Raw genomic sequence first — 41304 nt, 5'->3', positions numbered from 1 at the left:
TTCGACAAAAACAGGATGTTGCCTTCGCTGTCCTTCACCAGCTTATGGGCGGCAATCGACTGGCGGAAGGCCAGCACGCACAGGTCGGCATAGTTTTTACCACCCGCTGCCAGGGTTTCTTCCCACAATTGATTGTCGAATCCGGCACAACGGGACATGATTTGTCCATATTCTACGGAAGCTGACTCAAGGGCATCGTCGATGGTTTTCGTGCCGTTTGCTGTCCACCAGCCTTTCAGGTTGTTGCCAAAATACTGGATCGACTCGATATCGTCGTAAGCAATCATCACATAGCCCGATGCGGGTTTGCCCGAAACCTGGCCCAGGTCATCTACACAAACCATCGCCGGCATTTCGCGCACAGGCTTGGTGGTCATGCTGCTGACTCCGCTGACCTTTCCACTGCCTGCAAATTCCGATTTCATATCGAAATAGTTGCCGATGGCCATCGTGTTGGTTGTGCCTTTGTTGGCCGCCAGATAGGCATAACCCCAGTCGATGCGGATGTTATCGCCCTTCTTTTGCAGAATGGGTTGTTCGGTGGTACCGGCCTTAACATAGCTGATGTTGCCCGTTTCGCCTTTGGTGACCTGTACTTCCTGGCTGACTTCGTTAACGGCCCACTCGGGGGTGGCTTCAACGTAAACCTGCACATCGTGCGCCTGGCCGTCGTTTGAAACCACTTCGTAATTGATATAGTTTACCGGACGGGAAAGTAAATCCAGATCATCTGGCAGCAAGGGAGAAACGAACTGAACTTTCAGATCAACCGGGCCGCAGGTAAAATCGTAATGCGTTTGAGTGGCTGAAAGGCCTACCCGCGTTTGGGAAGCGGTTTGAGCAAAAATTTCCGGCTGGTCGCTTTCGGTGTAAATTCCGAAATCAACGTAAGCCAGTCCTCCACGATCCAAACAATGAGCAGCAAAAACGTTTTTGCCATCTTTATTCAAAAGCGAAGCATCCAAGGTTGTTACCACATTTGTTTTCGCACGGTTTCCTGTATTGATGATTTCAATTCCGTTGAGGTACAGCTCAAAATCGTCATCATGCGAATAAATCAGATACAATTTTGCGCCGGCAGCAACTTCTGTAAGCGTAAACTCGCGACGCACCCAAATTTCTTTGGTTTCCCAATTGGTCCCTACTGCCTGCATACCGGGAGTTCCAAAAGCCGCAGGGGCCGACTGCCATTTCGCCGCATTAAATTCAGGCTTTTCCCATCCTTTTGCAGGTATGCTCATGGTGAACTGGCCTTCCCATGCTTCTTCTTTGGCCATTGGCAAAAGTGTTTTTAACGGGATATCTTCTTTCCCCAGAAAGCGGTAAACCTGGCCGTCAACACGCACTGCGCCAATCAGCGAATGGGTTTTACCGGTCCAATGTTTCACGGGGCTGCCGTAAAGCTGATCAGTAGATGACCAGGCACTGGTGTACGGATCGATGGTGATTAACGGATAGGCCGGGGCACGGAGCTCAGTCGTGACAGAGCTGCTGGTAGCAACCGATGAGGGTTGGCAGGAAGCAATTAATAAAGCGAACAGAATGTACAACGTTAAGGATATAATTCTCATTTTCTGGTAATGTTTTAGTTTGTTATTTACTTAAAAATCCCACCCAGGTTCCTGAATGCATCTTTCTGCTATTAATATAATCAACCAGCCGATTTTACTCACTCGGCCCATTCACTTTTCAATTAATCAACTTATTATAAGGCTCATAAAAACAGTTATTATTTCTTATTTTGCTTTCGCTCCAATTCCAGTACTTTTGACCAGGGCTCCACCTGCACACGTTGTGCCCACTCATTCCACATTCTTTTCATCTCGTAAACTTTATCCGGGAATTGTTCAGACAGATCGTTCATTTCGGTCCGGTCGGTTTCCAGGTCATACAATTCCCATTTATCCGGGTTTTGATTGTTCCAGGCCATTACCAGTTTGTATTTTCCCATGCGCACGGCTTTATTCCCCTCATGTTCCCAGAAAACAGGTTCGGTATGAACTGGTTTTTCTGAGCCTTTAAACAAAGGCACCAAGCTTTTCCCTTCAAGCGGACGAATATCATTTCCGTCATATTTTTCAGGATATTGGGTTCCGGCCAAGTCAACGAAAGTGGCCATGATATCCGGCAAGAAGCCATATTGACGAATAAATTTCCCCTGATCGTTCTCCTTAATTCCATTCGGCCAGTGAACGATCATTGGCGAAGAGATTCCACCTTCGTGTATCCAGTGCTTGTATCGTTTAAACGGAGTATTGGATGCATTAGCCCAGGCTTGTCCGTAAGTCAAAAAGTAGCCTTGCCGGGTTTCCAGTTGGCGGACCGGACCACCGCCCAGTTCGCCACCCTCGGCACAGGCTCCGTTGTCGTCAATAAAAACGATAATAGTATTATCCATCAAATTATTTTTTTCGAGATAGTCAATCAACCTGCCAATATTTTGGTCCATCCGGTCAACCTGGGCAGCATAAATTTCCATGCGAAGCGCCATCTCTTTCCTTTTTTCTTCCGGCAATGAATCCCAACTCCTGGAATCCTGCGGGGAAAGTGTCCACGATGAATCAATGATTCCAAGTTCAATCATTCGTATGTATCTTTCTTCGCGAATTGCCTGCCAACCATCTTTGTAACGGCCCCGATATTTGTCGATATCTTCTGTTGGAGCATTCAAAGGCCAGTGTGGCGCATTGTACGCCAAATACAGAAAGAATGGTTTTTCGGGATTTTTGGAATTTGCATCGCGGATAAAGCTGATGGCATGATCTGTAAAAGCGTCGGTTGTATAGTAATCCGGATCATTTACCGAAATAGTATCATTCCCGGAAGTGATCCCCCTGGGATATCGGGGTTCAAAATAATTACTTGCCCCGGCAAGGATACCATAAAATTGGTCAAATCCCCGCTGAAGAGGCCACTGGTTTTTCTCGTGCATGCCTAGATGCCACTTGCCGGTCATCAGAGTTGAATAGCCTGCTTCCTTTAAAACTTCGGCAATGGTCACACAATTCCGGTTTAAAAATCCGCGATAGCCTGGTAATCCAATATCAAACGCCTTTGGATTTTCCGGATCATTGGTCATGTGACCAATTCCCGTTTGATGCGGATAAAGGCCGGTCATCAGTGAAGCCCGGGTCGGACAACAGCGAGCTGTATTGTAAAATTGAGTAAACCGGACACCGTTCGTTGCCAGTTTATCCAAGTTGGGTGTCTGGATTTCACCACCGTAACACCCCAAATCCGAAAAACCCATATCATCCGACATGATCAGAATAATATTTGGCTTCTCTGACGCCGAAACACTCAAGGTCAAGGTTGTTGCCAGCGTTAATAATGAAATTTTATTCATAGTATAGTATTGTTTAGGTTCAGTTGCGTGATATCTTCCGGTTATTCTCCGATCCTGCCCTGCGCATTTCGGTGTTGATGTTCAGGGGCTTCCATTTCTGTTTCCTGTCCTTGATCACCACAATATTCCATCCACTCCCTCAACGCTTGATCCAATCGCTTAATGATCTCCTGGCTTTCGGGTTTGTCTGCGATGTTGTTCATGCAGTATTGATCATTTTCCACATCATACAACTCAACTGGAGGTCGATGCTGGTATCGCTCCGTCAGCCACTTCGCTTTTGGGTCAGTCTTGGCCTTTTCCTGCCAGATTTTAAACAGGCGACCGGCCGATTCGGTGTTTTTAAAAGTAGCTTCGGGGGTCAGGTTGACGATATACCGATACTTTTTATCGGCAACCGAACGGATTCCGTAATATTCACTTCCACTGTAGATGCCTCTTGTTGTCTGCAGGGAAAACGTGTATTGCTTATTCTCCTTTTGCTTTCCTTCCAAAACCGGCACAATACTTTTTCCGTCAAGAGGTCCTGAAGGGGCAACACCGGCAATGTCCAGGAAAGTTGGTACAATATCTACATACTCCACAATCGCATCGGATTCTGTTCCCGGTTTAATTACGCCCGGCCAGCGAACCATGTAAGCTGAATGCACGCCAGCATCGTAGCAGGTCCATTTGGCAAACGGGAGGCTGTTTCCCTGTTCACTCAGGTACACAACAACCGACTTATCCGCTATTTTATATTGATCCAGCTTCTTCAGCAAAGTACCAAATTCATTATCCATGTAGTTAATCTCAGCCAAATATTTGCATAACATCTGTCGGGTTTCTTTGGTATCCACATAATACGGAGGAAGCGTTAATTTTTCAGGATTGAAAAGGTCGGGATTTCCTTTATTCCATGGTGTGTGCGGTTGATTGGTAGTAACAACCAAGCAAAATGGTTGATCATTCGACGTACAATCCTCAATAAAAGAATCAATCGCAGCAAAATTCAGATCATTACTTTTTGTAAGGGGAGCATATAAATCCCAAGGAAAAACCGACTCTGGATTTACATGCGACTTTCCGACCAAAGCCACCTGGTAACCAGCCGGTTTCAATTGCTGAACAATGCTCAGCGTACCTTCTATCGCATTCGTATGATTGGGATATGCCCCGGTTTTCACAGGCCATAGACCGGTCAAAAGATTATGCCGGGTTGGGGAACACATGGGAGCAGCCTGAAAACCGTTTGTAAAGCGAATGCCCTCGCTTGCAAATTTGTCGATGTTGGGAGTTTGAGAATCCGCACTTCCGTAACATCCGATGTCAAAATAGGTGCAATCGTCGGCCAAAAACAAAACCAGATTTGGCTTTTCCTGATTCTGAGCATTTAATGCCAATGCTGAGCATGTGGCCAGTGCTGCAAGTATTGATTTTTGTTTCATTCTGAAATTGGTTTAGGTGAAAATTTAATTCCTGGTTTTTAACGAATTCCCCGTTCATGAGGCGTTGGGCCGGAAATTGGGTAAGGTGTTTCAAAAAGCGCCCGGGTATCTCCCTGTTCCTTCATCCACTCCTCTAGCAGTTGGCGCATTTTCTGAATTTGCTCCTGGTGTTCATTGCTGTCAATCAGATTTTTCTGCTCCGTCGGATCAGTTTCCAGATCATAAAATTCCTCGGCCGGACGAACGTAATATTTCTGAATAATGGCAGCTGCTGCCGGATCGGTCCTGGCTGCTTCATCCCACGAATCCCAATAAGCACCAGCCCTTGGTTTTCTCAAGATGTCGGAATGGTTGGAATGATAGTTCTCCGGATAAAGATTCAGAATGAACTTGAACCGATCATCGCGGACACTTCGGATGGGATAAACGTTCATTTTTCCATCGCCACTGTGGGTGGTGAAAATATGTTCGCGAAACTTATCGGTTTTGCCTTCCAACACTTTTTTAAACGATTGGCCATCCAAATCGCCAGAGACTTTTGTCCCGGCAATTTCAAGCAAAGTTGGTAAGATATCGATCCAACTAACCATTGCATCGGTACGTGTACCCGGTTTAACGCGACCGGGCCAGACAACGATTAATGGCACTTTTATCCCGGCGTCATACAGGTTCCACTTACCAAAGGGCCACTGCCCGCCATGATCGGCAGAATAAATGAAAATAAAATTGTCGCCAAATTTTTCCTGAGCCAGTGCATATACTTTACCCATTTCAGCATCGAAACCGGTTATATCGGAATAATATTGTCCCCAGTGTTCGCGGGTTTCTTTTGTATCGATAAAATAGGGCGGAAGTTCAAGCTCATCCGGATTATAAATATTCTTCGTTGTCCAGGGCACATGCGGACGGCGGTCGCCAACCAGCAGGCAAACCGGCTGGTCGGTGGTGTTGTTTGCGAAATATTCTGAAACGTGATCATACAATTTTACTTTGGGTTCAGAATAGAAATCGAATCCGCATTCGTAATTCATCTTCTCGTGAGCTACCTTACCAAATCCCAATACTTTATATCCGGCTTCCCGGAGTTTGACGGTTAAAACCGGTATGCCCGGTTTCGGATAGGCATGATTTGCTTCAGCGCCATTTCGTGACGGCATTAGCCCGGTCAGCAGCGCCGCCCGGCTCGGGGCACAGGCAGGTGAAGCGACAAAGGCATTGTTAAATGTTAGCCCTTCCCTGGCAAGTTTTTCCGCAGTGGGAGTTTGTAAGACCTTTGCCCCATAAACCGTTCCGTCAGCCTGCCCCTGATCATCGGCCAGATAAATGACAATGTTCGGTTTTTCCTGTGCCAGCGAATTAATATTGTGAGCGCAAAAAACCGTTAATGAAGCAGCATAAACTAATTTATTCATTTTCGATCTGTTAAATCCATTAACCTTAACCTCCAAAACACGAGTAATCAAACTGATTCCCGTTATCTATTGCCTTTTCGATATTGTCTTTTAGCTTCGGGATGTGTTGCCAGTATCGCTTTTAATTCATCGGCAACCTTTTTATTCTCGTCATAAATGTTCTTTGTCTCTAGCGGATCATTCAAATAATCGTACAATTCATACCCCTTTTCTGCATCCGGATTATTGAGGCTGGTCCATTCAACCAGGCGGTAACGATCAGTTCGGATGGCGCGGCCCAGATGTCCGTCTTTGGGAAAGGCATGATAGGCATGGTCGCGGATACTTGCATCTGTATTTTTCAGGACAGGAACCATACTAACGCCATCAATAGGCTGTGGCCCCTGAGGTTTCTCCAATCCGGCCAACTCAGCCAGGGTTGGATAAATATCAACGGTTTCGGCGAGCTGATCGGTTGAGGTATTTGGTTTGGCAACACCCGGTGCCACCATGATCATCGGAATGATATTAGCCTGTTCGTAGTTGGTATGCTTGGTCCAATAGCCATGATCGCCCAGGTGCCAGCCGTGATCGCCCCAAAGAACGATAATCGTATTCTCAAGCATGTTCAAACGTTCCAGTTCATCCATCACCCGGCCAAGCTGAGCATCCATGTAGCTCATCGAGGCATAATAACCATGGATCAACTTTCGGGTTAATGAATCAGCATAAACATACTGGTCTGCGGGGATTGGCTTGAACTGATTAATTTCGCCTCCTCTTTTTGTTGCGTACCGGGGCGCTCCTTCGGGATCTTTCTCATACTCGGGCATTGGCAACTCTTCCGGGTTATACATGTCCCAGTATTTTTTTGGTGCACTGAAAGGTAAGTGCGGACGAGCGAATCCAACGGCCATGAAAAACGGTTGTTCCGGTTTTTTCTTCAACTCACGCAGGCGATCAATGGCATGCCTGGCCACGCGTCCATCGGCATAAGCATCATCCACCACATCGGGCGACTCCCAGGCTGCACCCCGCGGTAACTTCCAATTCGGCGGAAAATCCTCAAAATACATGGGAGTATTCTCAAAGTAAGCTTCCTCGCGGGTAAGCTCCCTGTTGGTACTTTCGGGAACCAAATATTCAATGACTTTTTCCTTGTGGTGAGGGATGCTCCACGATGCTTCATCGTTGGTATTGCCGTGTCCGATATGAAAAACTTTCCCCATCGATTCGGCATGATATCCGGCATTCATGAAATATTGAGGCAGGGTGACCGCATCCGGATAGGCATCGCGGAACTCGGTGCCAAAATTGTAAAGTCCGGTGCTTGTTGACCGGGCCCCCAGCATGATGTTGTAGCGTGATGCCATACACACGGCCTGGTTGCAAAAGGCTTTATTAAAACGTACCCCTCTGCTTGCGAGTTTGTCGATATTGGGGCTCACGGCAACCGGATCGCCATAACAACCTAAATTAGGTTTTAAATCGTCAACCAAAAACAGAACCACATTTTTGCGATTTTCATTTGATTGAGACATGGCCTGCTGGCCGTGCCCAACACTCAAGCTACAAAGCAAAATTGCTGCACCAAATGGCGTTTTGCTTTTAAAAGATAAATTTTTCAACGAATTCATATTTTTATATTTTATGGATTTTATTCAATCCCAATTTTCAATTTGGAAATGGTTGATTTAGTCAAAGGGCTTTAAAGGGGCTCATCACGCAATTCGTTAATACACTCCTTCTTGGTTATTACCGCAAGTGGGCTTATTTTGCTCATCCGAATTTTTCGAAATGTTGTAAAACTTTCTGACTAAACGCCCACCCTTTAAATGAACACTTCCACCACAACCCTGTGCCAAGCACCAGTCCCCCACTCCACAAATAACAGGCAAACAGCACTTTGACTATCTATTTTCTGAATGTGTCTCATATTTGGTTTTATCCACATCGTGCGGATAATGCTTGTACCAAGCTGTCAACTGCTTTTTTAATTTTCCAGTGATCTCCGGCATTTTTTCAGCCAGATTTTTTGATTCTCCAACATCCTGCATTAAGTTATAAAGCTGGACATTCGTTCCATCAACATCCATCAGCAGTTTGTAGTCACCCGACCGAATAGCCAAATCCGGATTATTCTCTCCATTGTAGCCCGGCCGATCGGGTGGACGGATCCAGAACAGCGGTTTGTCTCGAAGAATTTCCTGCTCTCCTTTTAGAACTTTCAGCATACTTTGCCCGTCGTATTCAACATCCGGGTCGGGATTGGCCCCAGCCAATTCCATAAATGTAAGTGGCAAGTCGATGGCTGCAAGCACCGTCTTTTCATTGATGGTTCCCGCTTCATTCTGATCAATTTCAGCTGGCCACCAAACGATGAAAGGCTCGCGAATTCCGCCATCGTACAAAAATGTTTTAAACCCGCGCAGGGGCGCTGCATTGTTGACTGCCATATCAGGCCCGTTGTCACTGGTAAAAACAACGAGGGTGTTTTTATACAAGTCCGGATCATTCCTAAGAAATTCAAACAATCGGCCCATTTGTCGATCCATTTCCTGCATCACCCCAAGGAACCGAGCTTTGGTACTAAGGTCGCCCCGCAAAGCTGCCGGTGGCTCCAGCGGCGTGTGAATATCATCGGGCCAGAGATTGATGTAAAAAGGTTTTCCTGCAGCCTTGGAATGCTTGATGGCCTCCATGGTCCGATCAACAAAAATTTCGGTAAAATTTTCCCGTTTGGCCCAATGGACTTCTCCTTTGCCAAGCGCTGCCGACTGTTTCTCAAGCCCGCGGGTGCTGTCTTGCAAATTAAGGGTTTCGTAAGTTGCCAGGTAACGTTCGCCCAAGCCTTCGAACTGGGTGACCGATTCATCAAACCCATATTCGGTGATCATGGGAACATCGGCCACATCGCGTCCTCCTCCCATATGCCATTTACCAATGTGAGCCGTATAATAACCGGCCGCTTTCAAATTTCGGGCCACCGAAGGCGCCAAGGGGTTCAGACAATGGTTCATGCCCCGCTCCTTATTGTCAGTTCTGCCGCTAATATAAGAGGTTACTCCCCAGCGGGAAGGATAGTGACCGGTTGTAATGGCCACACGTGAGGGAGAGCAAATGGGCGAATTCACATAAAACTGACTAAAGCGAATCCCTTCTTGTGCCAAACGATCAATGTTAGGCGTATGAACTTCTTTGTTCCCATAACACCCCAAATCTCCATAGCCCATGTCATCAATAAAAATCAACAAAATATTGACCTTATCCTGGGCATAAGAATACAGACCGGTTAAAACAAGGACAACAAACAATGCTAGTTTATTCAAAATCTGCATATTAAAATTTTTAGGGAATATCGTTCAAACTAGAGATCTTCAACAAAATTAGAATGTGTCATCGAGTTACGCTTTCCTGACACCATTTTCCCGTTTCCTTTCCCGGTAACCGGTACGCCCTGGTGTTCAAATGGCAACACACGTCCCGTATCAATGTCTCCATCCTATGGTGTCACTAACAGGCAGATAAGCCATCCGGGAACAGCAAAAACTGTATCCGGATGGCTTCTGCTTAATTTAAAGGGAAATTAATACCCCGGGTTTTGTTCGCATAACGGGTTGGCATTGATCTCGGTTTGCGGAATGGGGAACAGCTTATGATGATCATCGGCAATGGTGATTCCTCTGGCTTTTGCAGAACTAATGAATTTGCCGTGACGGAGCAAATCCTGTCTGCGCATTTTTTCACCATATAATTCCCAGCCTCTTTCCTCCAGAATCCGGTCACGCAATGTTTCTTTGGTATAATCTGCAAGTACCAACGGAGTTGTCAAGCCAGCGCGATCACGAACTTCCTGAATCAGGTCCAGCACTTCCTTGGTTGGTCCGTTCAATTCATTCAGCGCTTCGGCACGCGACAGTAGGATATCAGCATAACGGATAACGGCAATGTCGTTCCCGTGGCTGTTACCTACAGCATTCGGATCAGGAATATATTTGAAAGAACGTGTATTATTATTATTCAGCAATGAAACTGTTTTGCCCGCTGTATTGATATATTCAGTGATAATCAACTTTCTGCGTTCATCAGCCGGATCAAACGAATTATAGAATGAGTCCAATACCCGGTCCATCCTAGCCCAATTCCGCATATTTTCTTTAAAAACAATAGATCCATCAACTGTGCTTTTGAACTGAGGAGGGAATGCCCCATTCATAAATTCGTTTCCGGGCCCCTGCGTGCTACAAGGATAAACCCAAACAAATTCCTTTTGCTTGGTTTCGTTATCGACCGTGAATAAAGTTGTGTAATCGGCCCATAATTCATACTCATTCAGGTCCATAAGCTTTTTGGCTGCGTCGGCGCATTTTTGCCATTGCTTAGTGTTCAGGTAGAATTTTGTCAAGTAACCTAAGGCAGCTCCCCTTGTGGCACGGCCGTATTGATAACCTGGCGTATCTCTGGCTGGAAGTACCATTGATACATCCGTGAATTCCTTTTCGAAAAATGTTTGCATTTCGGCGTCGGTAGCACGGGCCAAGGCAAGATCACCTGTAGTGCTTAAGCGTAATGGAACTGGGCCCCACATGGTATAAAGAATATAATAGGCAGAAGCCCTGACAAATCTGGCCTCAGCCGCCAACCTTTCTTTTGTTGCATCATCTATGGGCGACTGGTCTATGTTTTCTAATACAAGATTACAATTACGGACCGAATAGTAACAGTTGTTCCACAAACCGGTCCAGTGAGTAGGATACGATGCATCCCAAGTGTAAGCCAACATAACCGTTGCCTGGAGGTTTACCGCGCCGCCGGTTTCCCAAAAATGGTCGCAGGTCCATTCTTCCTGGAACCAAATATTCCCGCCAAAGTTATCAGTGATCTGGGCATCTCGGTATGCTCCAAAGAGAACACGCTCTATTCCGTTCGCTGAATTAAAAAGTGCGCTGGGATCGAGCTGGGAAAATACGTCCTCTTTCAATTGTTCTTCACAACTGGTGAATATCATGGATACGACCAGTAAAACGGTTGAAAAATAATATCTCAATTTCATAATTATAACAGATTAAAATTAAAAACCTAATTCTACACCGAAAGTATATGTCCGATACACCGGGTATGAATTAAAATCAATCTTCAAACTACTGTTTCCGTTCGAGTTTGTCGTCGGATCTTGTCCGGTATAATTAGTAATGGTATAGAGATTTTGCCCACTGACATATACACTAACCCGATCAAAAATACGTTTGCTTTTCAGAGGCACCTGATAGGATAACTGTGCAGTTTGAAGTCTGATGTAGGAAGCATCCTCCACGGTAAGATCGCTAACTGCTTTGTTCCCCTGCCCGGCCGGATTAACAAAGGATGGCCATTTATTAGACGGATTTGTTTCCGTCCACCTGTTTAGATAAGGTTCGGCCATCCGGTTTCTTCGGTGACTAACCGGATAGTAGGTTTCAACCTTTGAGTTGTTTAACATGTCAACTCCGGTAGCGGCATCGATAAAGACGTTCAATTGGAAATTTTTGTATTCAAACACGTTTGTCATACCCATTGTAAATGAGGGGAATGATTTTCCAAGAATAACACGGTCGTTGGTATTAACAACATCATCACCATTTTGGTCCACAAACTTCACATCGCCAGGTTTAACCGGGTCTTTTGTCCCGGACGCTGTTATCTCTTCCTGGGATTGCCATATTCCATCGGTTTTATACCCGTAAAATGAGTCAAGTGTTTCTCCCTTTCTGATGATGGCAATTTGAGAAGTTGACTGGCCAGCTCCTGTGTGAATGATTTCAGTAATATCTCCCGTGTCAGTCACTCTGTTTTTCAATGTACTGAAATTGAGGTTGGTGTTCCATTTGAATTTCCCGGTCAGGTTCCTTGAATCAATTGTAAATTCAAATCCACTGTTTTTGATATTTCCAATATTTGACATGATGGATGTATAACCTGTAGATGCTGGTATTGGCAGGGCAAACAGCATATCAAACGTATTCTTTTGGAAATAATCTGTAGAAACCATTATCCTGTTTTCCAGGAATCCCATGTCGAACCCAATATTGATTTGCTCAGTCGTCTCCCATTTCAAATCAGGATTGGCGATTCGTGTCGGAGCGAGTGTAACATATTGTTCGCCACCAAGAATAACATTCGCGCCCTGATTAAAGGTGGTAATTGACAGGAAATTACCAATATTCTGATTACCAGTCCGACCGACACTCGCCCGGAATTTCAATGAGTTGAAAATATTCAGGTTTTTGATAAAATCATGTTCATGCATTTTCCACGCGAACGCCCCCGATGGGAAATAACCATATTTGCTATTCTCACCGAAACGCGATGACCCGTCCACCCTTAAAGTAGCTGTAAAGAGGAACTTATCAAACAAATTATAATTGGCACGTCCGATATAAGATAGAAGCTTGTTGTTATTCTTCGAGCTGTCCATGGTGTACAACGATGCATTAGCCAGTGACATGTTATCGGTTTTTGATTCATCAACCGGGAAGCCCTTCCCTGTGCCCGAGAAATTGATATTGATGAATTTCTGGTAGGTAATACCGCCCATGACAGTAAAACTGCTTTTATTCTCAAGGTCGCGATGGTATGTAGTCGTAAATTCCCCCAGGTAGTTGTTTCGGGTACCAGTCAATACGGTCCCGATTCCTGAATTCGCCCTACCATCCTTGGTTAGTCGGGAAACATAGGTATCTCTGCGGCTGTTTCTGCTATCAAAACCAATATTCAACTTCGCGGTCCAGCCTTTCAGAAGAGTATATTCACCAAATATGGTCCCAAGCGTTCTGTAATTATCAGTTTCACTGGTTTTTCCGTAAACAAGGGCAAGCGGATTGTCAAGATTCATCCAGGAAACAACCTGATAATTTCCATCTTCATCAAAAATACTTAGAGAAGGATCATAGCCCCTCGCTGCATATAATGAACTTCCTTCCTCGTTGGTACTAAAACCAACCGGAACAACATTGTCGTGCGTATATGATGTCGAGAAGTTTATGCCAACAGTCATATTATCGCTTTTGTGTTCCAGGTTAAATCGTGAATCGTAACGTTCATATCCGGAGGTTATTAACACCCCATCCTGATTAAAATAATTTAATGACGCGAAATACTTCGTTTTATCATTTCCACCGGTAAACGACAAACTGTGACTATGAATGATTGCATTGCGCAATAGTTCATCCTGCCAGTCAGTTCCACCGTTCTGTATCTCAGTCACCCGTTCAGCTTCGGAAACATTTGACCCCGGTGTATCCAAAATCTCATTCAGTATTCTCATATAGTCATCTGCCTTGAGGACTTCAATCATGTCCTTAGGAGTCTGCAAACCGGTATATCCGCTATAATTGATTCTCAATGCTCCGGAAGAACCTTTTTTTGTGGTTACCAGAATAACACCGTTAGCTCCCCTGGCCCCGTAAATCGCAGTTGCCGACGCATCTTTTAATATTTCGATGGACTCAATGTCAGCAGGATTTATGTTCGCCATCGGACTTCGGGGTACCCGTACTCCAGGAATCGTAGTTCCATTCCCGTCGATAACCTGGCTGTTTTCAATGGGTAAGCCGTCAATAACATAGAGAGGGCCTGCACCAGCGTTAACCGAACCGGCCCCGCGAATTTGCACCGTTGTACCACCACCAGGCTCATTACTGGCCTGTGTGATTTGAACACCGGCTGCTTTTCCCTGCAAAAGACCGGCAACTGTTTGGGTAACTCCTTTATTCAAATCATCTTTTCGAAGAGAAGAAACCGAACCCGTCAGATCACTTTTCTTAACCGTTCCATAACCGATAGCGACCACCTCTTCTATCCCAACGGTACTTTCTTCAAGCACAACATTAAAAGATGACTCACTGCCGATCAGGATTTCGGTACTCTCCATGCCGACAAACGAAAACAATAACACCTGATCTGCATTTACATTCTTCAGAGAAAATTTTCCTTCAATGTCGGTAATTGTCCCTTGAGTTGTACCCTTAACAACAACACTGACACCGGGTATTGGGTCTCCGTTTACACCGGTCACAACACCAGTTATCGTTTTTACTTGCTGCGAATTAAGAGTGTTCTCCCCTTCAGAAAGAACAATTTGCCGTCCAATTACTTCATAGGTTATCGGACTTTCCTCAAACACATTATCCAGAATTTCGAAAATATTCTTATTGACGAAATTAACGGATACGCGGGTGTCCACGTCAATTTTTCCATTGTATAAAAACCGGTATTCACTTTGGTTTTCAATGTCCCTTAGTACATTTTCGACCGTGGCATTATTTACAACCACAGTAAGTTTGGTTGATTGAGAATAGCTCTGTGATGCCAAACTACTTAAAAATGTAACACATAGAAGAAGAATAGTTAGTTTCATTTTTCTAAAAATTTGGTAATACAGTGGCATAAAGCCATCATTACATCGCTTTTTTTTCATAGTTTTGAAATTGGTTTAATGAATAACTTTTTTTAAACTCTTTCAGAAAAGGTGGAAACTGCTACTTTCCATCTTTTCTCTTTAAAGAATTGATCTCAGATTTCGTTTACATACTTTTTCGATTTTATTTTATTTCTTTTCTATTTTTAAAATCCTGGTATTCTGGTCATAAGTATAATGTATCGGATACGTTCTGACAATCAGCTCCATAAATTCTGTAAATGTTTCCATTTCAATCGTTCCGGTAAACCAAAGATTGTTTAACTCCTCATCTTCAATCTCAATATCCACGTTGTACCAACGTTCCAACCGCACCGCCACTTTCGAAAACGGTTCGCGGTAAAAAATCAGTTTACCGTCCTTCCACGAGGTAAAAAGATTGGTATCTACCGGGGTAACCACCAGGCTGGAATTCTCGGTAAAGCTTGCCAGTTCTCCCGGATTCAGCAATACACCCTTCCCGCCAAAGCCGCTCAACCGCACAGAGCCTTCCACCAGAGTTGCCTGAAACTCTTCGTTTGAGAATGATTTTACATTGAAGGAAGTACCCAACACCTCAACCTGACCAAAATGCGTAGCAACCTGAAACGGGACCTTACTTTTGACCACATCAAAATAGGCTTCCCCTTCGAGATGTACCGAACGTTCGCCGTTAAAAACAGAAGGATAAGAGAGTTTCGATCCGGAGTTCAGCCAAACAGCGGAACCATCGGGCAACGTAATTCTGGTTTTAGCTCCGTAAGGGATATAAACTTCCTGTTGCTGTACCTGTTTTGAAAAATCAGGGTTCCCGATAAAGTAGAATGCACTTGCAATAATTATCCCGAAAACAAAGGCCGCTGCAATAGCCAGTATGTTTTTGCGCCCAAAGTATTGTTGATCAATGGCTCGACCAGTCTTTCGACCAGCTTCCATTTTTTTTGTCACCCCACGCCAATTTTTATCAACCAACGGGTTTTCAGAAGCAATGATTTTCTTCTTCAGGTCCTGCTGATCTTTCAAAAACTGTTCTTTTGGATATTCACCACCATTTATCTTGCTCCACAGCTCAATTTCTTCAGCTTCCGTCAGTTTCCCTTCCAAAAACTTGAAAGTCCAGTCGTAATATGTTGGTTTGTTCTTCATTTTGCTATCCATATTCATAAGTAATACAAGAACGCAGAACTTTTACCAACCTGATTATTGATATTTTTTTCTGTTTTCGAATGAAGGATACAAGGCCTTGCTAAAACTTCTGCTTAAAACAGCCTGGAAGGTAAAAAAAGAAGCTGAAAGATGAATGCTCACTGTACCGATGGAATCACCAGAAGTAAGAATAGTGCGGGATCCAGTTTTCTCTTCGCCAATGTAAGTCCCCTGGATAAATGCTTATCCACCATCGAAACGGAAATATCCATGATCTCGGCAATCTCCCGGATTTTCTTTCCCTCGATCCATTTTAAGCGAAAGGCAATTCCGCATTTTTCTGGCATTTCACTAATCAGTCCTAAAACTTCCTGATAGAGCAATTCATCGAAGGAGATAAACTCGCCCTCCTTTTCGAAGCTTGTATGATACAGTTCGTCGGCACGCACACTGGTTTCATGCAAACGGTACCGATCTTCGACAATCCTCTTTTTCAACACATTGAGACACCTGTTGCGAAGTATGGTAAACAGGTAGGAAGATACATTCTTGTCCCGGTCCAACAAATCCTGATCCCGCCATAACTGAAGGAAGACATCCTGTACCAGATCATCAGCCTCATCCGAGTCGCGAAGCAGATAACAGGCATAACGTTGCATGCGGGGAAAGTACAGCCGAAACAACTCCTCAAAAGAGCGATACTGTCTTTTTTCCATACTGTCAAAACACTGACTGCTTTTATTCATGCAAAAATCCGGGTTTGATCTACCAAAATAAGGGAACCGAAGATTATATCAAAACTTTACACAGACTGAATTCGTTAAATCGCTTACTTTTCAATTGTAAAAATTTACACCAGAAAATATCATAAGGGGCCGCAAAAGAATCAGCCCCTTATATGTTTAAATCATATCATTCAACTGCAAAAAGACTTTATTGAATACTGAATTTGTATGTGGAAGAAGTTTCGTATTTCTCTCCGGGATTCAAAATAATAGACGGGAAGTTGGCCTGATTGGGCGAATCCGGGAAGTGCTGGGTTTCCAAGGCAAACGACTCACGGAAATTAAAGGTTTTCCCGTATTTACCGGTATCCGCGCCATCCATAAAGTTTCCTCCGTAAAATTGCAGGGCAGGCTCTTCGGTGAAAACTTCCATCTTCCGTCCACTAACCGGCTCAACCACGGTTGCCGCCAAAGTCATTTTCTTTCCAACTTCCTTGTTCAAGGCAAAGTTGTGATCGTAACCCAACCCATTCGTCAACTGCTCGTTTTCTTCCTGTAAATTCAAATCCTGCCCGATTGGTTTTGCCTGCCTGAAATCGAAAGGTGTTCCGGCAACAGGTTCATTTTCGCCAAAAGGGATCAAGGTGGAGTCAACAGGCGTGTAATAATCGGCATTGATTGTTAGCACATGATCGTTGATGGTGCCGTTTGCTTCGCCCGCCAGGTTGAAAAAGGCATGATTAGTCAGGTTTACGGGGGTGCTCTTATCGGTGGTGGCCAAATAATCCATTTTCACTTCGTTGTTCGACGTTAAGGTATAAACCACCTCAACGGCCAGATTTCCAGGATATCCCATCTCACCATCCGGCGACAAATAACTCAGTACAATAGACGTATCGGTCACTGCTTTAACGTCCCATACCACATTGTGAAATCCGCCCGGGCCACCATGTAAATGATTGACACCATTGTTTAACGGAAGATTATATTCTTCATCATTCAACACGAATTTACCTTTTGCAATGCGATTTCCAACCCGGCCAATCAGTGCGCCATGAAATGTTTCTTTTGCGTTGAGATAACCGTTGATACTACTGAATCCCAGAACAACATCAGCCAATTCCCCGTTGCGGCCGGGAACGCAAAGGCTGACGATACGCCCGCCATAATTGGTAATCGCTGCCGATATATCTCCATTTTTCAGAAAATACAGGTTGGTTTGTTTGCCGTCAATGGCTTGCTGAAAGTCCTCTGCTTTCAGGTTAATGCACGATTTTGTTTCCGTTTTTTTGGGGCTGCAACCCGAATTCATCAAGCCAGCCACCAGTAAAATCATGAATAGATTTGTCAGCTTCATCTTAATTTTGTTTGTTTATAAAATGCTTACTCGCTTTTTTCTGAGTCATACTTAGTTGTTGGTCCGTGTACCACCAACGTCCCGTCATCCAGCACTTCCATGCGGTCGATGAACACGACGCGGTTTTCACCTGTTTTTTCAGTCCTTCCGTGATACACACACAATATGTCTTTTCCGTTGGGCGCTGTTGTTACCATATTATGCCCCGTTCCTGTAACAATTCCACCTTTTTCTACATTTTTTTCCAATACCGGATTATTGGCAGCTTTTTCAAACGGCCCGAGCGGCGATTTTGAGGTAGCATAACCAACCGCATAGTTTTTCCCGCCAAAGAAGTTTGCCGAATACATCATGTAATAGGTATCCTTCTTTTTGAAAATGTAGGAACCTTCAGTCCATCGCCTGTTCACTTCGCCCGAAGTAACCGACCGGCTTTCCCATTCAGCTTGTTTATCGTTCATGCTTACCGGTGGGTGAAGCAATAATTCAGGCTCTCCAATGACTCCCGAAAAGTCAGGTTCCATCTCTACGCCGTACACCCAGCTTTCTTCAATTTCATCAAACATTCCCTGCTGGCGGGCCCAGTCGGCCACTTCGCTTTCAACCGGATTTTTATAACAGCATCGGGAATAGTAGAGATACACTTTCTCATTTTCGAAGAGCAGGTTGCCATCGATAACCGGATAACCCGGATCAAAAATCGGGCGGTTGTACAAATCGGCATAGGGGCCGGTGGGCTTATCAGAAACAGCTACCCCGATACGGAAATTTTCCAGCTCATTGGTTGGATTTTCGCGCCAGTCGGCACTGAAAAGCAAGTAATACTTTCCGTCAATCTCATACATTTCGGGCGCCCAGAAGTTGGCAATTCCCCACGAGCTGTCGGTATTTCCCTGATAAATGCGCCCTTCGTCTTTCCAATCTTTCAAATCAACTGACGAATACATTTTAAAACCATCCTCTACCCCGCCGGTGCCAATCATGTAATAGATACCATCGGAGGCTTTCAGGATGTAAGGATCGCCAAATTCAACCGGCAAAGGGTTTTCGGATTTAAAAGCAGTGTTTTTAGGTTGACAAGCCGTAAACAACAAGATTTGTGCAATAATAAAAAAAAGTAAAGAACTCAATTTCATGATTTTCTATTTAAAGGCTAAAACTGAAATACTCCAACCCCCGATTTGACGGGATTGAAGCATTTCAATCGATTTTATCAAAAATGAAAGATACATACTTATTGGGCCCCCGTCAGACTCTTGATCAGGTCCACTTCTTCCTGTTTGTAGGGAGTGCCATCTTTTCTGAAAATTTCGTGAAACCACAGTGGTGGTTCCGATCCATCCGGAATTGGCTCACTCCAGGCATATTTGGTATTCGATTTTCCATCGACAAGCCCCCAGTTGATCGCTCCGATGTTTTCCTGTTTCAGGATGGGCATGATATTCTGGAACAAGCTGTTGTTTCGGCGGGCCATATATTCGGTGCAAACCAGCGGGCGGCCAATCAATTTCAGTGTATCAATAGCTGCCTGGTGCTCTTCCGGTCCTTTATAATTGTGGTAGGTGATGATGTCTGAATTTTCTACCTGGAACTTATTCAGGTCAGACAAACTCAAATTCCAAACGCCAGCCGATAATGGTTGAGAGGGGCGAACTTCCCACCCCCACCGGAAAACGTTACGAAGCAGCGGCATAGAACTGTTCTTCAAATTATTATTTCCCGGTTCGTTGTATAAGTCCCAGATGGCAATGCGCTTGTCGTCTTTGAATGTAGTGAGCACATCTTTTACATATTCTTCGAGGAGTGGCATTAAATTTTCATCCAGGAAAATCAGTTCGCCCGGATCCCGCACCCAACCGGAATTATGAACTCCAGGTTTCGGATCAGGCTGCTTACCAGCTTTATACGTGGGATTCCAGCAGTCATCGAAAAACACGAAAATAGTTTTGATTCCGTGACTGTCGGCAATATCCAGGTATTGTTTCATCCGATTTTTAAAACCTTCTTTGTCCACTTCCCAAGCCACATGGTGCAAATAAACACGCATACAATTCAGCCCAATCTCTTCGGCCCAGCCCAGTTCCCGGTCAATCGTTTCCGGATCGAAAGACTCGGCCTGCCAGGTTTCCAACTGGTTGATTGCAGTACTGGGGTTGAAGTTGGCGCCGCGAAGCCATCCATGCTCATCAACCCAAGCCTTGGCCTGCTCTTTTGTCCAGATTTTTACTGCAGGCTCTGTTGATGCCTCTTGCCGGGTTGATTGCGTTTGGCAGGCGTAAAGCATCATTACACTCGCCACCAGGCATAAAAGAATACATTTTTTCATGTCAGCATTAATTTAGTGTTTACAATACCATTACAAGTTCAATGGCAAAAACTACACCTACACCAATAAGAATCATTCAGCACAAGGCAAAACCAATCGAACTGGAAAAGCTACTAAAAAGCATACAACAAGGAGTTCATTATTACTCATAAAAACGTCCACTCAAATACAACTTAAAGCAAAAAATCAAATCCTCCCGAATTCAAGCTTACTATTTATTGTTGATCAATTTTAGTAAAATACTCTTTTAGCCTTTTTTCAAGGTTTTTAATGCCAAATACCCGGTCATTCGCATACCAATCTGTAAACCTAACATGTTCCGCCTTTCTTAATTGTTGTCCGGCAAGTTCAAGCTCGGTCACACTTTGATGAAGGAATTGCTTGCGTTGATTTGCATTGGGAGTTTCCCGGTAAGCTTTTGTCAAATAATTCAGCATCCGGTTCAGATGCAGCATTAAGTAAGCCTGTCCACGCAGGTTATCATTAAAGAACTGCTGGCCTGTTTCTAGCTTTGAATAGATCTCATCGGCCTTTGCAGTCACCTGTTCCAGCTTGGCAATACTTACGGCCGTACCTTTCAATATAGCTTCCACCTGGTTTTCAACACCGTTGTCTTCCGGCTCAACCCGGAAATACCCGACACTCCCTTTATCCGGGTTATCCAGTTTATGACCGTGCAGCACGTTTGGCCGGTACTTCCCTTCTTCCATGTCTGTCAGGATCATTTCCGCTGCCCGAGCATAGCGCAAGTCGTGAAACAGGTATTGTCTTTCAAATCCGGGCAAATCACCCTTTTTTTGCTGCCAATACGAAGTAAAAAAGTCTTGATACAAGTCAGCAATTTCTTCCCCAAACTGATCGCCAAAATACATAGCGCTAAATTTCTTCAAAAAAGAATTGGCACTGAAATCGTTGAAATTCCACATCATATCGGCATTGGCCGAAAGTCCTAAAACGTGTTCACGGATGTTGCCGGCATTGACTACTGAAAAAATCAGGTTTCCACCGCTGATACTGTCCACCATCCGGTAATTTTGCTCAATTTTATGAGGCCCTTCTGCCTGGGCCAAGTGCGATCCGCTGGAAGTAAACTGCAAGTTCATATAATATCCCACCAATTCATCCGAGAAAGAATAACTTAACAAATCTTCATTCGGAAAATGATCCCGTCGGGCTGCGACAAAATTATGAATCAGAGAATCTTCATCCGGAATATGGAAAAGATTGTTGGAAACCAGTCTCGACATTTCATTGTAGAGCGTTATTCGCATGAGGGGATTTTCCTTCCTGGTTTTTTCCTTCAACAAATCAATCTGAATCTGTACCATTTCTTCAATGACTTTTGCCCGTGTTGAATCATCAGACGGCGAATCCGGGAAGAACTCCCAAAACGGGATGTCCCTGTTTCCCCGGAAACCAACGAGCCAAATGACATCCAAGTTGTTTTTCAGTGCAAGATCGATGTGAAACTCCCAAAATTCTCGCAGGCTTTGACGATCGTTGATGGAAAACTTCGGCGCTGCTTGCTGCCTTACATTTTGCCAATAATCATTCCAGTTTTTGTAACTGGACCCGAATACCAGCATGTGGTGCCCGGTAACCATCAGTCCCCGGTCCCTGGCGAGTGTGGCTTCCTTTCCTGTCGGATATGGAGGGTTGAAGCTTTGCTTGTCGGCAATCCCACCTTCAAGTGTATTAAGTTTTAGCCGCAACATGGTCTCGAAGAAAGCTTCGTAATTTTCCTCCGATAGCTTTTGCCATGGAATAATCAGATCCCTGTCATTCGGGAACCAAGCCCGATACTTGACATCGGGAGTTGGATAAATCTTCCGAAAATCATCAGGGATTCGAACGATGCCTTTCTTTGAAGGATGTTCGGATGCCCAAAACCAAAGCGGCTTAACCCCGAGGAACATCTCGGAGAAAGAGTAAATCGCATAAATAGTCCCCCGGGGATCAGCACCGTTGAGAACCATACGTCCCTGATCGGCATACAGTTGGTGAGCCTCCCAACCGGTAACGGCAGGCTGACTACCCGCATATCGGTCGCCGGTCGCCACCACGATTACTTCACCCGATTCCGGTATTTTATCAACAATTATGGATGTTTCTCCAAGTACAGCTTCCAAATCCCTCTGCAAGTCGCGTACGGCTGTTAGCACTGCAGGAGCCTCATCCGGATGAACATAAATCTGAATACCACCGCTAATTTCAAGCGTTTCGGATGAGTTTGCACATGACAACAAGGTGCTTACCAGCAATATCAAACTGAAATACATTCTCATTCTGGTCATCATTCGTGTTATATTATTTTCGAATACCATCTTTTTTCATTTAGCTTTAGAAAAATCGCCTGAAACTACGGCACATATACCTTGCGTTCCAGTTCTTTGTAATAATCCAAGTCATGTTTTGGTTGCTCCAGTCCTTCGGGTATGGGCAGTTCAGAGAGAGTTTGGAAATAAAGCACACATGAATTACGCCATCTCACGGCATCGCACTCCTGAATCTCGAGTAAAGCCTTGACATGCTGAAAACGCTGCCGGTCGATCATACCTTCCAGCGAATCCCATTCCGCCTGCATTTGACGAACTTGTTCAACTCCTTCGTAATATTTGTACACCAGTTCTTCCCACAATGTGTGGCCTGATTTCATTTGATGATTCCAGGATACATGATGAAACCAGAGCAAGTACTTTTCAGGAATACGATCAATATCGTTAAAAATATCATTTAAAGGAGGATAATATTGTTCTACTGCATTTGATCCGTTTATTGTTCGATCGAAACCGATTCCGTATTTATCGGCTTGATGAAACCGATTTGAGCGGTTTGACCAGGGTGCAGGTCCGTAATGCGATCCGGTTCCGATATGCGTCAAGCCAAGCGGTTCTCTGAAGTTTACAGCCGCCTCGCCTGAAGTCATCATGATTTTTTTGATCGTCGAAATAACCATTTCATCATTGGAAAAAGTCATCCTGATCCATTCTTCTGCGAGCTCTCCGGCTGGCAGAGAATAGTCCCAAGCCAAACGACCAAAGGCGTACCAGCTTGATTGTACAAAAGGGTGCCCGGTCCAGTTCCTGTCGGTTCCGGGATTAACTACGGCAGCCATTCCGCTTAACTTATAATCGAACACCTCCCCTGAAAGTACTTTTCCGACGGTAGAGCCATTCCCTTTTGCGTAGGTGTCGGCATCCAGGATTTCTTTAAACATAGGCCCTTTGTACACCAGGTGGTTTCCATTTCCCAAATATTCCTGAGTCACCTGAAATTCAATCAGCGTGTTGGTCTTTGGCAAAGCGCCAAAAAGTGGCGAAAATGGTTCGCGGGGCATAAAATCAAGCGGCCCGTTTTTTATTTGAAGGACAACATTGTCCTTAAACTTGCCATCGAGCGGAACAAACTCGTCGTAGGCTTCGCGAACCCGATCCGCCTGTCTTTCGCCATAAACAAAAGCCCGCCAAATAACAATTCCACCAAAAGGCTCCAAAGCTTCGGCCAGCATGTTCGCCCCTTGGGCATGATTTCGTCCATAGGTCTTAGGTCCAGGCTGGCCTTCGGAGTCGGCTTTCACCAGGAAGCCTCCAAAATTGGGAATGGAGGCATAGATGTGTTGAACCCTTTCTTTCCACCAATTAATCACCATAGAATCAAGCGGGTCAGCACCATCCAACCCTCCCAAAGAAACAGGAGAGCTATAGTTAATTGAAAGATAGACCTTAATGCCATAGGGGCGGAAGATATCGGCCAAAACAGCAATTTTTTTAAGAAAATGGTCTGTAATAAACCAGGCGACCGCATTGACATTATTAATGGCCACCCCATTGATCCCCAACGAAGCGGTCATTCTGGCATAGTCGGCATAACGGGGATGTTTATACTCGGGCAATGTACTCCACTCCCACAGAGAAAGGCCCGCGTAACCTCGTTCAACCGAACGGTCAACATTGTCCCAGTGATTGGCGAGTCTGAGCGGCATGTGCGGTCTACTCACTACTGATAGATTGGCAAGTGGCTGGTGTGTTTGTATCATGCGCAATAAATGAAATGCACCGTACAGAACACCAAGGTCAGTATTCGCGGCGACAACGATGGTATGATACCCCTGAATATTTTTTTGCTCAATTAGAAAACCTTCTTCGCCAAGCCGGTCTAATTTGTTTTGAATTTTCAAGGAAGCTATAATTTCTGAATTCGCCGGAGTTCCCAGAACCAATGTGCCGTTCGAATCAATATCAGATTTTACTTCCGGAGACAGACCGAGTAAACCGGTAAACCCTTTGGTCAATTCATTCTCGACAGCCTGCAGGGTCTCAGAATTTCGGGTTAAAACAATATTCTCAAAAGTCTCACGGTACTCCTTTAACAGCACCTCATCTTCAATCAGGTTGTAACGTAACCACATGCTGTAGCCATCTTCCGCTGGTGCTTTTTCTGCTTTCAGTTGGGTGAAAGAAAACAGAAGGGCAGTCAACACCGCCACCGTGATCAAATGGTAATGAATCTTTCGAAATAACATTGAATTCAAATATTGCCTGAGGGCTGATAATCTAGTTGTCATATTGTGGTTTGTTTAATAAATTTCACTTTACACCTACCGAAGAAGACCATTTTTGATAGGCTTCGATCATTTGATCGCCTTGACGTTGATTTTTTTCAATCATATTATTCAATTCTGAGGGATCCTCATTCAAATTATAAAGTTCCCATTCCTCTCCGTCTTTTGATACGAGTTTCCAATCGCCTGCACGAACAGCTGCATTTCCTTGATGTTCCCAAAACAAAATACCGGGCTTTTCACGGGTTTCTCCATTAAATATCGGTGCCAGGCTTCTTCCACGGGAAGGCTTGATCTTTTTCCCATTGTGATATTCAGGGTATTCAACCTGAGCCAGATCGCAACAGGTTGCCATGATATCCATGATCGTGCCTGGCTGTTTGGTAATACGGCCAACACCATCAATTCCATTTGGCCATCGGGCAATAAGCGGTGTTATGATGCCGCCCTCGTGTACCCAGCTTTTGAACATCCGAAATGGCGTATTACTTAGGTTTGCCCACGAACGACCATAAGAATGATAAGAATCTCCTGAACCGGGGACAGCTTTACCATCCCAAAAATTTCCCCAAAAATCCTTGCCCCAAATTCCTTCTTCTTCACATGCTCCGTTATCGGAAAGAAATAGAACCAAGGTGTTATCCGAAACCCCCATTTGTTTCAACTCATCCATCACCCGGCCGATTCCCTGATCCATGCGATCAAGCTGTGCAGCATATATCGACATCAACAAATCCATTTTATCTTTCTGATCATCACTCAAGGTTTCCCAGGCATGCACCCTATCATCTCGTTCACTTAAGGTCATTATTGAGTCCACAATTTCAAGTTCCTTCATCCTGTCAAACCGTTCTTCTCGTAAGACATCCCATCCTTTTAGGAATCGGCCCCTATATTTTTGAATGTCCTCAGGTAAAGCATGCAATGGCCAATGCGGGGCTGTATATGCCAGGTATAAAAAGAAAGGTTTTTCCTTGCTTTGCGCAACTTTTAAATACTCCAAGGCACTTTTCGTAATAAAATCAGTCATGTAAAAATTGGCCTGATCTGGCACGTAAGCCGTACTGTCTTTAACAAAAACCCGCTTTACGTTAGGACTTTTCGTCTTCGTCATGTCGAAATAGTTTGACGCACCGCTAATCAGCCCGTGATAATTTTCAAATCCCCTGTCGATCGGCCAATTTGGACGATCTTCTCCCACATGCCATTTACCCGCTGCAGCTATGTAGTAACCTGCGTCACGCAATACTTCAGCAATGGTTACACATTCGTCATTCAGATATCCCTGGTACGGACCAGTATTTTTATTGCCAGTGTGCGTTGAAACCATCCCTCCCATTCCCGCTTCATGCGGATATAAGCCGGTTAATAGCGATGCTCTGGTTGGACAACAGCGTGCCGCATTGTAAAACTGACTGAAACGAATGCCTTCTCTGGCTAACTGATCAATATTCGGGGTATTTATCTCCCCGCCGTAACAGCCAATATCCGAGTAGCCCATGTCATCAGCAAGGATGACCAAGATATTAGGCTTATCGTGCTGTTTCTCATCCTGTGCAATTGCACACGCACTTGTTGCCACGCTTAGTAAAACGAATTGAGATAATTTTAAGTGGGAGGTTTTCATCTGGTACTATTTTTCAAAAAAAACAACAATACAATCTGATTTTCAAGGTCTTGGAAATTCCCGTATCGGGCTATACCGGATATAGGAATCGAAGAGTTCTTTTTCCGGTCCGACAATGCGCGGATCAGCCGATTTTTTCAACTCCGCCAATAATGTAATTTTCATCTCCTGCTCCACACATGCATATTCAGGCTTTCCGGCAAGGTTATCAAGGCAGAATGGATCCTCTTTTACATTGAATAATTCGTATTCCGGCCGTTTGGCAACAGCCAAGTCAAAAAAGTATCTGAATTTGGCACCTTGCCAATTTTCAACAATAAACGATTTTGACGGCGAAGCGTCAATATCAGTAAATGCCCATTCAGCATGATGTTTACCCTGCTCATCAATTCCAAACATGGGCACAAGTTCATTCTTCGTTCCGGACTTTATCACCTGAGGGGCGCCGGCCGGCCAACGGTCGGGTTTTAAGTTCCAGATCAAAAGAAAATCCTTGCTTCGGATTAGTCTCTGCGGATAACCACGGTTCATGTATCTTGAAGAAGAATGCCGTTCACGTCCTGCAAAAACATATTCTCTAGACGGATTGACAGTCCCTTCTTTTTTCGATTTCAGAATATTTAAGATGCTTACGCCGGAAATTGGGAGCATCCCTTTTGTACTTGTTCTTGTCAGCTCAAGAATTGTAGGAGCCAAATCTGTAAAACTGAGCAGGTCGGAAACAATGCGGTTCCCCGGAAATTCCTTGGGGAAACGAATCGCAAAAGGAACATGGACTCCATAGTCGTAGCAATTCGCTTTTGCCCGGGGAAACGGCATTCCGTTGTCGGAAGTGACAATAACAATAGTATTTTCCAGTTCTCCGGTTTCCTCCAGGTACGCTAACATGCGCTGCAAGTGCAGATCGAACCATTCTATTTCCACAGCATAATCGAGCAGGTCTCCCCGTACAATTTCGTGATCGGGAAAAAAACCAGGTAACTCATCGTCTTCCAACTTTTTACCATTTCGCTTCCATGAATCCCGTTCATAATCGCGATGAGGTTCTTTGGCTCCATACCAGAAGAAAAAAGGTTTGTCGCCTCGAACATGTTCAACGAAATATTTGAAGTTCTCGAAATAATTGATATCGCTTATTCCTTCTGCAGTTCGTTCGTCATTTAACGAACATTTTTGATACCGGATTTGACTATGTTCAATCCCTGCTGCATCGGTCGCTCTCCAGAGTGAGTCCATCGGTGTGCGTGCATACCGGAACGGAGCCACACCTTTTCCTGTCCGCCCGGTAGCATATCCGTTTGCTTCCAGTAAATCCACAAACGGAACATGATTCTTCATCCATGAAGAGGCATGCTGCCCCGACTGCTCATTTTGCCAGTGGTATCTTCCAGTTACAATAGTGCTTCTACTGGGAGCGCAACCTGGCGAACCAGCATAGCAGTTGCTAAAATAAACGCCTTCGCGGGCCACCCGGTCGAAAGCCGGTGTCTTAACAAAGTTGCAGCCTGCAAAACCGGTATGGGCAAATGATTGGTCATCACTAATGGCAAATAGGATGTTCGGTTTACTATTTTTTGAGCCAGCAATTGATGCGATGGAAGTCAATACAACCAAAAATGTGATAGGCTTTTTCAATGTTGTTTGTTTTAATTAATCCAGTTTCTCATCAATTTATTTAGTGTTAGCCTTCTTTCCTAATGAGATGGCAAGCCCTCCACAAAGCTCGGTATCTCCAGTCCACTCGTCCGTGCAAAGAAAGTTACGCATGTATCACGCCACAATTTATGGTGTGCCTCCTGTTCATCCAGCTTTCGGGAAACCAGAGCGAAACGTTCGGCATCAACCAACCCTTCGAGTGATTTCCACTCTTTTTGCAACGTTTTTGCATATTCATATCCGCTTTCGTATTTATAGCACAACTCCTCCCACAGGTTACGCCCCGATTTCATTTTGTAATCCCATGGCACAAAATGAAACCAAAGGAGATATTCCTTCGGACATTGTTTCATATCATTGAACATCGTCCGCAGCGGCTCGTTATATTGCCCTACATAATTGGTACCTGTTTCTTTCCAGTTGTTCCCGGCTAAATCTTTCCGATCATAGCCGATCTTGTTTTCGTTATTACCGGTTTCGTTCCAGCCGCTCTCGGCATGATCTGTCCTATTATAGCCGATTCCGTTTTTGTCGGCGTACCAGTAGTCGTTGACCCTTCCTGCCGGATCGGGATTGTGATGATCGCGCGCGCATACAAAATTCAGGCCCAATGGACTCCTGACATCCACGGCAGCTTGCCAGGAACCTTTCATCATCGTCTGTAGGGTATTCACCAGTGTATGCTCATTGCCCCAGGTCATCCGAACCCATTCCCTGGCAATCTCATCGGCTTCTAAGTGTGGATTCCACGCCAGACGGCCAAAGGCGTACCAGTTTGCTTGTGCGAAGGGATGATTAGTCCAGTTGCGGTCGTCACCAATGTTGGCCACCCCTGCTATGCCCGTTATTGCATGCCCATGCAGCGAGCCATCGACCACCTTAGCTATTGTCGAACCTTTTCCGTTTTCGAATGTATCGGACTTCAAGACTTCCGCCCACTGTTCGCCCAAATAGACGAGGTCTGTAACACGGCCATGATATTCCTGCTTTATTTCAAATTCCATCATCAACGGGGTTTGAGGCATCGAACCAAAGAGCGGATGAAACGGTTCGTCTGGTTGAAAATCCAATGGACCATTCTTGACCTGTACGATAACATTGGAAGCGAACTTTCCATCCAGCGGTTTGAAGTCCTTGTATGAACGTTTGGCACGGTCGGGATCAACATCCTGATCATAAACGAAGGCTCGCCAGATAAGGAGTCCTCCATGGGGTTCCAGCGCGGCTGCCAGCATGTTGGCCGCCTCGGCGTGATCGCGTCCGTACTGCTTTGGACCAGGCATTCCTTCCGAATCGGCCTTAACCAGGAATCCGCCAAAATCGGGAATAATGGAGTAGATCTCGTCAGCCTTGTTTTTCCACCAAGTGGCAACACGAGGGTCTCGCGGATCAGCGGTATCCAGGTCGCCAATTCCTCCCCTCGTCTCCTCTGTCGCTTTCAGCGGCGAGGCAAAATTGATCGAGAGGTAAATGCGTATCCCATAGGGCCGGTAAACCTTAGCTAACCCCGCCATTTTTTTCAGATCTTCCGTGCGCAGAAGGTCAACCGTAAAGTTATTGATAACTGTTCCATTGATCCCTATCGAAGCATTGGCGCGCGCATAATCGGTGTAAAGCGGATCCAGCTTTTCCGGCAATTCATACCACTTTGAAAGGTTGATTGAACGTCCAAAATAAGTGCCCCGCCCGCTGGTATTATCCCAATGATTCAGCATCCTGTGTTGAATCATTGGATTGTCCATCACGTTCAGCTTGCTAATAGGTTGATTGGTCTGGATCAGACGCAACAGGCCAAATGCCCCATAAAGTGCCCCCAAGGAGGTTTTTGCACCAATGATGGTGATCTCTTTGCCTCCTACCTTCTTTGTGAGCAAAACGTAGCCATCACCGTGCACCGGCGTTAGTTCATCCGATAAGGAATCTGGCGCAGCGACCACAACGGCACCATTCAGGGTGACAGCATCGCCCAACGGGACTTCCCTGCCCAATAGCCCCGACAGTCCCCGTTGCAGCTCTTCCCTTGTCGCGTTGGCTGTCGGCGAATCGCCCTGGACAATAATCTGTGTCAAATTGTTCCGGTAATGCGCCAGCAGCTCTGAATCCTGCACCTTAACATAGCGCAACCACAAGTCGTAGCCATCCTCTATGCGAGCAGTGATTGTGATTTCGTCATTAGTGTCGGAGGTTTTAACGTTCTTTTGTGCAAAAAGAAAATTTGAAAAAACCACTAAAAATAAAACAAGAAGAAAATTGCTATTATTCATATACACGAGTATCTGATTAATTCGTAATTGTAAGCGAGTGATTATCTGAGGTAGTATATTGAATTATTCCTCGATATTACCAGTTTTGTGACGAATCACTTTAAACGCGATTCTCTGAGACCGGATTTTCGAGATGATCAAATATTACTGGTACCAAAGAGAGAATATAGCCTGGTCTCTCAGATGGCTAATAAGAATAAGCCCGCCTGACCAGGCAGGCTTATTCTTATTTCAAAATTTGTTTCAATCCTGAAGTTTTAATAGCCAGGATTTTGCTCTAGTTCGGCGCCGGTATTTTTTTGTATTTCACTATTTGGAATGGCCCAAACGGTTTGATGATCGCCAATTTTGATGCCAACCAGCGGATTGACTTCCCTATTACGTTCCACAATTTTATTCAAACGCCCCAGCGTGAAAATGCGCAATGTTTCAAACGAAAGTTCCCGCAACTGTTCATCCATGATATAGTCTATATCCACATCATCTGAAGATACATCAGGAGCGTTTGACCTTCTTCTAACTTCATTAATATCAGCAGCGGCTTTTATTTTATCTCCCGAACCAAGGTAAGCTTCAGCCCTTAGCAGGTAAGTTTCAGCCAAACGAATCATATAGTGTTTACGCCAGGTTTGCTGAACAGTACCCAATACCGTTCCCGGTATTGTTTGATTTGGATCCCAGAACTCTGCCGGATGTTTCTCCGGAGTAGTAACTTTCATAACCATCGGGTAGTAGTACCTGGCTGTGTCATTGTTACTACTTAGTATGACAGGTAAATCATCAGCAATAATCCATTTTCCATGGAACTCGGATCCGGGATTGTTTACTTTAATATCGCGGACGATGTTGTACGACGAGTTACGAAGGTCAGTATCCCAACCACTTTTGTTCCATAATGACTTTAAGAAATAAGAACTTGGTTTCATGAATCCTTGCGAGCGTCCCATGTAGTAAGTACTTGGAGACACACATACGGCAACAGTTTTCCCATCACTTTGTTTCAAGGTTGCACGGGTAATAAATGGCCCTACAAAGCGTTCAAGCAGGTAATTGTTATCTCCACCACCACTAACCTGATAAGCATACTGGAGGTTCCAAATGGACTCTTTATTTCCGGCAGAACGGTCCTGGTTACCGGGTTGAAACAAATCCCAATAAGGGTCTTTGTCGTTTCCTCTGCCCCATGGATATTCCGGGTGTGCTGTATCGTTCACGCGTGATCCGAATCTTTGTGTCATTAAGGCTGTGTTTGGATGATCGATTACTTTTGATGCTTCGGCAATAGCTTCATTCCATTTTTTCAGTGAGATATACACTTCGGATAAAACATGGCTGGCAGCCAGTTTATTGATTCTTGATTCCTCAACTTCATCAATATCAGGTAAATTTTCAGCTGCAAATTTAAGGTCGCTGGCAGCCTGCAGATAGGTTTCATCGCGGCTTGCACGAACATAATCCTTTTTGGGCCCTGAAGTCTCTTCCAAAACAATTGGAACACCCCCCCACAAATGAGCGAGCATGGTATAGGCATATCCTCTGAAAAAGCGTGCTTCTGCCTCAATAACTACCTGTTCGTCAGGTGTAAGTTTACTTTCGGATGACACTGAACGTCCAATGATTACATTCGCGTCATAAATCAATTTGTAAAATGTTTTCCATAAATTGGTTTGAACCCCATCGGCACCCCACCTGGCCTTATAATCCTGACTACCTGAGGTATCAAAATAAGTACAACAAAGGTCGGTTCCATACCAGGCTAAGCGGGGCATATCATCACGTCCGCCCTGCCCCCACAACTCATTGCGAACAGTTACGTGCAATTGATAAATGGCTGCAACAAAATCATCGTTGGTTACAAAAGAGTTTTCAGGTGATTGAAAGTCCAGCGGCACTTCATCCATATATTTGTCTTCATCACATGAAAATGTAAGTAAAAACAAACCGAGTAGCATGAAAATCTTAGCTGTGCTAAATAATTTATTTCTATATTTTTTCATAACGATTGCTGTTTTTTAAAATTCAAGATTTAAACCGATAGTGTAACTTCTTAAAACAGGACGGCCACCGCGAGTAATTCCCTGTCCTGTTTCCGGGTCCCATCCTTCCCAGTTAGTTAATGTCAGTAAGTTTTTCCCGCTAAAGAAAACACGCAAATTGCTAACTTTGATTTTTTCAAGAAGTTCGCGCTTAAATCTGTATGATAAGGAAACATCCTGCAAACGAATAAAATTTCTTTTTGCAAATGTCTTTCCACGAAGCGAGCCTGTCTGTTTATTTGATTTTTTCTGGTAAGTGGCACCAGGGTTTTCCGGCAACCAGTAATTATCGTAACCATGCGGAATACTCAAATTATACTGGTCTCCAAACTGGAGATTATAAACATCATTTTCAGCCATATAATAATTCTTCCCGCCCTGAACCGAATTAATAAAGAAGCTTAACGACCAGTTTTTGTACTGAAAGTTGTTTGTAATACTGAATCGATAGGAAGGATCGTTGTAGCCCACAATAATTTTGTCATTTTCAGTATCAATTTTTCCATCATCATTTTGATCTACAACAACATTTGTCCCATAGTCATAGCCTGTCGGAATTTCGTCATCCAACTGGTACTTCTCACCGGTAATCTGGTAATCATAAATCGTATTCAACGGATGACCAATAAACAAACGTTCTGAAATCAGGTCATCTTCCTTTCCATCGCCATCATTATCTGCTCCCAACAATTTCTTCAACTCATCGCGATTTCGTGAGAATGTGAAATCAGATGTCCATTTGAAATCCGGAGTATTGACATTTGAGGTTGATATCGTGAATTCAATCCCTGAGTTATGGATACGCCCCAGGTTATCGGGGAATTTATCAAATCTTCCAATGCTGGGAATATCAACAACATAAAGCAGGTTCTTCGTATTATTATTATAATATTCTACAGAACCGTGTATGCGTGAGTTCAGGAAGCCAAAATCTATCCCCAGGTTGATCCCCGTGGTAGTTTCCCATTTTAGGTTCGGACTTGCCAAACTTGAAATCGACTGAGTATAGATTGAAGTTCCGGAGGCGTCAACATAATTGTATCCGCCCGACACCTTTGCCAACGTTTGATAACGACCGATTGTCCGGTTACCGCTTGATCCGTATGATCCTCTGATTTTCATGTAATTCATTACATTTGACAGGTTCTTGAAGAATGGTTCTTCTGAAGCTACCCAACCAACTGATCCTGAAGGGAAGTAACCGAATTTGTTGTCTTCGCTGAAGCCGGAAAAGCCATCGCGACGGAAAGTTCCGGTAAACAGATATTTGTCTTTGAAACTGTAAAAAACCCTTGACATAGCAAATAAACTGGATTCTTTCCAGGCTGCAGATTCCGCTTTCTGTAACTCGCTGCTTCCGGCTTCCAACTGGTTATAGCCAAGCCGGTCGTTTACAAATACAGAGGAACCTGCCCTGGTATCGTCATATTTCCGGTCTTCAAGCCCGTAAACCAGCGTAATTTCCAGTTTATGATTTTCATTAAATCGGTGCTTATACGTCAGGTTATGGTCGATTGACATATCATTCCCGATACTGTGAAACTTACTGCCGCTTCCCTGAGAGTTTTCAGCGTAGGGTTCAAAAATGTAATAGCGGTTTGTAACCTGATTATTGGCCACATTGATTCGATATGTTAAGCCTTTGATAAACGGAATATCATACGAGGCGTAAATATTTCCGAAAAGGTTCTGCCGAATATCTTTATTGTCGGCCTTAGCCCTCATCAGCGGATTTATCAACGAAGAGTTGTCCAGCAACGGATTAATTTCTCCATCAATATAAGCAGCTTCAAAAGGCATAATATACCTATGCTCAAGATTAGGCGTCACACCGGAGTAATCGCTCACCGAGGCAAAAGCCTGTAGTCCGACTGTAAGCCTGTCGGTGATTTTGTTTTCTATGTTAATACGTGCATTGGTTCTCTCAAACCCTTCATTGATCATGTACCCCTGCTGATCGGTGTATCCAACCGATGCGAAATAGTTCACATTCTCTGTTTGATTAGAAATACTTAAGTTTTGTTCGTTGATGAAGATATTGTTGTTGGTCAGCAGCCCGTACCAATCAGTGTCCATTCCTGAGAGGTAATTCTGAACTTGGTCATTTGTTTTAAAAAGAGGCGTCACGTCCCAGCCTTCTTTAAGTTCGGTATAACCGGATTCTGCTGTCCGGCTTTCCTGCCATACGTTCTCACTTATTTTTTCAACAAAATAATCTGCATCTCCGGGTTTCAGTTCTAATGTTGGTGTTTGCATCGAATATTTTGCGGTAAAGTTAATCAGGGGTTTTCCCGCTTTCTTGGCAGACGCTTTCACAGTGGATATAATAATAACCCCATTGGCTGCCTGCGATCCGTAAACTGCAGCGGCACTGTTATCTTTCAGAATATCGATAGACTCAATATCATTGGGATTAATATCAATCATGCTGCCACGGAATATTACACCATCTAGAATGATGAGTGGGTTTTGGGCACCTGATATTGAAGTTCGTCCACGAATAGAGATGCTCGGGCCACTACCTGCCTCGTTCACCTGGCTGACATTCAAACCAGCAACCGATCCATGTAATGATTCAACCAGCGAAACATTCGACTGATCCCTGAAATTATCCATATTTACTTTGGTAACGGCTCCAGTCAAGTCACTCCTCTTCATCGTGCCATAGCCAATAGCCACCACTTCTTCGATACCAATTGCATCTTCTTCCATCACCAAGTTGATGTTAGTGCTTCCAGCAACCTCAATTTCAACACTTTTCATTCCCATAAACGAAAAAACCAAGGTAGCCTCTCCGGGAACATTTGGCAGGGAGTAATTTCCATCCACGTCGGTAACCGTCCCCTGCGTAGTACCTTTTACTACTACTGCAACGCCAGGTAAAATACCACCTGACGAATCAGTAACCTTACCGGTAATTTTTATTTGTTGTTGCGAAACGTTATTCCCCGATTGGTTCCCCGATTTTCGTTCAACCAGGATCAAATTATTTTCCAATTCCTTGAAAGTGTACGGTAAATCCTTAAATGCCTGATTCAGTACAACTCCAATGGTTTTATTGGTAACCTCGATCGTTACTTTTTGCGAAACATCCACTTCATCGTTATTATAAAAGAAACGATATCCGGTTTGGTTCTCAATTGAAATAAACAAGTCTTGCAACGACGTATTATTTCCTTTTAGTGAAATACTGGTTGTTTGCGACCAAACTGAAGCAGTAGATTGCAGACTGATTACAAGAATCAACAGCCAAGTGAGTTTCATAGTCAGATAAAATTTTTTTAGGCCCCCCGCACAACTGTCGGGCAGTTTAATTAGATTAATTTTCATAAATTTGAATGAATTTTACAGTTAAACTTTGGTTTAATTTCTCAGAAGGGGAAGTGTTGGTAGCACTTCCCTTTCGTCTTTCACGATAGGTTCAATTCATGGGCATTTTAGTTTTTTTGTTCTGTATAGAAGGTTATTACATTATTTTCAATTTCGTAGGCTACATATTTTGAGTTCCCGAGATAAGCTATTACTTCCAGAATACTTTCCCGTGTTAATGTTCCGGTGAAACGTCTGGATTTTACCTGTTCATCGGCAAATTCGATTTCGACGTCAAACCAACGTTCCAGTTTGAGTTCCAGCTCTTCCAGTGACTGGTTCCGAAAGACCAGCCGTCCTTCAGTCCAGGCAGTTTCGGGCGAAAGATCTGAAAGGTTGAATAAATTTGTTTGCTTATCCACTTTATCAAAGACTAACTTCTGGTTCGGCTCAATTTTGTAGGAATTATTTTCACTTGAGACTCTTAAACTACCACTCACCAAGGTTGTTGAGCTTATTGCCTCGTTGGCATATGCCATTAAATTAAACTCGGTACCAAGAACTTCAACCTCAATCGTTTCCGTTTTCACCCGAAACGGATTTCGTGGATCCTTCCGCACCGAAAAATAAGCTTCCCCATCCAAAAAGAGCTGGCGGGTACCATTCCTAAAATCAGTATTGAAAGTTAATTTACTTCCTGAATTTAGAATGACTGTAGAACTATCCGGCAATACAATCGTGGATTTATCACCTTCCGGACAAGTGATGGTAGTATAAGACACAGAATCAACGGCTAATTCCTGCAGAAAATAATAACTAACAGGAATTAAGATCCCCAATAGCAGAATGGCTGCATAGCGGCCAATTTGCAGTAATTGATTTCTCCGTTTTGCTTTTGCGTTGATGAAAGAAGTTTTCTGTCTGAATTTCTGAATGGCGCTTTCAAGATCGTATTGTTCCGTATCCTGATCAATCCATGTTCCTTGCCAGATTTCCTTCAGATCATCGAATAGTTTCCGGTTATTGTCATCCTGTTCCAACCAGGTTTCGACAATCTCCTGTTCACTTTGATTTGCCTCACCGGCAAATAAGCGAATAATTAAATGATGTATATCTTGTTCTGTGTACATGCTTTTAACTTTCAGAAGTAATGATGCACAAAAGAACAAAAACCCTGTACGGAGAATGAAAAAAAAATTAAAGAATATTCTGAAGGGCCAGAAAAACAAGGAATTCGGGCAAATATTCTTTTAAGTTCTGCCGAAGTGTAAGCACTGACCTCGATAAGTGCATTTCTACCGTTTTAACAGATATCCCCATTATTTCAGCAATTTCAGCATTCTTCTTTCCCTCATACCGTTTTAAACAAAAGGCTTTCTTTTGTTGTGAGGGGAGTGCATCAACGGCTTTTGTGATGGCCTCATTCAAATCACTAAAAATCAAACTATCTGAAGGCGATTCATCAGATGTGATACCTGCGTGAATATCATTCGATATTTCCAAAAACTCATCCAGGCTTTCCTCTCTCTTTAGCTTTCGAAGGTAACTAAGAGAGTTGTTACAGACCGCGTGAAATAGATACCCCTTTAGAGATGAATGAATTTCCAGGGCTTTCCGATTCTTCCAAATGTTGAAAAAAGTTTCCGACACCAATTCTTCTGCAATATCCATTCGACCCACATAACGCTTTGAATACGCACACAACTGAATATAATATTCCCGAAAAAGATACACATAGGTATCTTCATCCCCTTCCCGAAGTTTTTGCAAAAGATAATTTAGGTCGTTGTCCATTCCGAAAAAATTTGGAATACCAGAATCTGACCAAAAGTAAAACTTAATTTTTTATTCAAGAAAGTGTCCTTTAGCAAAAACAGAACAATTCGAATGGAAATGAACCATTACAATACCTTTCAACTACTCACAACACAAACGAATCAAATACAACGCATCTTAGTTTAGTTCAGCTATCTAATCACTCTGCGTTTTCAATTTCCACCTCGCCCGAGGGCCGATTGATTTCCTTTCCGGCGGGAATGGCAGTTCCAAAATTTGGCGTTCCATCGGCATTCCAGGTGAAAGGCTGCATGCGTACATCGCGGTTCCATCCAGGGTTGGCGTCTTTTTTCGAGTGGTAAACAATCCAATCCTCGGCACCATCCGGCGATTTGACAAACGAACAATGCCCTACCCCATGTACCTGTGAGTTTCCCTGGAAAACAGGCCCATTTTTAGTCCAATTTGCCGGGTCGAGCAAATTACCGTCCGGGTCATTCAGTTGCAACATGCCTTGGCGGTACTCCACCAGCCACGATTCGCGGCATGAGTAAACAACGAAAACCTGCTCTCCGTTTTTCAGAATCTGGGGTCCTTCATTCAGATTGAGCGGCTCGCCGGTTTCCCAGCTTTCCTGGGGAGACGAAAGCAAAACCCGGGTTCCTTTCAGCGTATAAGGATTTTCCATTTCCTGAATGTAGAGATGTTGAGGCGTGGCATCTGTGTCTTTTTGCTCCAGCCAGCCCGACCAAATAGCAAACAGTTTGCCCTGGTGTTCCAATACCGTCATATCAATTGCCCACACATTGCTTTGCGGATCGCTTGGGTTATCGCCGGTGTACAACATGCCCATATCTTCGTAATCGCTGAAAACATCGGCCGTTTTGGAACGCAAGACTCCGGTGCGCTGATTGATAAACGGAGAACCAGGCGTACTGCCAGCTGCATAATAAACGTACCATCTACCATCAACAAAATGGATTTCGGGCGCCCAAACACTATGGCTGTTCCAGCCTGTAGCCGGGGCCTGCCAAATCCGTTTCAGTTCACCTTTCCGTGTCATGTATATTGAACGCGAAACCACAATGGAATTGTTGGCCGAATAGCAATAAACATACTCGTTGCCCTGTTTGGTCAACCAAGGATCGGCGCCATCCCAAACCGGGTTGGTGAAGGTTGTTTTTACGGTATCGCCCACCACCGCTTCACTCTCTCCGCAACGCACGAATGAAACAATTAGGGTCAATGCGAATGCTACGATTTTTAACTTCATATTCTAATGTTAATCTGTTTATTGAATTACCTGAGCTCACGCAGACATAGGAACATCTTTGCTACAAAAAAACTTCCTTGCAGCTGGATAAGTTCAGCCTTGTCGTTCGTTAGCAATACAGCCCGGCACGAGTTAATTCAGGAAACAACATGCCTTCTTTTCGAATTTCGAGGGTAAGTGAACACTGCAGCAAAACAAAAAAAGATAATACCAAAAAGTTCATGTCTTATTCTCTTAAGAAAGGAAATGCTGAAATACGCAAACGTGCAGCGCCCATCGGGATTAGGGTAATATCTTCGACCGGTTCACTGGTTTTTACAGGATATCTTGGCAGTACATCCACCAATCCGTAACGGTCAATGCCCCACGAAGGGATCTGACGACCTTTGGCCTGCATTTCGATAGGCGTGTTTTCGGGCGAAAACGGGTAGTCATCGGCAGGCCATTCCTTTCTCTCAATTTTCAACGATCCTGCCAGGTTGTTTTTATCAAGAACAAGTCCATAGTTCCACGGACTTTTCGGGTCGATGGTGTAAGCCGGCCATTTTTCAGGGTCTGCATCCGCCTGCCATTTTGAATCGCCAATAGCCGATTCGGTACTGCTGATCTTGTTGTATTCTTCTTCAATTCTCAACGAAAAGGTCAACGGCCCGTAATCCACCGACACGCTGTTCTGGTTCACCTGCCAGCTGCGGTAGGTCAAATCCATTGATAGGGTTAGTGTGATCTGGTCTCCATCCGCCCACTCGCGGTCCAGTTTCAGGTAAGCGCTGGGTTGTGCTTCCAAGGGCAACCGTTTTCCGTTCAGTGTAACCGAAGCTTTATTGCACCAAGCAGGAACTCGCAGATATAAGGGAAACTGTACATTTTCAGTTGTATTGAGGGTAAAATAAATGTTTTCCTCAAAAGGATATTTGGTTTCTTCTGTCAGGGTAACTTCTGTGCCGTTGCCTACTTTGGCCTTGGTTACGCAAGAATTATAAAGAACAGCTGCCAAACCGTTGTCGTTACTGGCCATCACCAGATTTTGCAAATAGTAGGGCAACGCGTGACCGTGGTTATGCTGGCAACACCGGCTGCTAAACGGATTCATAGTAAGAAACGGGCCGCGGTTATCGATACCCGGGTGGTGATTTTCTGCATCAGCGGTAACCCCGTTAGGGCAAGTAAGGTAGCGCAATGCTTTCATATCAGGCGTAAAAGCGGCAGCAAAGCTGTTGAACAGGACATCTTCGCAATTATCGGCCCAAAGCGGGTCCCCGGTAATGCGCATCATAATTCCGTCAGAAGTCATTTGCTCGGCAAAGCCACAGGTTTCGGTACCCTGGCGCGGATCGATGTAGCCCATGCGGGAATTCTCGTCGGAACCGAACATACCGCCGGGAACCTGACCAAACGTACGACGGATCAAATCATGAACATGGTAACTGGCCTCCAAATGGGCAGAATCGCCCGACTGTAAAAACCAGGTTGCCGGTTCGCGGAAACACTGTGCAATATTAACATTGTGCCAGTTGGGCAAGGTTGATTTCCGGGTCCAGTTGGCCGTATTGCGATGAATTTTTTCAGCCAGGTTTAGTAAGAAGCTATCACCGGTAATATTGTAAAGCCAGTAAACACTGTACAGGTTATCGCCTCCACGACTGTTTTCCCAGTAACTGGAAAGAAATTCTTCATCCGGTACCGTCATCTCATACCGAAAGTATTTGGTCATAAAATCAATCACCCGCTGGTCGCCGGAATACTCATAATAATTCTGTAGGGTGAAAAGTACAATCATATTTGACCAGTAATCCAAATTGCCATTTTCCGAGCGGACTTCGGGGCCAAACCAACCATTTTCTTTTTGGCTGTTGATGATGGCCTCAATCCAGATCATGGCTTCCTGCTTCATTTCCGCGTCATCGAAAATAAAAGCCATATCGGCATAACCCCTTAACCAATAGGGAACTTCCTCCCAGCCATGATCACCACCTTCCGATAGCCAGGCATTGTTGTCTTTTTCGAGCCAGGCACTGATTTCGCCCAGATGTCCGCACAAACCGTCTTTTTGAAGTTCGAGCAGCTTTAGTATCCATCCTTTAGGTTGAATATTTCCAAGAGGTAACTTGATAAAGTGGGCAGGCTGAAGAGGCGCCCGATTACTTAAATAAAAATCGTTTTGCTTGTTTAAAACCGGATAGTCAACAACTGTAACAGATGCATCATTCCTGCTGTCCTTACAGGCGGACAAATAACCGATAGTGGTAATAATCGCGAAAAACAATAATTTTTTCAGGTGCATAAGTAAGATTTAACAAGTTGGTTTAATCTATTGAAAAATTAAAACAAAAATGCCCACACCATTTTTGGGTTAACAGGTCGGTGCTGCCAACTGCGGAATAAATGCGGGCATTTTACTACAAACATCAATCAGTATCTATTGTGGTTAAAATCATGCCTATTCCAACAACTTGATGAAGTACCCACCTACCACCGAACGGGCCTGGAAGCCTACCTGCCGGGCATTCGGGGTTTCGTACCAGTCGCTCATCGGAACCCGGTCGGGGGTTTCGGTTACAAACTTGTGTACCGGATCGATGAACTTTTGGAAGGTTTCCACATCGTCGGCCAGGGTAGCGGTCCAAACAATCCAGTCGCTTTTGGTGTA

General features: G+C 44.4%; 25 protein-coding genes. All 25 read right to left on the bottom strand.

The annotated features are described in order from the left end of the window. On the bottom strand, positions 1-1571 hold a 1571-nt coding region (locus tag N2K84_RS17405; protein ID WP_282593111.1), incomplete at its 3' end, for a DUF5127 domain-containing protein. A gap of 158 nt (positions 1572-1729) precedes the next feature. Further along, positions 1730-3346, bottom strand: coding sequence for an arylsulfatase (locus N2K84_RS17400; RefSeq protein ID WP_282593110.1), 1617 nt, complete (start codon positions 3344-3346; stop codon positions 1730-1732). Positions 3347-3387: 41 nt separating this feature from the next. After that, on the bottom strand, positions 3388-4773 hold the full coding sequence (locus tag N2K84_RS17395) for a sulfatase family protein (protein WP_282593109.1): 1386 nt from the start codon (positions 4771-4773) through the stop codon (positions 3388-3390). A gap of 38 nt (positions 4774-4811) precedes the next feature. Continuing rightward, complete coding sequence (locus N2K84_RS17390) at positions 4812-6185, bottom strand: sulfatase family protein (RefSeq protein ID WP_282593108.1); 1374 nt, start codon at positions 6183-6185, stop codon at positions 4812-4814. Between the two features lie 62 nt (positions 6186-6247). Further along, complete coding sequence (locus N2K84_RS17385; protein WP_282593107.1) at positions 6248-7801, bottom strand: sulfatase; 1554 nt, start codon at positions 7799-7801, stop codon at positions 6248-6250. 273 nt (positions 7802-8074) lie between these two features. Next, complete coding sequence (locus tag N2K84_RS17380; RefSeq protein WP_282593106.1) at positions 8075-9502, bottom strand: sulfatase-like hydrolase/transferase; 1428 nt, start codon at positions 9500-9502, stop codon at positions 8075-8077. 248 nt (positions 9503-9750) lie between these two features. Further along, complete coding sequence (locus N2K84_RS17375) at positions 9751-11217, bottom strand: RagB/SusD family nutrient uptake outer membrane protein (RefSeq protein ID WP_282593105.1); 1467 nt, start codon at positions 11215-11217, stop codon at positions 9751-9753. Between the two features lie 18 nt (positions 11218-11235). Continuing rightward, the gene (locus tag N2K84_RS17370) at positions 11236-14559 is read right to left on the bottom strand and encodes a TonB-dependent receptor (protein ID WP_282593104.1); all 3324 of its coding nucleotides are present in this window, start codon (positions 14557-14559) and stop codon (positions 11236-11238) included. A 189-nt stretch (positions 14560-14748) separates the two neighbouring features. Next, entirely contained in the window at positions 14749-15744 is a 996-nt protein-coding gene (locus N2K84_RS17365; protein WP_282593103.1) for a FecR family protein, read from the bottom strand. A 158-nt stretch (positions 15745-15902) separates the two neighbouring features. Next, positions 15903-16490: an RNA polymerase sigma-70 factor gene (locus N2K84_RS17360; RefSeq protein ID WP_282593102.1), complete on the bottom strand. Its 588-nt coding sequence runs from the start codon at positions 16488-16490 to the stop codon at positions 15903-15905. A gap of 187 nt (positions 16491-16677) precedes the next feature. Beyond that, positions 16678-17826, bottom strand: a complete 1149-nt coding sequence (locus N2K84_RS17355) for an aldose epimerase family protein (RefSeq protein WP_282593101.1) — start codon at positions 17824-17826, stop codon at positions 16678-16680. 26 nt (positions 17827-17852) lie between these two features. After that, on the bottom strand, positions 17853-18962 hold the full coding sequence (locus N2K84_RS17350; protein WP_282593100.1) for a glycoside hydrolase family 43 protein: 1110 nt from the start codon (positions 18960-18962) through the stop codon (positions 17853-17855). Positions 18963-19060: 98 nt separating this feature from the next. Further along, positions 19061-20152 carry a glycoside hydrolase 5 family protein gene (locus N2K84_RS17345; RefSeq protein ID WP_282593099.1) on the bottom strand — a complete coding sequence of 364 codons (1092 nt, stop codon included), beginning with the start codon at positions 20150-20152 and terminating at the stop codon, positions 19061-19063. Between the two features lie 215 nt (positions 20153-20367). Beyond that, positions 20368-22437, bottom strand: a complete 2070-nt coding sequence (locus N2K84_RS17340; RefSeq protein WP_282593098.1) for a glycosyl hydrolase 115 family protein — start codon at positions 22435-22437, stop codon at positions 20368-20370. Positions 22438-22511: 74 nt separating this feature from the next. Then, positions 22512-24716 (bottom strand): alpha-glucuronidase family glycosyl hydrolase, encoded by a 2205-nt coding sequence (locus N2K84_RS17335; protein ID WP_282593097.1) that lies wholly within the window; start codon positions 24714-24716, stop codon positions 22512-22514. A gap of 22 nt (positions 24717-24738) precedes the next feature. Then, positions 24739-26340, bottom strand: coding sequence for an arylsulfatase (locus N2K84_RS17330; protein ID WP_282593096.1), 1602 nt, complete (start codon positions 26338-26340; stop codon positions 24739-24741). A gap of 42 nt (positions 26341-26382) precedes the next feature. Next, the gene (locus N2K84_RS17325) at positions 26383-27975 is read right to left on the bottom strand and encodes a sulfatase family protein (RefSeq protein ID WP_282593095.1); all 1593 of its coding nucleotides are present in this window, start codon (positions 27973-27975) and stop codon (positions 26383-26385) included. Positions 27976-28034: 59 nt separating this feature from the next. Continuing rightward, positions 28035-30119 carry an alpha-glucuronidase family glycosyl hydrolase gene (locus tag N2K84_RS17320; protein WP_282593094.1) on the bottom strand — a complete coding sequence of 695 codons (2085 nt, stop codon included), beginning with the start codon at positions 30117-30119 and terminating at the stop codon, positions 28035-28037. A 398-nt stretch (positions 30120-30517) separates the two neighbouring features. Further along, the gene (locus N2K84_RS17315) at positions 30518-32257 is read right to left on the bottom strand and encodes a RagB/SusD family nutrient uptake outer membrane protein (protein WP_282593093.1); all 1740 of its coding nucleotides are present in this window, start codon (positions 32255-32257) and stop codon (positions 30518-30520) included. Between the two features lie 15 nt (positions 32258-32272). After that, on the bottom strand, positions 32273-35560 hold the full coding sequence (locus N2K84_RS17310; protein WP_282593092.1) for a TonB-dependent receptor: 3288 nt from the start codon (positions 35558-35560) through the stop codon (positions 32273-32275). A 173-nt stretch (positions 35561-35733) separates the two neighbouring features. Continuing rightward, positions 35734-36735, bottom strand: coding sequence for a FecR family protein (locus tag N2K84_RS17305; protein ID WP_282593091.1), 1002 nt, complete (start codon positions 36733-36735; stop codon positions 35734-35736). 67 nt (positions 36736-36802) lie between these two features. Continuing rightward, on the bottom strand, positions 36803-37399 hold the full coding sequence (locus N2K84_RS17300; protein ID WP_282593090.1) for an RNA polymerase sigma-70 factor: 597 nt from the start codon (positions 37397-37399) through the stop codon (positions 36803-36805). Positions 37400-37580: 181 nt separating this feature from the next. Then, on the bottom strand, positions 37581-38654 hold the full coding sequence (locus N2K84_RS17295; RefSeq protein WP_282593089.1) for a glycoside hydrolase family 43 protein: 1074 nt from the start codon (positions 38652-38654) through the stop codon (positions 37581-37583). Between the two features lie 226 nt (positions 38655-38880). Continuing rightward, positions 38881-40938: a beta-L-arabinofuranosidase domain-containing protein gene (locus tag N2K84_RS17290; RefSeq protein ID WP_282593088.1), complete on the bottom strand. Its 2058-nt coding sequence runs from the start codon at positions 40936-40938 to the stop codon at positions 38881-38883. 156 nt (positions 40939-41094) lie between these two features. Continuing rightward, on the bottom strand, positions 41095-41304 hold a 210-nt coding region (locus N2K84_RS17285; protein WP_282593087.1), incomplete at its 5' end, for a glutaminase domain-containing protein.

The organism is Gaoshiqia sediminis (genome assembly GCF_025907915.1).
GTDB classification, from domain to species: Bacteria; Bacteroidota; Bacteroidia; order Bacteroidales; family Prolixibacteraceae; genus Gaoshiqia; species Gaoshiqia sediminis.
The sequence above is the reverse complement of the archived record's forward strand: the minus strand, read 5'-3'. Positions and strand labels throughout refer to the sequence as shown.

Coding starts and splice junctions, on each gene's coding strand:
- N2K84_RS17400 (WP_282593110.1), bottom strand. CDS start 3,346: ATGAATAAAATTTCATTATTAACGCTGGCAACAACCTTGACCTTGAGT.
- N2K84_RS17395 (WP_282593109.1), bottom strand. CDS start 4,773: ATGAAACAAAAATCAATACTTGCAGCACTGGCCACATGCTCAGCATTG.
- N2K84_RS17390 (WP_282593108.1), bottom strand. CDS start 6,185: ATGAATAAATTAGTTTATGCTGCTTCATTAACGGTTTTTTGCGCTCAC.
- N2K84_RS17385 (WP_282593107.1), bottom strand. CDS start 7,801: ATGAATTCGTTGAAAAATTTATCTTTTAAAAGCAAAACGCCATTTGGT.
- N2K84_RS17380 (WP_282593106.1), bottom strand. CDS start 9,502: ATGCAGATTTTGAATAAACTAGCATTGTTTGTTGTCCTTGTTTTAACC.
- N2K84_RS17375 (WP_282593105.1), bottom strand. CDS start 11,217: ATGAAATTGAGATATTATTTTTCAACCGTTTTACTGGTCGTATCCATG.
- N2K84_RS17370 (WP_282593104.1), bottom strand. CDS start 14,559: ATGAAACTAACTATTCTTCTTCTATGTGTTACATTTTTAAGTAGTTTG.
- N2K84_RS17365 (WP_282593103.1), bottom strand. CDS start 15,744: ATGAAGAACAAACCAACATATTACGACTGGACTTTCAAGTTTTTGGAA.
- N2K84_RS17360 (WP_282593102.1), bottom strand. CDS start 16,490: ATGAATAAAAGCAGTCAGTGTTTTGACAGTATGGAAAAAAGACAGTAT.
- N2K84_RS17355 (WP_282593101.1), bottom strand. CDS start 17,826: ATGAAGCTGACAAATCTATTCATGATTTTACTGGTGGCTGGCTTGATG.
- N2K84_RS17350 (WP_282593100.1), bottom strand. CDS start 18,962: ATGAAATTGAGTTCTTTACTTTTTTTTATTATTGCACAAATCTTGTTG.
- N2K84_RS17345 (WP_282593099.1), bottom strand. CDS start 20,152: ATGAAAAAATGTATTCTTTTATGCCTGGTGGCGAGTGTAATGATGCTT.
- N2K84_RS17340 (WP_282593098.1), bottom strand. CDS start 22,437: ATGAGAATGTATTTCAGTTTGATATTGCTGGTAAGCACCTTGTTGTCA.
- N2K84_RS17335 (WP_282593097.1), bottom strand. CDS start 24,716: ATGACAACTAGATTATCAGCCCTCAGGCAATATTTGAATTCAATGTTA.
- N2K84_RS17330 (WP_282593096.1), bottom strand. CDS start 26,340: ATGAAAACCTCCCACTTAAAATTATCTCAATTCGTTTTACTAAGCGTG.
- N2K84_RS17315 (WP_282593093.1), bottom strand. CDS start 32,257: ATGAAAAAATATAGAAATAAATTATTTAGCACAGCTAAGATTTTCATG.
- N2K84_RS17310 (WP_282593092.1), bottom strand. CDS start 35,560: ATGAAACTCACTTGGCTGTTGATTCTTGTAATCAGTCTGCAATCTACT.
- N2K84_RS17305 (WP_282593091.1), bottom strand. CDS start 36,735: ATGTACACAGAACAAGATATACATCATTTAATTATTCGCTTATTTGCC.
- N2K84_RS17300 (WP_282593090.1), bottom strand. CDS start 37,399: ATGGACAACGACCTAAATTATCTTTTGCAAAAACTTCGGGAAGGGGAT.
- N2K84_RS17295 (WP_282593089.1), bottom strand. CDS start 38,654: ATGAAGTTAAAAATCGTAGCATTCGCATTGACCCTAATTGTTTCATTC.
- N2K84_RS17290 (WP_282593088.1), bottom strand. CDS start 40,938: ATGCACCTGAAAAAATTATTGTTTTTCGCGATTATTACCACTATCGGT.